General features: G+C 67.1%; 57 protein-coding genes and 3 tRNA genes (2 of these 60 cut by a window edge). 31 read left to right on the top strand and 29 right to left on the bottom strand.

Going from position 1 to position 54,774, the window contains the following annotated elements; translation table 11 throughout:
- Both FHD67_RS10030 and glyA read right to left on the bottom strand, forming a co-directional pair.
- Window positions 1-1,228, bottom strand: partial view of an Nramp family divalent metal transporter gene (locus FHD67_RS10030; RefSeq protein WP_045999154.1) — the 5' portion only. The gene continues 29 nt to the left of window position 1, outside the view; only the first 1,228 of its 1,257 coding nucleotides appear in the window; the start codon lies at window positions 1,226-1,228; its stop codon lies off the left edge, out of view.
- 125 nt (window positions 1,229-1,353) lie between these two features.
- The gene (gene glyA / locus FHD67_RS10025; protein ID WP_045999155.1) at window positions 1,354-2,649 is read right to left on the bottom strand and encodes a serine hydroxymethyltransferase; all 1,296 of its coding nucleotides are present in this window, start codon (window positions 2,647-2,649) and stop codon (window positions 1,354-1,356) included.
- A gap of 116 nt (window positions 2,650-2,765) precedes the next feature.
- On the opposite strand from glyA, the gene FHD67_RS10020 reads away from it, so the two are divergent.
- On the top strand, window positions 2,766-3,590 hold the full coding sequence (locus FHD67_RS10020) for an NAD kinase (protein ID WP_084693650.1): 825 nt from the start codon (window positions 2,766-2,768) through the stop codon (window positions 3,588-3,590).
- 7 nt (window positions 3,591-3,597) lie between these two features.
- Here FHD67_RS10020 and FHD67_RS10015 read toward each other — a convergent pair whose 3' ends face one another.
- From FHD67_RS10015 to FHD67_RS10005, 3 genes are all read right to left on the bottom strand, one after another.
- Window positions 3,598-4,620, bottom strand: coding sequence for a hypothetical protein (locus FHD67_RS10015; RefSeq protein WP_045999622.1), 1,023 nt, complete (start codon window positions 4,618-4,620; stop codon window positions 3,598-3,600).
- 80 nt (window positions 4,621-4,700) lie between these two features.
- On the bottom strand, window positions 4,701-5,609 hold the full coding sequence (gene rpoH, locus FHD67_RS10010) for an RNA polymerase sigma factor RpoH (protein ID WP_045999157.1): 909 nt from the start codon (window positions 5,607-5,609) through the stop codon (window positions 4,701-4,703).
- Between the two features lie 110 nt (window positions 5,610-5,719).
- Window positions 5,720-6,742, bottom strand: a complete 1,023-nt coding sequence (locus tag FHD67_RS10005; RefSeq protein ID WP_139598608.1) for an RluA family pseudouridine synthase — start codon at window positions 6,740-6,742, stop codon at window positions 5,720-5,722.
- Here FHD67_RS10005 and FHD67_RS10000 point away from each other — a divergent pair.
- Complete coding sequence (locus FHD67_RS10000; protein WP_045999159.1) at window positions 6,741-7,052, top strand: DUF6476 family protein; 312 nt, start codon at window positions 6,741-6,743, stop codon at window positions 7,050-7,052. The genes FHD67_RS10005 and FHD67_RS10000 overlap by 2 nt on opposite strands.
- Here FHD67_RS10000 and FHD67_RS09995 read toward each other — a convergent pair.
- Complete coding sequence (locus tag FHD67_RS09995; protein WP_045983033.1) at window positions 7,043-7,300, bottom strand: accessory factor UbiK family protein; 258 nt, start codon at window positions 7,298-7,300, stop codon at window positions 7,043-7,045. The two genes, FHD67_RS10000 and FHD67_RS09995, sit on opposite strands and share 10 nt — an antisense overlap.
- Window positions 7,301-7,419: 119 nt before the next feature.
- Between FHD67_RS09995 and lgt the strand changes: the two genes are divergently transcribed.
- Genes lgt through pgeF form a run of 3 tightly spaced genes read left to right on the top strand, consistent with a single transcriptional unit; the run spans window position 7,420 to window position 10,095 of the window.
- Complete coding sequence (gene lgt / locus FHD67_RS09990) at window positions 7,420-8,301, top strand: prolipoprotein diacylglyceryl transferase (RefSeq protein ID WP_139598607.1); 882 nt, start codon at window positions 7,420-7,422, stop codon at window positions 8,299-8,301.
- Window positions 8,298-9,356 carry a class I SAM-dependent methyltransferase gene (locus tag FHD67_RS09985; RefSeq protein WP_045999161.1) on the top strand — a complete coding sequence of 353 codons (1,059 nt, stop codon included), beginning with the start codon at window positions 8,298-8,300 and terminating at the stop codon, window positions 9,354-9,356. Before lgt ends, FHD67_RS09985 begins: the two co-directional genes overlap by 4 nt.
- On the top strand, window positions 9,340-10,095 hold the full coding sequence (pgeF, locus tag FHD67_RS09980; RefSeq protein WP_139598606.1) for a peptidoglycan editing factor PgeF: 756 nt from the start codon (window positions 9,340-9,342) through the stop codon (window positions 10,093-10,095). The genes FHD67_RS09985 and pgeF overlap by 17 nt, the downstream gene beginning before the upstream one ends.
- Here pgeF and FHD67_RS09975 read toward each other — a convergent pair.
- Together FHD67_RS09975 and FHD67_RS09970 are read right to left on the bottom strand one after the other, a co-directional pair.
- A complete protein-coding gene (locus FHD67_RS09975) occupies window positions 10,092-11,117 on the bottom strand; it encodes a hypothetical protein (RefSeq protein WP_139598605.1) in 1,026 nt (341 codons plus the stop codon). The two genes, pgeF and FHD67_RS09975, sit on opposite strands and share 4 nt — an antisense overlap.
- Window positions 11,118-11,120: 3 nt before the next feature.
- Complete coding sequence (locus FHD67_RS09970) at window positions 11,121-11,621, bottom strand: Lrp/AsnC family transcriptional regulator (protein ID WP_045999164.1); 501 nt, start codon at window positions 11,619-11,621, stop codon at window positions 11,121-11,123.
- A gap of 156 nt (window positions 11,622-11,777) precedes the next feature.
- Here FHD67_RS09970 and trxB point away from each other — a divergent pair, with 156 nt between their 5' ends.
- Window positions 11,778-12,761: a thioredoxin-disulfide reductase gene (trxB, locus tag FHD67_RS09965; RefSeq protein ID WP_084693651.1), complete on the top strand. Its 984-nt coding sequence runs from the start codon at window positions 11,778-11,780 to the stop codon at window positions 12,759-12,761.
- Window positions 12,762-12,765: 4 nt separating this feature from the next.
- Here the strand turns inward: trxB and FHD67_RS09960 are convergent, their stop codons facing one another.
- The gene (locus FHD67_RS09960; protein WP_139598604.1) at window positions 12,766-13,308 is read right to left on the bottom strand and encodes a hypothetical protein; all 543 of its coding nucleotides are present in this window, start codon (window positions 13,306-13,308) and stop codon (window positions 12,766-12,768) included.
- 191 nt (window positions 13,309-13,499) lie between these two features.
- Between FHD67_RS09960 and FHD67_RS09955 the strand changes: the two genes are divergently transcribed.
- The 3 genes from FHD67_RS09955 to FHD67_RS09945 all read left to right on the top strand — a co-directional run bounded on the left by FHD67_RS09955 (window position 13,500) and on the right by FHD67_RS09945 (window position 17,544).
- Window positions 13,500-15,209, top strand: coding sequence for a bifunctional sulfate adenylyltransferase/adenylylsulfate kinase (locus FHD67_RS09955; protein ID WP_045999166.1), 1,710 nt, complete (start codon window positions 13,500-13,502; stop codon window positions 15,207-15,209).
- 110 nt (window positions 15,210-15,319) lie between these two features.
- Window positions 15,320-16,747, top strand: coding sequence for an MFS transporter (locus FHD67_RS09950; RefSeq protein ID WP_139598603.1), 1,428 nt, complete (start codon window positions 15,320-15,322; stop codon window positions 16,745-16,747).
- Complete coding sequence (locus FHD67_RS09945; RefSeq protein ID WP_139598602.1) at window positions 16,744-17,544, top strand: TolB family protein; 801 nt, start codon at window positions 16,744-16,746, stop codon at window positions 17,542-17,544. Before FHD67_RS09950 ends, FHD67_RS09945 begins: the two co-directional genes overlap by 4 nt.
- On the opposite strand, the gene FHD67_RS09940 is transcribed toward FHD67_RS09945, so the two are convergent.
- From FHD67_RS09940 to FHD67_RS09930, 3 genes are all read right to left on the bottom strand, one after another.
- Window positions 17,541-17,768, bottom strand: coding sequence for a DUF1150 family protein (locus tag FHD67_RS09940; protein WP_139598601.1), 228 nt, complete (start codon window positions 17,766-17,768; stop codon window positions 17,541-17,543). The two genes, FHD67_RS09945 and FHD67_RS09940, sit on opposite strands and share 4 nt — an antisense overlap.
- The gene (locus tag FHD67_RS09935; RefSeq protein WP_045983045.1) at window positions 17,761-18,189 is read right to left on the bottom strand and encodes an Hsp20 family protein; all 429 of its coding nucleotides are present in this window, start codon (window positions 18,187-18,189) and stop codon (window positions 17,761-17,763) included. The genes FHD67_RS09940 and FHD67_RS09935 overlap by 8 nt, the downstream gene beginning before the upstream one ends.
- A gap of 107 nt (window positions 18,190-18,296) precedes the next feature.
- Window positions 18,297-18,728, bottom strand: coding sequence for a hypothetical protein (locus FHD67_RS09930; protein ID WP_045999170.1), 432 nt, complete (start codon window positions 18,726-18,728; stop codon window positions 18,297-18,299).
- Window positions 18,729-18,850: 122 nt separating this feature from the next.
- Here FHD67_RS09930 and FHD67_RS09925 point away from each other — a divergent pair, with 122 nt between their 5' ends.
- The 4 genes from FHD67_RS09925 to FHD67_RS09910 are packed head-to-tail and all read left to right on the top strand — an operon-like array spanning window position 18,851 to window position 21,070.
- Window positions 18,851-19,066 carry a YdcH family protein gene (locus FHD67_RS09925; protein WP_045983047.1) on the top strand — a complete coding sequence of 72 codons (216 nt, stop codon included), beginning with the start codon at window positions 18,851-18,853 and terminating at the stop codon, window positions 19,064-19,066.
- Between the two features lie 60 nt (window positions 19,067-19,126).
- Window positions 19,127-19,612 (top strand): 5-(carboxyamino)imidazole ribonucleotide mutase, encoded by a 486-nt coding sequence (gene purE, locus FHD67_RS09920; protein WP_045983048.1) that lies wholly within the window; start codon window positions 19,127-19,129, stop codon window positions 19,610-19,612.
- A complete protein-coding gene (locus FHD67_RS09915; protein WP_139598600.1) occupies window positions 19,605-20,639 on the top strand; it encodes a 5-(carboxyamino)imidazole ribonucleotide synthase in 1,035 nt (344 codons plus the stop codon). The genes purE and FHD67_RS09915 overlap by 8 nt, the downstream gene beginning before the upstream one ends.
- Window positions 20,636-21,070, top strand: a complete 435-nt coding sequence (locus FHD67_RS09910; protein ID WP_139598599.1) for an NUDIX domain-containing protein — start codon at window positions 20,636-20,638, stop codon at window positions 21,068-21,070. Before FHD67_RS09915 ends, FHD67_RS09910 begins: the two co-directional genes overlap by 4 nt.
- Before the next feature lie 57 nt (window positions 21,071-21,127).
- On the opposite strand, the gene purF is transcribed toward FHD67_RS09910, so the two are convergent.
- From purF to radA, 3 genes are all read right to left on the bottom strand, one after another.
- Window positions 21,128-22,618: an amidophosphoribosyltransferase gene (purF, locus tag FHD67_RS09905; protein ID WP_045980781.1), complete on the bottom strand. Its 1,491-nt coding sequence runs from the start codon at window positions 22,616-22,618 to the stop codon at window positions 21,128-21,130.
- A gap of 130 nt (window positions 22,619-22,748) precedes the next feature.
- Window positions 22,749-23,342 (bottom strand): CvpA family protein, encoded by a 594-nt coding sequence (locus FHD67_RS09900; RefSeq protein ID WP_045980780.1) that lies wholly within the window; start codon window positions 23,340-23,342, stop codon window positions 22,749-22,751.
- A 42-nt stretch (window positions 23,343-23,384) separates the two neighbouring features.
- Window positions 23,385-24,749 carry a DNA repair protein RadA gene (radA, locus tag FHD67_RS09895; protein WP_045999173.1) on the bottom strand — a complete coding sequence of 455 codons (1,365 nt, stop codon included), beginning with the start codon at window positions 24,747-24,749 and terminating at the stop codon, window positions 23,385-23,387.
- A gap of 135 nt (window positions 24,750-24,884) precedes the next feature.
- Between radA and FHD67_RS09890 the strand changes: the two genes are divergently transcribed.
- From FHD67_RS09890 to FHD67_RS09875, 4 genes are all read left to right on the top strand, one after another.
- The gene (locus FHD67_RS09890; protein WP_246071277.1) at window positions 24,885-26,180 is read left to right on the top strand and encodes a lipoprotein-releasing ABC transporter permease subunit; all 1,296 of its coding nucleotides are present in this window, start codon (window positions 24,885-24,887) and stop codon (window positions 26,178-26,180) included.
- Window positions 26,173-26,838 carry an ABC transporter ATP-binding protein gene (locus tag FHD67_RS09885; protein ID WP_139598598.1) on the top strand — a complete coding sequence of 222 codons (666 nt, stop codon included), beginning with the start codon at window positions 26,173-26,175 and terminating at the stop codon, window positions 26,836-26,838. The genes FHD67_RS09890 and FHD67_RS09885 overlap by 8 nt, the downstream gene beginning before the upstream one ends.
- Before the next feature lie 64 nt (window positions 26,839-26,902).
- On the top strand, window positions 26,903-27,310 hold the full coding sequence (locus FHD67_RS09880; protein WP_045980776.1) for a c-type cytochrome: 408 nt from the start codon (window positions 26,903-26,905) through the stop codon (window positions 27,308-27,310).
- A gap of 4 nt (window positions 27,311-27,314) precedes the next feature.
- The gene (locus FHD67_RS09875) at window positions 27,315-27,812 is read left to right on the top strand and encodes a phosphatase PAP2 family protein (protein WP_246071276.1); all 498 of its coding nucleotides are present in this window, start codon (window positions 27,315-27,317) and stop codon (window positions 27,810-27,812) included.
- Here the strand turns inward: FHD67_RS09875 and selD are convergent.
- Entirely contained in the window at window positions 27,809-28,870 is a 1,062-nt protein-coding gene (gene selD / locus FHD67_RS09870; RefSeq protein WP_139598597.1) for a selenide, water dikinase SelD, read from the bottom strand. The two genes, FHD67_RS09875 and selD, sit on opposite strands and share 4 nt — an antisense overlap.
- A gap of 156 nt (window positions 28,871-29,026) precedes the next feature.
- On the opposite strand from selD, the gene tig reads away from it, so the two are divergent.
- The 5 genes from tig (at window position 29,027) to FHD67_RS09845 (ending at window position 31,678) form a co-directional block, all read left to right on the top strand.
- The gene (tig, locus tag FHD67_RS09865) at window positions 29,027-30,361 is read left to right on the top strand and encodes a trigger factor (protein WP_045980797.1); all 1,335 of its coding nucleotides are present in this window, start codon (window positions 29,027-29,029) and stop codon (window positions 30,359-30,361) included.
- Between the two features lie 96 nt (window positions 30,362-30,457).
- Complete coding sequence (locus FHD67_RS09860; protein ID WP_139598596.1) at window positions 30,458-30,877, top strand: DUF1489 family protein; 420 nt, start codon at window positions 30,458-30,460, stop codon at window positions 30,875-30,877.
- Between the two features lie 42 nt (window positions 30,878-30,919).
- Window positions 30,920-30,993, top strand: a tRNA-Gly gene (locus FHD67_RS09855).
- An 18-nt stretch (window positions 30,994-31,011) separates the two neighbouring features.
- A complete protein-coding gene (locus FHD67_RS09850; protein WP_045999623.1) occupies window positions 31,012-31,554 on the top strand; it encodes a histidine phosphatase family protein in 543 nt (180 codons plus the stop codon).
- Between the two features lie 49 nt (window positions 31,555-31,603).
- Window positions 31,604-31,678, top strand: a tRNA-Val gene (locus FHD67_RS09845).
- A gap of 103 nt (window positions 31,679-31,781) precedes the next feature.
- Here the strand turns inward: FHD67_RS09845 and FHD67_RS09840 are convergent.
- A tRNA-Ser gene (locus FHD67_RS09840) sits at window positions 31,782-31,871 on the bottom strand.
- Between the two features lie 108 nt (window positions 31,872-31,979).
- Between FHD67_RS09840 and FHD67_RS09835 the strand changes: the two genes are divergently transcribed.
- From FHD67_RS09835 to FHD67_RS09820, 4 genes are all read left to right on the top strand, one after another.
- A complete protein-coding gene (locus FHD67_RS09835) occupies window positions 31,980-32,837 on the top strand; it encodes a hypothetical protein (protein ID WP_139598595.1) in 858 nt (285 codons plus the stop codon).
- Window positions 32,834-33,895, top strand: a complete 1,062-nt coding sequence (locus FHD67_RS09830; protein WP_139598594.1) for an NUDIX domain-containing protein — start codon at window positions 32,834-32,836, stop codon at window positions 33,893-33,895. Before FHD67_RS09835 ends, FHD67_RS09830 begins: the two co-directional genes overlap by 4 nt.
- A gap of 84 nt (window positions 33,896-33,979) precedes the next feature.
- The gene (locus tag FHD67_RS09825) at window positions 33,980-35,011 is read left to right on the top strand and encodes a cysteine synthase A (protein WP_045999181.1); all 1,032 of its coding nucleotides are present in this window, start codon (window positions 33,980-33,982) and stop codon (window positions 35,009-35,011) included.
- 8 nt (window positions 35,012-35,019) lie between these two features.
- Window positions 35,020-37,482 (top strand): DUF3772 domain-containing protein, encoded by a 2,463-nt coding sequence (locus tag FHD67_RS09820; protein ID WP_139598593.1) that lies wholly within the window; start codon window positions 35,020-35,022, stop codon window positions 37,480-37,482.
- Between the two features lie 42 nt (window positions 37,483-37,524).
- Here the strand turns inward: FHD67_RS09820 and FHD67_RS09815 are convergent, their stop codons facing one another.
- The 4 genes from FHD67_RS09815 to FHD67_RS09800 form a co-directional block, all read right to left on the bottom strand.
- Window positions 37,525-38,613 carry an AI-2E family transporter gene (locus FHD67_RS09815; RefSeq protein ID WP_084697130.1) on the bottom strand — a complete coding sequence of 363 codons (1,089 nt, stop codon included), beginning with the start codon at window positions 38,611-38,613 and terminating at the stop codon, window positions 37,525-37,527.
- Window positions 38,614-38,672: 59 nt separating this feature from the next.
- Window positions 38,673-41,450 (bottom strand): DNA gyrase subunit A, encoded by a 2,778-nt coding sequence (gene gyrA / locus FHD67_RS09810; RefSeq protein WP_425467251.1) that lies wholly within the window; start codon window positions 41,448-41,450, stop codon window positions 38,673-38,675.
- A gap of 103 nt (window positions 41,451-41,553) precedes the next feature.
- The gene (locus FHD67_RS09805; protein ID WP_045980734.1) at window positions 41,554-42,021 is read right to left on the bottom strand and encodes a disulfide bond formation protein B; all 468 of its coding nucleotides are present in this window, start codon (window positions 42,019-42,021) and stop codon (window positions 41,554-41,556) included.
- Entirely contained in the window at window positions 42,018-42,596 is a 579-nt protein-coding gene (locus FHD67_RS09800) for a YqaA family protein (RefSeq protein ID WP_139598592.1), read from the bottom strand. Before FHD67_RS09800 ends, FHD67_RS09805 begins: the two co-directional genes overlap by 4 nt.
- 148 nt (window positions 42,597-42,744) lie before the next feature.
- On the opposite strand from FHD67_RS09800, the gene ypfJ reads away from it, so the two are divergent.
- Window positions 42,745-43,581, top strand: a complete 837-nt coding sequence (gene ypfJ, locus FHD67_RS09795) for a KPN_02809 family neutral zinc metallopeptidase (RefSeq protein WP_139598591.1) — start codon at window positions 42,745-42,747, stop codon at window positions 43,579-43,581.
- A gap of 137 nt (window positions 43,582-43,718) precedes the next feature.
- On the opposite strand, the gene FHD67_RS09790 is transcribed toward ypfJ, so the two are convergent.
- Window positions 43,719-43,898: a hypothetical protein gene (locus tag FHD67_RS09790; RefSeq protein WP_127898487.1), complete on the bottom strand. Its 180-nt coding sequence runs from the start codon at window positions 43,896-43,898 to the stop codon at window positions 43,719-43,721.
- A gap of 71 nt (window positions 43,899-43,969) precedes the next feature.
- Between FHD67_RS09790 and FHD67_RS09785 the strand changes: the two genes are divergently transcribed.
- Window positions 43,970-44,428 (top strand): type II toxin-antitoxin system RatA family toxin, encoded by a 459-nt coding sequence (locus tag FHD67_RS09785; protein WP_045999186.1) that lies wholly within the window; start codon window positions 43,970-43,972, stop codon window positions 44,426-44,428.
- Window positions 44,429-44,466: 38 nt separating this feature from the next.
- On the opposite strand, the gene metK is transcribed toward FHD67_RS09785, so the two are convergent.
- The 7 genes from metK to FHD67_RS09750 form a co-directional block, all read right to left on the bottom strand.
- On the bottom strand, window positions 44,467-45,645 hold the full coding sequence (gene metK / locus FHD67_RS09780) for a methionine adenosyltransferase (RefSeq protein WP_139598590.1): 1,179 nt from the start codon (window positions 45,643-45,645) through the stop codon (window positions 44,467-44,469).
- Between the two features lie 4 nt (window positions 45,646-45,649).
- Window positions 45,650-47,035: an adenosylhomocysteinase gene (gene ahcY / locus FHD67_RS09775; RefSeq protein WP_139598589.1), complete on the bottom strand. Its 1,386-nt coding sequence runs from the start codon at window positions 47,033-47,035 to the stop codon at window positions 45,650-45,652.
- Window positions 47,036-47,110: 75 nt separating this feature from the next.
- A complete protein-coding gene (locus FHD67_RS09770) occupies window positions 47,111-47,755 on the bottom strand; it encodes a TetR/AcrR family transcriptional regulator (RefSeq protein ID WP_045999189.1) in 645 nt (214 codons plus the stop codon).
- 257 nt (window positions 47,756-48,012) lie between these two features.
- Complete coding sequence (gene typA / locus FHD67_RS09765) at window positions 48,013-49,833, bottom strand: translational GTPase TypA (RefSeq protein WP_045999190.1); 1,821 nt, start codon at window positions 49,831-49,833, stop codon at window positions 48,013-48,015.
- 140 nt (window positions 49,834-49,973) lie between these two features.
- Window positions 49,974-51,098, bottom strand: a complete 1,125-nt coding sequence (locus tag FHD67_RS09760) for a hypothetical protein (protein WP_045980725.1) — start codon at window positions 51,096-51,098, stop codon at window positions 49,974-49,976.
- A gap of 218 nt (window positions 51,099-51,316) precedes the next feature.
- The gene (locus tag FHD67_RS09755) at window positions 51,317-52,075 is read right to left on the bottom strand and encodes a hydroxypyruvate isomerase family protein (protein WP_045999191.1); all 759 of its coding nucleotides are present in this window, start codon (window positions 52,073-52,075) and stop codon (window positions 51,317-51,319) included.
- A complete protein-coding gene (locus FHD67_RS09750) occupies window positions 52,076-52,621 on the bottom strand; it encodes a DUF1285 domain-containing protein (RefSeq protein ID WP_045999192.1) in 546 nt (181 codons plus the stop codon).
- 63 nt (window positions 52,622-52,684) lie between these two features.
- On the opposite strand from FHD67_RS09750, the gene FHD67_RS09745 reads away from it, so the two are divergent.
- The 3 genes in view from FHD67_RS09745 to FHD67_RS09735 are tightly spaced (each overlapping or abutting the next) and all read left to right on the top strand, a layout consistent with a single transcriptional unit that may run on beyond the window.
- A complete protein-coding gene (locus FHD67_RS09745) occupies window positions 52,685-53,692 on the top strand; it encodes an AAA family ATPase (RefSeq protein ID WP_045980722.1) in 1,008 nt (335 codons plus the stop codon).
- On the top strand, window positions 53,689-54,552 hold the full coding sequence (locus FHD67_RS09740; protein ID WP_139598588.1) for a DUF58 domain-containing protein: 864 nt from the start codon (window positions 53,689-53,691) through the stop codon (window positions 54,550-54,552). The genes FHD67_RS09745 and FHD67_RS09740 overlap by 4 nt, the downstream gene beginning before the upstream one ends.
- Window positions 54,552-54,774 carry the start of a DUF4159 domain-containing protein gene (locus tag FHD67_RS09735; RefSeq protein WP_139598587.1) on the top strand. 2,525 nt of this gene lie beyond the right edge of the window, so 223 of the gene's 2,748 nt are visible here — the first part of the coding sequence; the start codon lies at window positions 54,552-54,554; its stop codon lies off the right edge, out of view. Before FHD67_RS09740 ends, FHD67_RS09735 begins: the two co-directional genes overlap by 1 nt.

The following is a 54,774-nucleotide window of genomic DNA, read 5'->3' as shown; positions in this document are numbered from 1 at the left end:
GCTGATCGACGGCCAGTGCGGCAAAGGCCAGCGTGCAGATGACCAGCAGGATGTTGGTCAGCGGCTTGTTGCGCCATTCGGCGGGTACGCGGTCGGTGTTCAGGATCCACAGCAGCGTGACCGACATGAATGGCATGAACAGCGCGCCCAGCACGCCGTAAGCCAGGATCAGCAGCACCGGCTGGCCCAAGAACAGCATCGCCATGGGCGGGATGGTCAGCCAGACGATGTAGGCGCGATAGTAGCGCCCGCCCGCCAGGCGGTCGGGATGGGCGTGCGGCTTGCCCTGCACATGGCCCATGAAGTCCGCAAACATCAGGCTGACCCCGTTCCACACCCCGATCAGCGAGCTGAATGATGCCGCGAAGAACCCGATCAGGAACAGCTTGCTGAGCCAGGGGCCATAGCGTTCACCCAGGACGCGGGAGAGGTCGACCATGCCCTGATCGCCGCCGCCAATGGCGATGCCCGCTGAGTAGAGCAGTTCCGCTCCCACGATCAGCGTCGCCACGACGAACAGGCCGGTCACCAGATAGGCGACCGCGTTGTCGATGCGCATGACCGACATGAAGCGCGGGCTGTCCCAGCCCTTCTCGCGCAGCCAGTAGCCATAGGCCGCCAGCGTGATCGTGCCACCGACGCCGCCCGCGACGGACAGGACGTTGATCATCGCGCCATCCGGGATCATCGGGGCAAGGCCGGTCAGGACCTCGCCAAGGTTGGGCAGGGTGGCTGCGGCCGCCAGGACCATGGCGATGAACATCAGGATGACCATCGCGGTCAGCACCCGTTCGAACAGGTCGTAGCGGCCTGACCAGACCAGCGCCAGGCCCAACAGGCCCGACAGGATGCCCCAGGCCGGAACGCCCAGGAACGGCATCAGCGAGGTCAGCGCCAGTCCCGTCCCGGCCATCGCCGCCGCGCCATAGACAAAGCCCCAGATCACGATGTAGGGGCCGAAATACCAACTGGTCCATTTGCCAAGCGTGCTCCATCCCTCGAAGATGGTGTTGCCGGTGGCCAGGCTGTAGCGGCCGGCACCCTCGACCAGCACGATCTTCATGATGCAGCCCGCAACGACGGCCCACAGCAGGGCATAGCCGTATTTGCTGCCCGCGACGGTCGTGGCGATCAGGTCGGCTGCGCCGACGCCGGTTGCGGCCACGACCAGGCCGGGTCCGACCAGGCTCCAGCGCGGTTCGGCCTGGGGGCGATTGGGTGGTGTCATCTGTCCTCATCCCTAAATGTCCGCGCAAACCATGACCCGAAACTGCAGGATGCGCAAATGGCACAAACGGAAAACCCCGCCGCGCGGGGGCGCGGCGGGGCGTTCAGGTCACCGGTGTCGGGCGATCACATGCCCTGGTACAGCGGGAAGCGGGCGCAGAGCTGGCTGACCTCGGCGCGGACCTTGTCCTCGACCGCGGCATTGCCCTCCTCGCCATTGGCGGCCAGCCCGTCGACGACCTCGACGATCCAGCGGGCGATCTGGCGGAACTCGGGCTCGGCAAAGCCGCGGGTGGTGCCTGCGGGCGCGCCAAGACGGATCCCCGAGGTCACGAACGGCTTTTCAGGGTCGAACGGCACGCCGTTCTTGTTGCAGGTGATGTGCGCACGGCCCAAGGCGGCCTCGGTCGCCTTGCCGGTCACGCCCTTGGGGCGCAGGTCGGCCAGGCACAGGTGGTTGTCGGTGCCGCCCGATACGATGTCGATGCCGCCCTTCATCAGCTCGTCCGCCATGGCGGCGGCGTTCTTGACGACCTGCTGGGCATAGGTCTTGAACTCGGGGCGCAGCGCCTCGCCAAAGGCCACGGCCTTGGCGGCGATCACGTGCATCAGCGGGCCACCCTGCAGGCCGGGGAACACGGCGCTGTTGATCTTCTTGGCGATGTCCGCGTCGTTGGTCAGGATCAGGCCGCCCCGGGGACCGCGCAGCGACTTGTGCGTGGTCGAGGTCACGACATGCGCGTGCGGCACGGGCGAGGCATGCGCGCCGCCCGCGACCAGGCCCGCGATATGCGCCATGTCGACCATCAGATAGGCGCCGACCTCATCCGCGATGGCGCGGAAGGCGGCCCAGTCCCAGCTGCGGCTATAGGCGGTGCCGCCCGCGATGATCAGCTTGGGCTTGTGCTGGCGGGCGCTTTCGGCGATCGCGTCCATGTCCAGCTGATGGTCCTGCGCACGCACGCCATAGCTGACGACGTTGAACCACTTGCCCGACATGTTGACCGGCGATCCGTGGGTCAGGTGACCGCCCGAATTCAGGTCCAGGCCCATGAAGGTGTCGCCCGGCTGCAGCAGCGCCAGGAACACGGCCTGGTTCATCTGGCTGCCGCTGTTGGGCTGGACGTTGGCGTATTCGCAGCCGAACAGCTGCTTGGCACGCTCGATCGCCAGGTTCTCGGCGATGTCGACATACTGGCAGCCGCCGTAATAGCGCTTGCCCGGATAGCCCTCGGCATACTTGTTGGTCAGGACGGACCCCTGGGCCTCCATCACGGCGCGGCTGACGATGTTCTCGGAGGCGATCAGCTCGATCTCGTCGCGCTGGCGGCCCAATTCCTGGGTGATCGCCTTGGCAATGTCGGGGTCACGGCTGGCCAGGGTTTCGGTGAAGAAGCCGTTGTCGCGGGTCGGTGCGTTCATCGGTCTTTCGTCCTTTTTGGGCTGGGGCGGCTTGAGTTTGCGTCTTTTAACGCAACGTCGCGCATGCCGAAAGTGACAAAACGACCCGCATCCCGCCCGTTGCGACGCGCTGCGGAATGCGCTTGTCATCATGCCTGTCGCGCGTGATGGTGCGGGTCCATCAGGGGACAGGACGGCCGATGACACGCAACGTGCATTTCACCGCAAGCCACGCCGAGACCGCCCGGGCGGCTCTGTCCGTGCTGACGGCGCGCTATGGCCAGGCCCCGCTGGCGGAGGCCGACGTCGTGGTGGCCCTGGGCGGGGACGGGTTCATGCTGCAGACCCTGCACGCGACGCAGGGTCGGGGGCTGCCGGTCTATGGCATGAACCGTGGCACGGTGGGGTTCCTGATGAACGCCTATGCCCAGGACGACCTGACCGACCGCCTTGCCTTGGCCGAGGAGACGGTCATCAACCCGCTGCGCATGCGCGCCACCTGTGCCGACGGCACCTGCACCGAGGCCCTGGCGATCAACGAGGTCAGCCTGCTGCGCGAGGGGCCGCAGGCCGCCAAGCTGCGCATCCATGTCGACGGGCGGCTGCGGATGGAGGAACTGGTCTGCGACGGTGCGCTGGTCTCCACCCCGGCGGGATCCACGGCCTACAACTACTCCGCGCACGGGCCGATCCTGCCGATCGGATCAGAGGTGCTGGCCCTGACCGCCATCGCGCCTTTCCGTCCGCGCCGCTGGCGGGGGGCGCTTCTGCCCAAGGGTGCATCCGTGGTGATCGAGGTGCTGAACGCCGACCGCCGCCCTGTCATGGCCGATGCCGACAGCCGTTCTGTCCGCCACGTGACGCAGGTCGAAATCCGCAGCGCCGACGACATCCGTCACCGCCTGCTGTTCGATCCGGGCCATGGGCTGGACGAACGCCTGCTGCGCGAACAGTTCGTCTAAAAGGGCGTCAGCCCGCGCAGATCTGCTGCAGCGCCAGCCACTGTTCGTCGGTCAGCAGGCGGGCAGGCGTGGTTCCCTGACGGATCGGGTCGGCCTCGATCAGTGGCAGGACGGCGGCGCCGGTCGGATCGATGCTGCGCGCATAGGGTTCGGTCGACAGCCCGCGTTCCGCAAAGGCCGGGGGCAGGGTGGCGAGGTCAGGCCGGGGCAAAGACTGCGACAGCAGCGTCTCTCCATAGCCCTGCATCGCGTCGCGCGAGAGCGTCCCAAGCGTCATCAGGCGCAGTGAGTTCATCAGACCCGCATGCCGCAGCGCATCCAGCGTCGCCTGCTTGTCCTCGACCGCCAGACGGGCGGCGATCAGGTGACCGGCAGAGGCTTCAGGCCCGGGGGTGGTGACCAACAGGTCGTTGCCCAACACGTAAAGATCACCCGGCAGGCGACGCGCCCCGTTCAGCGGCGCGGGCACGACCTGCACCAGGGCCTGGTCGCCGATCAACTGGGGTGCGATCCAGTCCAGCACCTGCTGGCCTGACCGCCGACGGCAGACGGCACCGGCGCTGTGCTCCAGATCGGCCAGCACGGCCAGTCCGATCGTGCGCGCCTGCGCGGGGGGAGCGATCCGGGCCGCATGGCGGATCAGCGCGTCGGGCAGCCAGAATGTCAGGGCAGCCAGCATGGCGACAGCGCCCAGCACCGTGACGACGCCGCGCAGGCGGCCCGGCACGGCACGGTGGATGGCGATGGCCCGTTGGACGCGTTCGATCCCCTCGATCATCAGCGGATCGTCGATCTCGACCGTCTCGTCGGGTGCCTGGCCGTTCGGAGTGTATATCGCGGGCAGTTGTCCCGGATTGATCCGCGTCACCGCAGGCAGCGACCAGTGCGACAGAGGTCGGTCCGATTTCGGGTCCATCATCGTCAGAGTCGCGGCGCCCACCGAGACGATGACCTCGCGCAGCCGTGATTCGGGCGTCTCGCGCCACGAGCCCTGCGCCTCGAGGCGCTGGAATTCAGTAAGGGCAGTCACGGGGGCGGGCATGGTCTAGGGTCGTCCTGCAGGGTGCCCAGACCATAGCGACGCGCCGCGTTGCGTCAATGCGGCGCGGGTCACTCGACCGTATCGGCGATCCGCATGCCCTTGTCGCGGGCGAGGGTGCGCATCCGTTCCTGCAGCTTCTCGAACGCGCGCACCTCGATCTGGCGGATGCGTTCACGCGACACGCTGTAGCGGCTGGAAAGGTCCTCCAGTGTCATCGGATCGTCGCGCAGACGACGCTCCATCAGGATGTCCTTCTCACGCTCGTTCAGCGCATCCATCGCGTCGATCAGCATCTGGCGCCGGGTGTCCAGCTCCTCGGATTCGGCATAGGCTTCGGCCTGGTTGGCGTTCGTGTCCTCCAACCAGTCCTGCCACTGCGCCGACGATTCGCCATCGCCCGACCCGACCTGCGCGTTCAACGAGGCGTCACCACCGGATAGTCGGCGGTTCATGTCGACGACCTCTTTCTCGGTGACGTTCAGTTCAGTGGCAATCTGGGCGACGTTCTCGGGACGAAGATCGCCTTCCTCCAGGGCGCCGATCTTGGACTTGGCCTTGCGGAGGTTGAAGAACAGCTTCTTCTGCGCGCTTGTGGTGCCCATCTTGACCAGCGACCAGGACCGCAGAATGTATTCCTGGATCGAGGCACGGATCCACCACATTGCATAAGTCGCAAGGCGAAAGCCGCGTTCCGGGTCAAACCGCTTGACCGCCTGCATCAGGCCGACATTCGCCTCGCTGATCACCTCTGCCTGCGGCAGGCCATAGCCGCGATAACCCATCGCGATCTTTGCGGCCAGACGCAGGTGACTGGTCACCAATTGATGCGCGGCGTCGCTGTCCTCGTGATCGGCCCATGCCTTGGCCAGCATGTATTCCTGTTCGGGTTCCAGCAGCGGAAACTTGCGGATCTCCTGCAGATAGCGGTTCAGACCCTGTTCCGGGCTTGGGGCGGGAAGATTTCCATAAGTCGCCATGATGTTCGCCTTTCGCAGAGACCGGTTAACGCAGCGTCGAACAACCCGGTTCCGGGACAGAATGCCGCATCCGCGCGGGCAGTGTCATGTGTGGTCGGCTCACGCTTTCGTCAAGGGGCGGTGCGAAGAGCGTCCAGAAGGGCCTGCATGTCGTCGGGCAGGGGACTGTCGAACCCCATTTCGACCCCGGTGACCGGATGGACGAACCCCAGATGCGCGGCGTGCAACGCCTGTCGGGAAAACGCCCGGACCGCTGCCGCAGCGGTGCCAAGCGCCTTGGCAGAGGCACGTCGCGACCCGCCATAGACCGGATCGCCGATCAGCCCCAGGCCGCAATGGGCCATGTGCACCCGGATCTGGTGGGTGCGCCCCGTTTCCAACCGGCATTCCACCAGCATGGCCGAAGGCGGCGTGCCGAACCGCTCCAGCAGCCGTGCGCGGGTCACGGCGTGACGGCCCTTGTCGGCAAAAACCGCCTGACGTTGGCGGTCGGTCGGGTGGCGCGACAGGTGCGTGGCGATCCGCAGCACCAGACCTTCCTCGAACGAGACGCCGGGCGTGCCACGCAGACGCGGGTCGGCCGCGTCGATCGCTCCGTGCGCCAGCGCGAGATAGCGCCGGTTGGCCGTGTGCGCCTCGAACTGGGCGGCAAGGCCGTGATGCGCGCGGTCCGACTTGGCGACGACCAGCAGGCCCGACGTGTCCTTGTCGATGCGGTGCACGATGCCGGGGCGCTTTTCACCCCCGATGCCCGACAGCGAATCGCCGCAATGGGCCAGCAGCGCATTGACCAGCGTGCCGGTGGGGCTGCCCGGCGCGGGATGGACGACCATCCCGGCGGGCTTGTCGATCACGATCAGGTCATCATCCTCATGCGCGATGACCAGCGGAATGGCCTCGGCCCGCGTCTCGACAGGCTCGGGCGGGGCCAGGGCGATGCGGTATTCCTGACCCTCGGCGACGCGCGCCTTGACGTCGCGTGCGGGGCCATCCGGACCGCTTACAGCACCGTCGGCGATCAGCCGCGCCAGGCGCGACCGCGACAGGGCCGCATCCTCTGGCACCGCCATGGCAAGCGCCTTATCAAGTCGGTTGGGCGGGTTGGCCGGAATGGTCACGGAAAGGATCGACATGGCGCAGGATGATACCGATTGGAAGGTGGCGGCGAAAGCCGTCCCGGAACTGCGCTTTCTAAAGACGCTGGTGACGGGGCTGACGCTGGTCATGGGGGTGGGGATGATCGCGGTCGTGGCGCTGCTGTGGGTGCGGCTGAACCAGCCCGTGCTGCCCGAACTGCCAGATGCGATCACGCTGCCCCAAGATGCGCAAACCCGCGCGGTGACCTTCGCGACCGATCGGATCGTCGTGCTGACGACGGACGACCGGGTGCTGGTCTATGACCGCGCGGGAACGCTGATGGGACAGACGGTGCTTCAGCCCTGAGGCTTGTCGGCACCCGCGGACAGGGCGTCCAGCCGCGCCTTCAGTTCGGCATTCTCGGTGCGGGCCTTGATCGCCATCTCGCGCACGGCCTCGAACTCCTCGCGGGTGACAAAGTCGCGGTCGGCCAGCCAGCGGTCAATCCAGCCCTTCATGGCCGTCTCGGCCTCGCTGCGGGCGCCTTGGGCCACGCCCATCGCATTGGTCATCAGCTTGGACATGTCGTCGAAGAAACGGTTCTGGGTGGTCATCTGGCGGTGCCCTTCTGTCTTGCGTTGCGTCCTATATGGTCCGGTGCGGTCCCGGGTTCAATGTTGACAGTGCGGCTTTGGCGACTAGCGTGCGCGGCAAATCGCAGACCCGAGGCCTCATGATCCCGTTTCCCGACATCGCCCCCGAAATCTTCACGATCACCCTGGGCGGGTTCTCGTTCTCGCTGCGCTGGTATGCGCTGGCCTATCTGGCCGGCCTGATCCTGGGCTGGCGGCTGATCGTCGCGATGATGCGGCGTCCCGCGCTGTGGGGCGGCACGCCGCCCACAGCGCCCGACCGGGTCGACGACTTGCTGACCTGGGTCATCCTGGGGGTGATCCTGGGCGGGCGTCTGGGGTTCGTGCTGTTCTACGAGCCCGCCTATTATCTGTCGAACCCCGGGCAGATCCTGCAGGTCTGGCAGGGCGGGATGAGCTTTCACGGCGGCTTTGCCGGCGTGATCGTGGCGACCTGGGCCTGGTCGCGCAGCCAGGGCGTGCCCGTCCTGCGGCTGGCCGACGCGATGGCCGTCGTGGCGCCGATCGGCATCTTCTTCGGGCGCATCGCCAACTTCATCAACGCCGAACTGTGGGGCCGCCCCACCGACCTGCCGTGGGGCGTGGTCTTTCCCGGCGAGGCGGCGCAGACCTGTCCCGGCATCGTCGGACCCTGCGCCCGCCACCCCAGCCAGTTGTACGAGGCGGGACTTGAGGGCCTGCTGCTGGGCCTGATCCTGCTGGTCCTGGTCCGCGCCGGGGGGCTGCGCCGTCCGGGCCTTGCGTTCGGGGTTTTCCTTGCCGGCTATGGGCTTGCGCGCATGTTCGTCGAACTGTTCCGCGTCGCCGATGCCCAGTTCATCACGCCGGACAACCCGCTTGGCCACGTCCTGGGCGGCCCTGTAATCGGCCTGACGATGGGGCAGACGCTGTCGCTGCCGATGGTCCTGATCGGGCTGGCGCTAATGGCTTATGCGCGGCGCCGCCCGCCTGTCGCCGCATGACGCCGCTGGCCGCGATCATCGCGGCGCGCATCCGCGCGACGGGGCCGATCAGCCTGGCCGAGTACATGCAGGTCTGCCTGATGGACAGTCGTCACGGCTATTATGCGACGCGCGATCCCTTCGGCATCGCGGGTGATTTCACGACCGCCCCGGAGATCCACCAGATGTTCGGCGAACTGTGCGGCCTTGCGCTGGCGCAGGCTTGGCTGGACCAGGGTGCCCCGGCCCCGTTCGCCTTGGTCGAGCCGGGACCGGGCCGCGGGACGCTGATGGCCGACATGCTGCGCGCGATGCGGCAGGTGCCAGGCCTGCACCAGGCCGCCGACGTTGCCCTGATCGAGGCCTCGCCGCATCTGCGCGGCGTTCAGCGCGATCGCCTTGGTCCCCTCACGCATCTCGACCGGATCGAGGATATAGGTTCCAAACCTTTGTTTATGATCGGAAACGAGTTCATCGACGCCCTCCCGATCCGTCAGTACCAGCGGACCGACGATGGCTGGAGAGAGCGTCTGGTCGGGCTGTCGGATGATGGTCTGCGCATGGGACTTGGCCCCGTCGTGTCGCTGGCCCGGACGGGGTCCGTGGGCGACATCGTCGAGGAATGTCCCGAAGGCGCGGCCTTTGTCGAGGCCGCTGCCCGCCACATCGCGACCCATGGCGGCTGCGCGATCCTGATCGATTATGGCGGGTGGAACGGCTTCGGCGACACGTTTCAGGCTCTGCGCAACCATGCCCCCGAAGATCCGCTGGCGCATCCGGGGCAGGCCGACCTGACGGCGCATGTTGACTTCGCGCTTTTGGCAGCTGCGGCCATCCGGGGCGGGGCGGTGGCGTCGCGTCCGGTGCGGCAGGGCGATTGGCTGCGCGCCCTGGGGGCCGAGGCACGGGCCGCCCGGCTTGCTGCTGCGGGCGACGGGGGCGCGATGGCCGCGCTTCGGCGCTTGACCCACCCCGACGAAATGGGTCACTTGTTCAAGGTAATCGCGATCTGGCCCAAGGGCGCGCCGCCCGTGCCCGGATTTGTCGCGCTGGAGGCCCATGCAGACCACGCTTGAGATCCTGACCCACCCGTTGCTTTACGACGTTAGGCACGGATTTTTCACGCGAAAGGGTGGGGCATCCTCCGGGTTGTTCGCAGGTCTGAACTGTGGGCGCCGCTCTTCGGACCAAAGCGAGATGGTGCTGGTTAACCGGGCCCGCGTTGCGGGCGCGATGGGCCTGCCGCTGGCGACCGTCAAGCAGATCCATTCGGCGGACGTGGTCACCTTAATGGACGATCACGATGTCGATGTGGTCAAGGACATCAAGGCCGACGGGCTGGTCACCGCCCGGCGCGACGTGGCCCTGGCTGTGCTGACCGCCGATTGCCAGCCCGTGCTGCTGGCCGATGCCGCGGCCGGCGTCGTCGGCGCCTGTCACGCCGGTTGGCGCGGCGCCATCGCTGGCGTGATCGAGGCGACGGTGGCTGCCATGCGCGATCTGGGCGCGACCGACATCCGCGCGGTGATCGGTCCCACGATCAGCCAGCGCGCCTATGAGGTCAGTCCCGAATTAATGGATGAGTTTCTGGCTGACGATACGGCCAATGACCGGTTCTTTTCCGGCGGTCCGAATGGTCGGCCGATGTTCGACCTTCCCGCGTTCGGGCTGTCACGCCTGCGCGCAGCTGGCGTGCAGGCGGAATGGTCGCGGCACTGCACCTATTCGGACCCCGACCGCTTCTTCAGCTATCGCCGGTCCACGCATGAGGGCCAGGCCGATTACGGTCGGCTGATCAGCGCCATCTCGCTCTAGCCCCCGAACGCAACTGAACGCAACGGAGGCGGCATCCGCCGCGCAGGGTTCGGGCGCAGGCCGCGGCGCAGGGCCATCTGAATCCCGGCGCCCAGCAACGCCGCCATCTGTCCCAGGACCAGCGCGATCAGGGCTGCTGCGGCCATGGCGGCATCGGCCAAGCGCCGCATCAGGCGCAGGCTGTCGGATTTGCCCAGCACTGTCAGGACGCGGGTGGTGTCCGGCCCCGCGGCTTCTGACAGACGCGCAAGGCGGCGCAGGTCGTCCGGATCATCGGCCAGCCGAAGGATCGGCAGCAGTTCGGGAACCGAGGCCTGTCGCCCGATCGTCCGCAGATCACCGGCGATGCCGGACAGGGCCTGTGCCGGGGCCGGGCTGCGCGCCGCGGCGGACAGGGCCCGCGTCATGCCGGGTGACAACGCATCGGCGCGACGCGCGACGCGCAGCGTGGTGGCCGCGCCCTTGATCGACAGACTGCTGCCCGCCGTGATCAACGTACTGGCGGTCGCGGCAAGGCCCAGGGTCGCCAGCGCAGCCTCGATGCCGTCGGGGTCGCCTCCGGTAGCCCAGGTGCCGCCCTGCCGGATCAGCGCGGCGGCATCGCCTGCGGGAGACAGCTCGAACGGCAGCGTGCAGGCGGCGACCAGGGACAGGCTGGGACAGGCGGTCACGTCGCGCATGCACGTGCCGCAATCGGACAGCGTGTCCAGCATGCCGACCGCCAGCGCGGCGTCGGCGCGTGCGCGCAGGTCCGGTGGCAGCGGCGTGCCCTGATCGCGGGCCAGATCCATCAGCATCTGCACCTGCTGGCGGTCGCCTGCATCCAGCGCGGCGGTCAGGCGGGTGATCAGCCAGTCCGGGGTCGCGCGGTCGGCCACGGCGCGCATCAGGGCCGCACGGGCCTGATCTAGGCCGCGATCGACCAGCGGAGCGGCAAAGGGGTTCTGCGACAGCACCCAACCCGTCACCGCGACCGTCGCCAGCGACCAGATCAGCAGCGTCAGGCGGGCCAGCCTGCGCAAGGATCAGCCTGCTTCGCGGACGCGTTCCTCGACGATCTCGAAGGGGACGGCGGGTTCGTCCTTGGCGCCCCGGATCACCAGCGACGTCTTGACCGATGCCACGTTCGGCGCGGCGGTCAGGCTGTTGGTCAGGAAGCGCTGGAAGGTCGACAGGTCCGGAGAGATGCATTTCAGGATGAAATCGATCTCTCCGTTCAGCATGTGGCATTCGCGGACCAGCGGCCATTCCTGAACCAATGCCTCGAAGGCCGACAGGTCGCGTTCGGATTGTGACGCAAGGCGCACCATGGCAAACACCTGCACCTCGAACCCCAGTTCGCGGGCGTCGATGTCGGCATGGTATCCGCGGATATAGCCCAGTTCCTCCAGCGTGCGGACGCGGCGCAGGCAGGGCGGCGCCGAGATGCCCACCCGGCGGGCCAGTTCGACATTGGTCATGCGCCCGTCGGCCTGAAGTTCGGCCAGGATCTTGCGGTCGATGTCGTCCAGTTTGGCGCCGGCCATGGTTGTCTTTCTTCTGTCAGGTCTTGGCGTTGCCGGAAACTACAATGCCGCCCCGTCCGGCGCAACAATCTTATCGACGTCGGTCCGTGGCGGGGATGCGTTGCAGTCCGGCGCATGAGGGACTACCTCATGCACAAACCGCGAAAGGGGCGCAAGATGACCGAACGCAGCCATGTGAAACTTTTGATCGTGGGATCGGGCCCGGCGGGATACACCGCCGCCGTCTACGCCTCCCGCGCCATGCTGGAGCCGATGCTAATCCAGGGGATGCAGCCCGGCGGGCAGCTGACCATCACCACCGAAGTGGAGAACTGGCCCGGCGACACCGAGATCCAGGGCCCCGACCTGATGGTCAAGATGGAGACCCACGCTCGTGCGATGGGTGCCGAGATCGTGACCGATCTTGTGACCGCGCTGGACCTGCAGAAGCGTCCTTTCACGGCGACCTGCGACAGCGGTCGGGTGGTCACCGCAGACGCGGTGATCCTGGCCACGGGGGCGCAGGCGCGCTGGCTGGGCCTTCCGTCCGAGGAAAAGTTCAAGGGTTTCGGCGTCAGTGCCTGTGCCACCTGTGACGGGTTCTTCTATCGCAATCGCGAGGTCGTGGTGATCGGCGGCGGGAACACCGCGGTCGAGGAGGCGCTGTTTCTGACCAAGTTCGCCAGCAAGGTGACGCTGGTGCACCGCCGCGACAGCCTGCGGGCCGAAAAGATCCTGCAGAACCGCCTGTTCGCCCATCCCAAGGTCGAGGTGATCTGGAACAGCGAACTGGCTGAGGTCACCGGGACCGAAACCCCGGTCGGCGTCAGCGGCGCCACGCTGCGCAACCTTGTTGACGGAACGACGCAGACGATCAAGGCTGACGGCGTGTTCGTGGCGATCGGCCATGCACCGGCCAGCGAACTGGTCAAGGATCAGCTAGAGCTGCACAACGGCGGTTACGTCAAGGTCGAGGCAGGCAGCACGCGTACCTCGATTCCGGGCGTGTTCGCGGCGGGCGACCTGACCGATCACATCTATCGTCAGGCTGTGACAAGCGCGGGCATGGGATGCATGGCCGCGCTGGATGCCGCGCATTTCCTCGAGGCTCAGGGCGAGGTCGAGCTGGAGCCTGAGCAGCGGGTCGCCGTCATCTACTGACGGCTCACCCGCGCTCGCGCGAGCGTTCGCGGGCCGGCAGCTCGCCCGCGTGATCCAAGGCACCCGACGGTGCGGCGTCACGCTGTGTCTCTGCCAGGCCGGCCTTGCCGGGATCGGCATCGGGGTCGTTCGGGTGCAGCGGTCCACCGGTCTCCATCATCGCGTTGGTGGCGTCGTCCTTCAGTGCGGCAGCTTTCTGGGCTAGATCCTTCTGGCTGGGATCGGCATCGCCTTCGCGCCGTTCGCGTTCGGCCGTCGCCCGGTCCAGAGCGGCGGTCAGGAACTCGGCCTTGCTGCGCGTGCCCGCGTTGCCGGCCGCAGGATTTGTGCCCTTGGGCCCGGCCTTTCCGCGCGCCTCGCGCCCTTGGCGGGCCGCAATGTCGCGCGCGCGGTTTCGACGGACGCGCAGCAGCCCCACCAGATCGGACAATTCCTTGTCGGACAAACGGCCCAAGGCAGGTTGTCGGGTCTGGTTCGCCAGCTCCAGTTCATCCTGGGACAAGGCGCGCTGCTCTTCCTGGCTTGCGGTGGTCTGGTCGGTCATCATGCGCTCCTGTCGTTGCGGTTCGCGGACCCAACGTGACGCGTATGGTCAGGTTCCCCGCGGCACGCCCGAAGCGAAAAGCGTTTTCCCAGACTTGAATATCGCTTTCATGGGGGCTATGCGTCGCCTCGAGTCGCGCGATCCCCGCAGGGTCGCGTGTTGATCCGTTTCTGCGCAACCCACGAGTCGTGACCATGACCCTGCCCAAGCATGCCCCCATTCCCGAACTCTATGTCTCCGAGGCGTCGGCCGCCGCGCTCAAGGACGATGCCGGGCGGATGCCCAGCTGGGACCTGACGCCGCGCCAGATCTGCGATCTGGAGCTGCTGATGAACGGCGGCTTCAACCCGCTGAAGGGCTTTCTGACCCAAGCCGACTATGACGGCGTCGTCAGCGACATGCGCCTGACGTCGGGCGCGCTGTGGCCGATGCCCATCACGCTGGACGTCTCCGAAAAGTTCGCCGAAGGGCTGGAGCCGGGCACCGACATCGCCCTGCGCGACCAGGAGGGCGTGATCCTGGCGATCATGTCGCTGACCGACAAATGGGTTCCCAACAAGGCGCTGGAGGCCGAGAAGGTGTTCGGCGCCGACGACCTGGCGCATCCGGCGGTGAACTATCTGCACAACGTCGCGGGCCCGGTCTATCTGGGCGGCCCGGTCAAGGGTCTGCAGGCGCCGACGCATTACGATTTCCGCGCCCGCCGCAACACGCCCAACGAACTGCGCACCATGTTCAAGAAGCTGGGCTGGAGCCGCGTCGTCGCGTTCCAGACCCGCAACCCGCTGCACCGTGCGCACCAGGAGCTGACCTTCCGTGCCGCCCGCGAGGCTCAGGCGAACCTGCTGATCCATCCGGTCGTCGGCATGACCAAGCCGGGCGATGTCGACCACTTCACCCGCGTCCGCTGCTACGAGGCGGTGCTGGACAAGTATCCGGCGGCCACCACCAACCTGTCGCTGCTGAACCTGGCGATGCGCATGGCCGGCCCGCGCGAGGCGGTATGGCACGGCCTGATCCGGGCCAACCACGGCGTGACCCACTTCATCGTCGGCCGCGACCATGCCGGACCCGGCAAGAACAGCCAGGGCCAGGACTTCTATGGCCCCTATGACGCGCAGGAGCTGTTCAAGGCCCACCAGTCGGAAATCGGCGTCGAGATGGTCGACTTCAAGCACATGGTCTATGTGCAGGAAAAAGCGCAGTATTTCCCCGCGAACGAGATCCCCGAGGGCAGCACCGTCCTGGACATCAGCGGCACCGAACTGCGCCGGCGCCTGCGCGAAGGGCTGGACATCCCGGAATGGTTCAGCTTCCCCGAGGTCGTGCAGCAGCTGCGCCGCACTTCGCCCCCGCGCGCCAACCAGGGCTTCACCGTGTTCTTCACCGGCCTGTCGGGGTCGGGCAAGTCGACGGTTGCCAACGCGCTGATGGTCAAGCTGATGGAGATGGGCGGTCGTCCCGTGTCGCTGCTGGACGGTGACGTGGTCCGCAAGCACCTGTCGTCCGAGCTGGGGTTCAGCAAGGAGCATCGCGACATCAACATCAAGCGCATCGGCTATGTCGCGTCCGAGATCACCAAGAACGGCGGCATCGCGATCTGCGCGCCGATCGCGCCCTATACCGCGACCCGCCGCGCCGTGCGCGAGATGGTCGAGGCCGGCGGCGCCTTCGTCGAGGTCCATGTCGCCACGCCCCTGGAGGAATGCGAACGCCGCGACCGCAAGGGCCTCTACAAGCTGGCGCGGGAAGGCAAGATCAAGGAGTTCACCGGAATTTCCGATCCCTATGAAGAACCGGCCAACCCCGAACTGCGCGTCGACACGACCGACATCGACGTGGACAGCGCCGCCCATCAGGTGCTGCTTAAGCTGGAGAGCATGGGCCTGATCGGCCTGTCCTGATCCCTGCCGCAGTGATACGAACGGCCCCGGTGCGACACCGGGGCCGTTTGGCGTCCGGAACCTTGCGCGCCTGCGGATGGTTCCGCGCTGACCGTCAACGGAGTTGCCCGATGCCCCATCCCGCCAGCCCGCCCAAGGGCGTCAACCCCTGGGCAGCAACCGTGCTGTTGCTGATGGGCAATTTCATGAACCTGATCGATGTCAGCATCGTCAACGTGGCGTTGCCCTCGATCCGCACCGATCTTGGCGCCAGCGAGACGCAGATCGAATGGATCTCGGCGGCCTATGTGCTGGCCTTTGCGGTGGGCCTGCTGCCCTGCGGGCGCTTCGGGGACAAGCTGGGACGCAAGCGGCTGTTCCTGTCGGGCGTGGGGCTGTTCACGCTGGCATCCGTCCTGTGCGGGCTGGCGCCCGACATCAACGTCCTGATCGGCGCGCGTGCGCTGCAGGGCATCGGCGGGGCGATGATGGTGCCGCAGGTCATGGCGATCATGCACGTGATCTTTCCCCCCGAACAGAAGGCCAAGGCATTCGCGCTGGCGGGCGTGGTCATCAGCCTGGGCGCGGTCACGGGGCCGCTGCTGGGCGGCGTGCTGATCAGCGGGAACTTCTACGGCCTTGAATGGCGGCCCATCTTCCTGGTCAACCTGCCTGTGGGGCTGCTGGTCGTATTGGCGGGGTTCTGGCTGATCCCGCGGCTGGAATCGTCGCGCGACATGGCGATCGACTGGTGGGGCGTGGGCCTGTTCGGTCTGGCCATCACGCTGGTCGTCCTGCCAATGATAGAGGGACCGCTGCTGGGCTGGCCGTGGTGGACGCTGGTCACCCTGGTCGCGGCAATCCCCGTCGGGGCGCTGTTCCTGCGGCGCCAGCACGCGCTGGAGGCAGAGGGCCGGGAACAGCTGCTGCCGATGGTGTTGCTGCGGGATCGGGGCTTTCTGTCCGGGGTGGCGGTGGTGATGCTGCATTTCTCGGCCATTCCGGGAATGTTTCTGGTCCTGGCCATCTATTTCCAGACCGGCTTTGGCCTGACGCCGCTGGAATCGGGCATCGCCACGGCGCCGTTCCCATTGGGCATCATGCTGGGCAGCTATGTCACGGGGCGGTTCGGGACGCGGGCGCTGGTGGGGCGGGTCGCCCTGGGCGCGGCGGTGATGCTGGCCGGGATGATCTGGTTGCGCCACGCAGCAGGCCACCCGCCTGCCGATCTTGGCCCCGGTACGCTGGCCGGGCCTTTGGCGATGAACGGCTTGGGAATGGGTCTGGCGATCTCTCCGTTGTTCCAACTGGTGCTGCGCGACGTCCCGGGGCGCATTGCGGGGGCAGCGACGGGCGGCATGCAGGCGTTTCAACAGATCGGCGCGGCCATCGGCATTGCCATCGTCAGCAGCCTGTTCTTTGTCCGCCTGCGCGTTGATCAGGACCATGCCGCGGCCATCGGCCACGCGCTGTCCTATCAGATCAGCGTCTTTGCGGCGATCCTGACGGTGCTGGCGCTGCGCCAATGGCGCGGTGACCGCCGGGCGGTGACGCCATGAGCTGGCGGTCGTCCCTGGAGGTCTGGGATGTCGCCACCGGGCAGTCCCGCGTGATCCTGCGCACCCCGATGCTGATCGAGGCGCCGAACTGGCACCCTGACGGCTGGTTTCTTGTGAACGGAGAGGGCCGCCTGTGGCGCGCCGATGCCGACGGCCTGCGGCTGCTGCAGATCGGCTGCGCCGAACGGTGCAACAACGACCACGGCTTTCTGCCCGACGGGCGAGTGATCTTTTCCGCACATGACGGGACCGGGGCCGGGATGCATGTCTGGGACGGCGCGACAACCCAACCGGTGGGCACGCAGCGCCCAAGCTGGTGGCACGGCGCGCACGGCGACCGGCTGGTCTATGCCTGCGCGCGGGGCGACCGCGTGGTGCGCATCGCCACCTGCGCCATGGATGGCAGCGGCGAACGGGTGCTGACCCCGGACGTCGCCCATCATGACGGTCCCGATTTCAGTGCGTGTGGCACCTGGATCTGGTTCAACAGCGACGCGACCGGTCATGCGCAGATCTGGAAGATGCGCGTCGATGGATTGGACGCCGCGCCGGTCTTTCGCGACGACGCGGTAAACTGGTTCCCGCATCCGTCGCCCTGCGGGCGCCATGTCATCTATCTGGCCTATGCGCCAGGGACGCTGGAACATCCGCGCGACCGGGACGTGTCCCTGTGGATCATGGCGCCGGACGGGACGGGACGGCGCAAGCTATGCGACCTGTTCGGTGGGCAGGGCACGCTGAACGTGCCCTGCTGGTCGCCCGATGGGCGAGCTTTCGCGTTTATGCGCTATGCCTAATGGACGCTGACGGGGCGCAACTCGTTCTCGCGCGCCAGGGTGAAGGCCAGAGCGCGGTCCTGGACCAGGGCCAGCCGTTCACCATCGGTGTCGTGGACGGCGTACAGGGTCTGAACGCCGGGCAGTTGGTCTTGGACGTCGCGGGGCAGGGTCGCAGCGGCGACCTGCCGGATGTAGACGGTCTGGGAGGACGTACCGCCTCCGAAATCGAATTTGCTATCCATGATGATCCCCTTGCTTGCGGCTGATCGGAATGGTCTTGACGACCTGCTGCGGGTTCACCCGGCGCAGGTCGATGTGCAGAAGCCCGTTTTCCATCGCGGCGGACGTTACCTCGACCCCGTCGGCCAGCACGAAGCTGCGCTGAAAGGCGCGGGCGGCGATGCCGCGATGCAGATAGACGCGGGCGTCGTCCGGTTCGGGTTGCCGACCGCGGATCACCAGCTGGCGGTCCTCGGTCGTGATGGCCAGGTCGTCCTCGGCAAAGCCGGCGACGGCCAGGGTGATGCGGAAAGCATCGGGCGGCAGGTGTTCGATGTTATAGGGCGGATAGCCCTCGGCCCCCTTGGAGGCCCGTTCCACCAGGCGTTCAAGCTGGTCGAACCCCAGCAGATAGGGATGTGCCCCTAAGGAAATCTTCGTCATCTCAGCCCTTTGCGTTGCAGCGACTGCAGGTCCGGGGTCCCGTTGCGGCGGCCTCCGTCCTGCGCAAGATATGGAAAGGACGGCATCGTTTTGCAAGATCCGCGCTGTCAGGGCCGAAGGTCGCAGGCCTCCATCGCCTGTCCGATCGCGCGCCGAGACCCCTCCAACGGCAGGCTGAGCGTCACCGGCCCGGCCAGCAGGGTGACCTGCCGCCCCCCGGTCAGCGCCGACAACAGCTGCGATCCGGGATCGGCGGCGATCGAATGGACGCCGTTTGTCATGTCGGACGGCACGGCGATCCGCTGTCCGTCGACCAGGACGACGATCGGATCATCGGTCTGTCCCATCCCGTCGATCACCAGCCGTCCCTCATCACCGGGCCGGCAGACATAGCTGAGCCTGCGTCCCTCATAGGCGATCTCGGCGGCGTGGCCGGGCCCGTCGGGCAGGCGCCCCGTGTTCCAGGTGACATTGCCATCAGCCTGGCCCGCGGCGGGGCCGGCGATCATCAGCGCAAGGATGGTGGCAAGCCGCGACATGGCAACCCTCCGGGACACGCCCTCACGATGGCGTGAGCCGTGTGGTTTGTCCATGCCAGCTTAACAGATGCCGCGCGACGCGCTATAAGTCGGAACCACGGCATTTCCCAAGAGCCCGCCCGATGAACATGCAGCATTCGATGAACCACGACGAGATCAGCCGCGCCCGTCTTGCGGCCCTGCGCTGCGAGCATCGCGACCTGGACGAGGCCATCGCCGCCCTTCAGGGCCAGCTGACCGCCTCCGTCGCCCTGCAGCGGCTGAAGAAGCAGAAACTGTCGCTGAAGGATCGCATCGCCCGGCTGGAGGATGAGCTGACCCCCGACATCATCGCCTGATTGCGACCCGCGCGGACCCGCGCTAGGACAGGCACGCGGCGCACAATACGGGGACGACAGATGACCGAAGCGGTGGGAATCATCATGGGCAGCCAGTCCGACTGGCCGACCATGCGCGAGGCGGCACAGATCCTGGACGAACTGGGCGTGCCCTATCACACTCGCATCGTCAGTGCGCACCGGACCCCGGATCGGCTGTGGGACTATGGCAAGTCGGCGGTCGGGCGTGGTCTGCGCGTGATCATTGCGGGGGCAGGGGGCGCGGCCCATCTGCCCGGCATGATGGCGTCCAAGACCCGCGTCCCGGTGATCGGGGTGCCGATCCAGACCAAGGCGCTGTCCGGCGTCGATTCGCTGTATTCGATCGTGCAGATGCCCAAGGGCTATCCGGTCGCGACGATGGCGATCGGGGCGGCGGGTGCCGCCAATGCGGGGCTGATGGCCGCGGGCATCCTGGCGCTGAACGACCCGGCGCTGGCGCAGCGGCTGGACGACTGGCGCATGGCGCTGTCGGCCTCGATCCCAGAGGAGCCCGCCGATGACTGAGGTCCGTACCATCGGGATCCTGGGCGGCGGCCAGCTGGGCCGGATGCTGTCGGCGGCCGCAAGCCGCCTTGGTCTGCGCTGTCACATCTTCGAACCGGGCGCCGCCCCTGCGGGTGACGTCGCCTGGCGCGTGACGACCGCCCCCTATGAGGACGAGGCGGCACTGCGGGCCTTCGCCCACAGCGTCGACGTCATCACCTATGAATTCGAGAATGTGCCGACCAGCGCACTGGATCTGCTGGAAAGCCTGCGCCCCATCCGCCCGGGGCGGCGGGCGCTGGCCGTGTCGCAGGACCGGTTGACCGAAAAGACCTTCCTGACCGACATCGGCCTGACCGTCGCGCCGTTTGCCGACGTGCCGGATCAGGGCGCGCTGGACGACGCCATCGCGCTGATCGGTCGCCCGTCGATCCTCAAGACCCGCCGCATGGGCTATGACGGCAAGGGGCAGGTGCGCATCGGAGAGGGTCCGGCCGACTGGACCGGCGCACCGTCCGTCCTGGAGGGGTTCGTCGACTTCACTGCCGAGATCAGCGTGATCATCGCACGCGGCACCGATGGCCAGGTGGCGGCTTTCGATCCGGGCCTGAACGTCCATGAGGGCGGCATCCTGCGCACCACCACGGTGCCCTGCGGGCTGCCCGGGCGGGCGACCACCGACGCGGTGCTGATCGCCGCGCGCATCGCCAACGCGCTGGATTATGTCGGCGTGCTGGGGGTCGAGCTGTTCGTGACCCCGGAGGGACTGATCGTGAACGAGATCGCGCCCCGCGTGCACAATTCCGGCCACTGGACGCAGGCCGGTTGCGCGGTCGATCAGTTCGAACAGCATATCCGCGCCGTGGCAGGACTGCCCCTGGGCGACGGCAAGCGTCATGTGGACGTGGTGATGGAGAACCTGATCGGCGACGACATGGACCGTGTGCCCGCGCTGCTGGCACAGCCGCGGACGCAGGTTCACCTCTATGGCAAGGGGCAGGCGCGGCCGGGCCGCAAGATGGGCCATGTGAACCGGATCGCCGGATGATCCGACTGGCGGTGCGCGCGGCGATCCTGCATCGCGATCGCGTGCTGGTGGTGAATGCCTATCCGGGGCAGCAGTCCGACCTGTGGTGCCTGCCGGGCGGCGGGGTCGACCCGCACGCCTCGCTGCCCGACAATCTGGCGCGCGAGGTTTTGGAGGAGACGGGCCTGAGCATCGCCGTCGGTGATCCCTTCCTGGTGAACGAATTCCACGACCCCTCCCGGCGGTTTCACCAGGTCGAGGTGCATTTCCGCGCCACGCTGACAGGGCCCGACGTGTTGACACTGACCGATCCCGAAGGCGTCGTGAACCGTGCGCGATGGGTCACCCATGCCGGACTGACCACGCTTAGGCACAAGCCCGATATGCTGGGGGATGCGATCTGGGGAGATGGCACGGCGCGATACGACCCGCTGGAGCGGATCGTCGGCTGATGCGGAACCACGGCGGGGGGTCCGGGGGGCTGGCCCCCCGGCCGTCGCGGGACGCACCTACTCGGCGGCTTGCTTGACCGCGGTCTCGGATCCGACTTTCATGCGGAAGCCGCGCTCCAGTTGATCGAAGGGCGCCACCGGATAGTCACCTGAAAAACACGCGTCGCAATAGCGCGGCGCCTGTGGGTCGCGGCCCGCAGCCTCGCCCGCCGCGCGGTACAGCCCGTCCAGCGACACGAAGGACAGGCTGTCTACGCCGATCCATTCGCGCATCTGTTCCGGCGACATGTTCGCCGCCAGCAGCTTGTCGCGGTCGGGCGTGTCCACGCCATAAAAGCACGGCCAGGCCGTCGGGGGTGACGCGATCCGGAAATGCACCTCGGCCGCGCCTGCATCGAGGATCATGTCCTTGATCTTGCGGCTGGTGGTGCCGCGGACCACGCTGTCGTCGACCAGCACGACCCGCTTGCCGCGGATCAGTGCCCGGTTCACGTTCAGCTTCAACCGGACGCCCATATTGCGGATCTGGTCGGTGGGCTCGATGAAGGTGCGGCCCATGTACTGGTTGCGGATGATCCCCATGCCATAGGGAATGCCCGATTCCTGCGCAAAGCCGATCGCCGCGGGCGTGCCGCTGTCGGGGACCGGGCAGACCAGATCAGCCTCGACCGGTGCCTCGCGGGCCAGTTCCACGCCGATCTGGCGGCGGGTCTCATAGACGGACCGCCCGCCGATGATCGAATCGGGGCGCGAGAAATACACGTGTTCAAAGATGCAGAACCGCCCGGTCGACGGACCGAAGGGTCGCGACGATTCGATCTGGCCCTTGGAGATGACGACCATCTCTCCGGGCTCGATCTCGCGCAGGAATTCGGCGCCGATGATGTCCAGCGCGCAGGTCTCTGAGGCCAGGACGTACCCGTCCTCGCCCACGCGGCCCAGCACCAGCGGACGCACGCCCAAGGCGTCGCGGACGCCGATCAGCTTGGTGCGGGTCATGGCGATGACGCTGAACGCGCCCTCGACCCGGCGCAGTGCGTCCTTCATCCGCTCGGGGATGTTGCGCTGGATCGACCGGGCCATCAGGTGGATGATGCATTCGCTGTCCGACGACGACTGGAAGATCGAGCCGCGCTCGATCAGTTCGCGGCGCAGGGCGGCGGCATTGGTGATGTTGCCGTTATGCGCGATCGCGCAGCCGCCCATGTGGAACTCGCCGAAGAACGGCTGCACGTCGCGGATCGCGGTGTTGGCCTTGGTCCCGGCGGTGGAATAGCGGACATGGCCGATGGCCAGCTGTCCCGGCAGCGTCGCCATCAGGTCGGGCTTCGTGAAATTGTCACGGACATAGCCGAACCGGTGGGCGCTGTTGAAGCCGAAGTCGGGATGATGGGCGACGATGCCGCCCGCTTCCTGTCCGCGATGCTGCAGCGCGTGCAGCCCCAGGGCCACGAAGTTCGAGGCATCGACCACGCCGATCGCGCCAAAGATGCCGCACTCCTCGTGCAGACGGTCCGAATCGAACGGATGGGCCAGGAAAGGTTGCATCGCGCGGGCCTCGATCTGTGGGGGCTGATGTCGTCGTGCTGTCGGGGGACATGTAGTGCCGACGGCCGACAAAGTCACGCCCCCGCGGTTCCGCAGGGGCGCTTTTTCGTCATCTGCCTGTCATGGCGGATCAGTTCGCAGCGGGCGCTTCGGTCGTGACGGGGGTGCCGGTGGCGGTGCAGCCCATGACCATCTGTTCATAGCGGGTCACGATCCAGCCCGGCGCGTCGGCGGGGATCTGGTCGTCCATCTGGCCGCGCATGCGTTCAAAGACCTGGGCAGACCGCGAATTCTCGACCATCGGGACGTCCTGCGTGGTCATCACGCGGTCATAGACGATGAAGGCGATCGCGACCAGCAGGATGCCGCGCGCCACGCCGAACAAGAAGCCCATCCCCTGGTCCACGCCACCCAGGGCCGAGCGTTGCACGACCGAGGAGAACAGCGGCGTGATGATCGAGAAGATCACCAGCGCCAGCGCGAAGACGACGGCAAAGCCCGCGATCGTCGCAAGCTCGCAGCTGTCGCCCATGAAGCGGTCCAGCACCGGCAGCTGCGCCACCATCGGCCGCACCGTCGGCGCGAACAGGAAGGCCAGTACGGCCGCCCCGATCCAGCCCAGGATCGCCAGCGATTCGCGCACGAAACCGCGCGACCACGCCAGGATGGCCGACAGGATGATGACAGCCGCCACCACCGCATCAATGATCGTAAATCCGTCCATAAAACCGCCCCTTGCGCCGGTTGTCGTTCAGTATCAGGCGGTTCAGCCGGCGCCGAAGACCTCGCCCACAAATGCGGTCAGATCGGTGATGCGCCGAAGGGCCATCCCCGACTGGCCCTCGACCTTGGAGGCGTCGGGCAGGATAGCCTGTGAAAAACCAAGTTTCTGCGCCTCTTTCAACCTGTTTTCGGTCTGCGACACGGGGCGCAGCGCCCCCGACAGGCTGATCTCGCCGAAAAGCACGGCCTCCGGAGGCAGGGCGTTATCCTCTCGCGCCGACAGAAGCGCGCCGGCGATGGCCAGGTCTGCCGCGGGTTCCGCGACCTTCATGCCGCCCGCGACGTTCAGGAACACGTCCAACCCCGCGAAGGGTATCCCGCAGCGTGCCTCAAGGACCGCCAGGATCGTGCTGACGCGGCCGCTGTCCAGGCCCACGACGGTGCGCCGGGGGCTGGCAAGCGTCGATGGCGCCACCAGCGCCTGAACCTCTGTCAGGACCGGGCGGGTGCCTTCGATGCCCGCAAAGACCGCGCTGCCGGCAATGGGCTGGCCGCGTTCCGACAGGAACAGCGCAGACGGGTTCGTGACCTCGGCCAGGCCGCTGCCGGTCATCTCGAACACGCCGATCTCTCCGGACGGGCCAAAGCGGTTCTTGACGCTGCGCAGGATGCGGAACTGGTGGCCGCGTTCGCCTTCGAAATACAGGACGCAATCGACCATGTGCTCGACCACGCGGGGGCCCGCGATCTGGCCGTCCTTGGTGACATGCCCCACCAGGATCACCGCGACACCGCGGCTTTTGGCGAATGTCACAAGCTCGTGGGCGGCGGCGCGGACCTGTGCCACGCTGCCCGGTGCGGCCTCGACGGTGTCGGACCACAGGGTCTGGATCGAATCGATCACCGCCACGTCGGGGCGTTCGGCGTCCAGCGTGGTCAGGATGTTCCTAAGGTTCGTCTCGGCCCCCAGGCGCATCGGTGCCTCGGCCAGCCCAAGGCGCACGGCGCGCATCCGCACCTGTGCGCTGGCCTCCTCGCCCGAGAAATAGATCGCTTGATAGTTCGCACGCGAAAACGCGGCGGCCGCCTGCAGCAGGATCGTCGACTTACCGATGCCCGGATCGCCGCCGACCAGCAGTGCCGAGCCGGGAACCAGGCCGCCGCCCAGCACGCGGTCCAGCTCGTCGATGCCCGACAGGAAGCGGGGCGGGGGCGGTTCGCTGGTCGAAAGGCCCGACAGGGGTACGGCCCGACCCTTTGCCGCGCCCAGTCCCCGGCCGGGGCCCTGGGACAGGGGTGCTTCCTCGATGATGGTGTTCCAGGCGCCACAGGCGTCGCAGCGCCCGGCCCATTTCTTGTGGGCGGCGCCGCAGGCGGTGCAGGTGAAGGCTGTTGTCGCTTTTGCCATGCCCCTCATGTCGCACCGGGGCGCGGGCGTCGCAAGGTGGGTATTAGCACGAATGCAAGGCATTCACGCCTTTGTCGGGTTGAATTTCGGGGTCGGCGGGGGCAGGGTCCGGGCGGAAATTCAGGGGCTTGGACCATGGCGATAGGCTTTTCGCGTTTCGAATTCATGATCGCCTGGCGGTACCTGCGGGCGCGGCGCGCCGAGGGCGGCGTCAGCGTCATGACCTGGATCAGCCTGATCGGCATCGCCCTGGGCGTCATGGCGCTGATCGCCACGCTGGCCGTCCGCGCGGGCTTCCGGGCCGAGTTCGTGGACACGATTTTAGGCGCGAATGCGCACACGACCGTCTACATGGCGCCGCAAACCATCACCAACGAGTTCACCGACGACGTCTATGTCGTGCCTGGACGGATCACCGACTATGAGGCCATAGCCGCGCGGCTGGCCGAGGTTCCGGGCGTCACCCGCACCGCGGCGATCATCAAGGGCCAGGTCATGGCCAGCGCCAATGACTCCTCCAACGTGGCCGAGGTCTTCGGCGTCACGCGGGCCGACCTGGAGGCGATGCCCCGGATCGTCGACCCCGCCACGTCCGAGGGTGACCTTGCGCAGTTCGACCAAGGCATCGCCATCGGGTCGGGCATCGCGCGCGAACTGGGCGTGGGGGTGGGCGACCGCATCCGCCTGATCGCGCCGGAGGGCGCGCGCACCGCCATGGGCACGACCCCGCGGGTGAACGCCTACGAGGTGACCTATATCTTCAGCGCCGGGCGCTATGACATCGACCGCACGCGGGTCTACATGCCCCTTGCCGAGGCGCAGTCCTATTTCAACCGCGAGGGTGTCGCGGACGAGATCGAGGTCTTCGTCGACGACCCCGAACGCGTGGACGACTGGACGCTGCCCCTGATGCGCGCCGCCGGAGAGGGCGCGCAGACCTGGTCCTGGCGCGACAGTTCCGGGTCGTTCCTGTCCGCGCTGGACATGGAGGACGACGTGATGTTCGTGATCCTGTCGGTGCTGGTCCTGATCGCGTCGATGAACATCACCTCCGGGTTGATCATGCTGGTCAAGAACAAGGGCCGCGACATCGGCATCCTGCGCACGATGGGCCTGACCGAAGGGTCGATCCTGCGGGTCTTCTTCCTGTGCGGTGCCTTTACCGGGATCATCGGCACGATCGCGGGGGTGATCCTGGGCGTGGCGCTGGCGCTGAACGTCGACAACATCATGGCGGCCCTGAACGCGCTGACCGGGGGTGGCGCATGGCAGCCCGAGGTGCGCGGCATTTATCGTCTGCCCGCCGACCTGCGGGCTTGGGACATCTTCCGCGCGGTGGCGCTGTCGCTGACGCTGTCCTTTGTCGTGACGATCTTTCCCGCGCGCCGCGCCGCGCGCATGAACCCGGTGGAGGCCCTGCGCTATGAATGACGTGTTGCGGCTGGAGGGCGTGGGCAAGACCTATGCCAAGGACGGTCCCGCACCGGTGACGGTGCTGGACGGGCTGGACCTGACCGTCGCGCGCGGAGAGGTCGTGGCGCTGGTCGCGCCGTCGGGGGCGGGGAAATCGACGTTGCTGCATATCGCGGGACTGTTGGACATACCCGATGCGGGCCGCGTCTGGCTGGCCGGGCGCGACATGACCGGCCTGCCGGACCGCGCGCGGACCGAGGCGCGGCGGCAGGAGCTGGGCTTCGTCTATCAGTTCCACCACCTGCTGCCCGAATTCAGCGCGGCCGAGAACATCGTCCTGCCGCAGCTGGCCAATGGCACAGCCCCCCGCGACGCGCAGGCCCGGGCCGCCGACCTGCTGAACCGCGTAGGCCTGGCGCATCGCGCGGATCACCGCCCCGCGCAGATGTCGGGCGGAGAGCAACAGCGCGTGGCCTTTTGCCGGGCGCTGGCGAACCAGCCCGCGCTGCTGCTGGCGGATGAGCCCACGGGCAACCTGGACCCCGAGACGTCGGACAGGGTCTTTGACGTGCTGATGGGTCTGGTGCGCGATACCGGCCTTTCGGCGCTGATCGCCACGCACAACCATGCCCTGGCCGCACGGATGGACCGTGTGGTGCGCCTGACCGCCGCCTGATCGTTGCACCGCCCCGCGCGCGGGTGCATGCTGGACAAAACGACAACCGACGGGGGCACGGACGATGCGGGCAGTGATGATGGCAGGGGTGGCGGGATTAGCGCTGGCAGGGCTGGTCGCCGCCTGCGCGCCCGAGGCGCAACCGACGGGCGCGGCGCGCGATTATGCGGATTACTGCGCAAGCTGTCACGGGCCGGGTGGACGGGGCAACGGGCCCGCCGCCGTGGGCATGGTGCCCGCGCCGGCGGACCTGACCATGCTGGCCGCACAGGATGGGGGCGTCTTCCCCAAGACCCGCGTAATGGGCCAGCTTGTCGGATACACGATGGGGCGCAGCGAATCGCACATGCCGATCTTTGAGGTCCTGCGCGAGGGGCCGGTCGTCATGTATGACGACGGCTCGGGCCAGCGCGTCGCCACGCCGGCCCGGTTGGTCGCGCTGGCGGATTACCTCCAGACCCTGCAGCGCTAGGGGGATGCGCGCGGCGATTGTCGGGCTGACCTGCGTGCTGGCCGTACCTGCGGGTGCGGACGGCCTGGAACGGTTCGGGACCACGATGAAATATGCGCTGCCGTTGGCGGCCGCCGTCTGCGCGGCCGATCAGGATCGGCTCGAGGATTTCGCCGTGCGCGGTGCCCTGCAGGCGGCGGTGGTGCTGGGCCTCAAGGCCGTGTTCGACGGATCGCCCCTGGGCACCCGTCCGACCGGAGAGGGGCGGGGTTTCCCGTCGGGGCATTCCGCCGCCGCGGGGTTCGGGGCCGCGGATCTGGCCGGCAAGTGCTGGGAGGACGATCCCGCTTTGGGCGCCGCCGCCTATGGTGCCGCGGGGCTGACCGCTTTCAGCCGCGTGCAGGCCGGCGAACATACGGCCGATCAGGCGCTGGCCGGTGCGCTGATCGGGATCAGCTTCGGCGCGGCCAGCTTTGGCATCGGCTCCGAAGGGGCCGCGATCAGCGTCGGCCTGCGCTTTTAGCGCAGAATGACGCGGGGCGCGTCGCTGTGCGGGCCGACCTCGCCGATGACGGCTGCATCCGCGAAACCGTGGCGCGCAAAGGCCGCCTGCACCGCCTCCAGCGCGTCCGGCGCGCAGGCGACCATCAGTCCACCGCTGGTCTGCGGATCGGTCAGCAGCGCGCGTTCGGCATCGCCGAAGCCCTGGGGCAGGGCCACGCCCTCGCTATAGCTGGCCCAGTTGCGGCCCGAGGCACCGGTGACATGGCCCGCAGCGATCAGATAGTCGATGCCCGGCAGGCGCGGCACGGCGGACCAGTCGATCATCAGATCGCAGCCCGATCCGCGCGCCATCTCCAGCCCGTGGCCGCCCAGACCAAAGCCGGTGACATCGGTCATCGCATGCACGCCCTCGATGGCGGCAAGGTCCGGGCCGGGGCGGTTCAGCTTGGTCGTGACCTCGATCATGCGGGCATAGCCCTGGGCATCCAGTTGACCCTTCTTCAGCGCCGCCGACATGACGCCCACGCCCAAGGGCTTGCCCAGCACCAGCAGATCGCCCGGCTGTGCTTCGGCGTTGCGCTTCAGCAGGGCAGGGTCGATCAGGCCCAGGGCGACCAGGCCATAGATCGGCTCGACCGAATCGATGGTGTGGCCGCCGGCGATGGGGATGCCCGCCTCGCGGCAGATCGAAGCGCCGCCATCCAGGATCGCCGCGATCGTCGCATGAGAGATCGCGTTGATCGGCATGCCCACCACCGCCAACGCCAGGATGGGCGTCGCGCCCATCGCATAGACGTCGCTGATGGCGTTGGTCGCCGCGATGCGACCGAAATCATGCGGATCGTCCACCACGGGCATGAAGAAGTCGGTCGTCGCCACCAGCGCCTGCCGGTCATTCAGCTTGTAGACGGCCGCATCGTCCGACGTTTCGATCCCCACCAGCAGTTCGGGGGGGACGGGCAGGGCGGCGCTGCCTCGCAGCAGGTTCGACAGGACGCCCGGTGCGATCTTGCAGCCGCAGCCGCCGCCATGGGCCAAGGATGTCAGGCGCGGTTCTTGCATGTCGGTGGCGGTCATGGGGACTCCTGTCGGTTGGACGCAGCATAGCGCAGCGGCGGGGATGTTCCAGCGCCTGGTGACCGCAATCTGCTTGCAGGCCAGCGGCACGGCGACTAGAACGGCTCAAATTTTCAGGCCGCCGGATCGGTGGCCCTTCTTTCTATGAGGACGATGATGCAGGTCAAGGAAACGCAGAACGACGGTCTTCAGCGCGGGTATCAGTTCACGCTGCCCGCAGCAGACCTGGCCAAAGCCGTCGACGCCAAGCTGAAAGAAGCTCAGCCGGAAGTCGAGATGAAGGGCTTTCGCAAGGGCAAGGTGCCCATGGCGATGCTGAAGAAGCAGTTCGGCCCGCGCATCCTGGGCGAGGCCATGCAGGACGCCATCGACGGCGCGCTGAAGGACCACCTGGAGAAGTCGGGCGACCGCCCCGCCGCCCAACCCAAGGTCGAGATGGAGAACGGCGAGACCTGGAAAGAGGGCAACGACGTCGTGGTTAACGTGACCTACGAGACGCTGCCCGCGATCCCCGAGGTCGACCTGACCGCGCTGTCGCTGGAAAAGCTGACCGTGCCCGCCGAGGACGCGGCCGTCACAGAGGCGCTGGAGAACCTGGCCAAGTCGTCGCAGTCCTTCGAGGACCGCAAGAAGGGCTCCAAGGCCAAGGACGGTGACCAGGTCACCATCGACTTCAAGGGTTTCGTCGACGGCGAGGCCTTCGAGGGCGGCGCGGCCGAGGACTATCCGCTGGTCCTGGGTTCGAACAGCTTCATCCCCGGCTTCGAAGACCAGCTGGTCGGCGTGAAGGCCGGTGACGAGGTCAAGGTCGAGGTCAAGTTCCCCGAGGAATACGGCGCACCGCACCTGGCCGGCAAGGACGCCACCTTCGAATGCACGGTCAAGGCGGTCAAGGCCCCGAAAGAGGCCGAGATCGACGACGAGCTGGCCAAGAAGTTCGGCGCCGACGACCTGGACGGTCTGAAGAAGCAGATCACCGAGCGTCTGGAGGCCGAGTATGCCGGCGCCGCCCGCGCCATCATGAAGCGTTCGCTGCTGGACCAGCTGGATGCGGCGGTCAAATTCGACCTGCCCAAGTCGCTGGTCGAGGCCGAGGCCGCCCAGATCGCGCACCAGCTGTGGCACGAGGAGAACCCCGAGGTTCAGGGCCACAACCACGATGCCATCGAGCCGACCGAAGAGCACAAGACCCTGGCCGAGCGCCGCGTGCGTCTTGGCCTGCTGCTGGCCGAGATCGGCCAGAAGGCCGAGGTGACCGTGACCGACCAGGAGATGACCCAAGCTGTGCTGCGCGCCGCCCGTCAGTATCCGGGCCAAGAGCGTCAGTTCTTCGAGTTCATCCAGCAGAACCAGGCCGCCCAGCAGCAGCTGCGCGCGCCGATCTTCGAGGATAAGGTCGTCGACCTGATCGCCGAAAAGGCCAAGGTCGAAGAGAAGACCGTGACCAAGGCAGAGCTGGAAAAGGCCGTCGAGGCGCTGGACGAGCTGTGATTTCGGTCCACTGACCGCGCAGGGGCCGCATCTTCGGATGCGGCCCTTTTGCGTTCGGGGCTTGATGGACGGGTCGGGCGCGACTAGGTGATCGCCATGACGACAAGCCTTCACCTGATGAAACTTTGCGTGGGTGCCGAAGGCCCCGATGAGCTTGCTGCGTGGCAGACCCGGTTCGGGTCCGGCCCGGCGCGGCACGTCACCCGCATGTGGCCCAAGCGCGAGGTGGAGCTGCTGGAAGGCGGGTCGATATTCTGGGTCTTCAAGGGCGTCATGATGGCCCGCCAGCGCATCCTGACCCTGGAACGGGTCGAGGGTGCCGACGGCATCCAGCGCTGCGGCATCGTGTTGGACCGCGACCTGGTTCGGGTTGCGGCCGTTCCGCGCCGTCCGTTCCAAGGCTGGCGTTATCTGGCCGCTGCGGATGCGCCACCGGACCTGCCCGCAGGCCGCGCGCTGGAAGAGGCCTTGCCCCCCGCCATCGCTGCCGCCTTGGCGGATATGGGCCTGCGCTGAGGCTTGACGGGATTGCGGCCAGCCGCTATCCGAACGAACGATGCGGGTGTAGCTCAATGGTAGAGCAGAAGCTTCCCAAGCTTACGACGAGGGTTCGATTCCCTTCACCCGCTCCACTTCCCGATCTGTATCTGATGCGCCATGGCGAGACGCTCTGGAACGTCGAGGGCCGCCTGCAGGGCCGCGGCGATTCCCCCTTGTCCGACTGCGGGATACGTCAGGCCGGATGGCTGGCGCATCTGACGCGCGGGATCGACGGCTTTCGCGTCTCCAGCCCGCTTGGACGGGCCGACCAGACGGCGCGGATCGTGTTCGGCGACAGGTTCCGGCATGATGCGCGCCTGTCCGAAATCTGCGTCGGCAATTTTGCTGGGCATCTGGAACGTGATCTTCGCGGCCGCTATCCCGACCTGTTCCGAGGTGGCGACTTGGCGTGGTACGACCGCTGCCCGGGCGGCGAAGGGTTCGCCGCACTGGAGGCACGGTGCCGTGCATTCCTGATGGACCTGACCGGCGCCACACTGGTCGTGACACATGGCATCACCCTGCGCATGCTGCGCTGTCTTGCGTTGGGCCAAGCCCCCGCACATCTGGCCCAAGGGGTGATTCACCAAGGTGGAATCCACATGATCCGCAACGGTGCGGAAACCGTCATGCGCCACGTGGATGATGTCTGATCTGCCCTTGCCAAGCGGTACCCAAATCGGTTTTATGCGCGGCGAGCGTGGCCCGTTAGCTCAGTGGTAGAGCGTCCCGTTTACACCGGGCCGGTCGGGAGTTCGAATCTCTCACGGGCCACCATGCATCATTTTCGACATCACGACAGCATTGCCCCGAAATGGGACATCAGCACGAGCATGTCGAAAAATGCCACTTTGACCATCGGAGCTGAACTGATGGAAAATGGCGGAGAGGGTGGGATTCGAACCCACGGAACCCTTGCAGGCTCAACGGTTTTCGAGACCGCCCCGTTCGACCACTCCGGCACCTCTCCGCGCTTCTTGGTGTGGTGACGCGGAATTAGAGGGGTGGGGGTTGAAGCGCAAGAGGGTTTGGACGAAAAAATCCCGACCGTCGAAATTTTTCGCGAAAGGTGCGGGACATGCTGACCATTCTGGGATTGCTTGCCGTTCTGGCACCTCCTGTACCGGCGGTGCCGCCGCCCGCGGACGTCCATCTGGTGCAGATGCAGCAGGACCCGGCCGACCGCATGTGGCGCACCCTGGACCTGGCCGCGCTGATGCCGATCCTGCAGGAGGAGGCCGTGACCGAGGCCGCCCGGATGGAGGGCGAGGGGCTGATCGCCGGGGGCGGCCTGCCATGGGCCCGCGTGGTCGCGCGAATCCACGACACCCCGCGGATGGAGGCGCTGTTCCGGGCGGGCGTCCGCGACGCCGCCGCGCGCATGGACCCGCAGCTGGTGGATCGGGCACTGGCCTTTCACGGGTCCGGCCTGGGCCAGCGGGTCATCCGCCTGGAGGGGTCCGCGCGGCGCGCCCTGCTGGAGGACGGGGTGGAGGATCAGGCCCGGGCGGACTTTGCCCGCGCCCTTCGCAATGGTGATCCGCGTGCGGAACAGATCGTCCAGTTGATCGACGGGGCAGACCTGATCGCACCCAATGTCGCGGGTGGCCTGAACGCGGCCATCGCCTTTTCCCGCGGCTATGCCGATGGGGGCGGGTTCGACATGGCCCCGGATCAGCAGCAGCTGATGGCCGATGCCTGGGCGCAGCGCGACCAGATCGAGGCCGAGGCGACGGTCTGGCTTCAGGGTTTCCTGATGCTGGCCTATGGCCCGCTGAGCGACGCCGAACTGGCCGATTACGCCCAGCACGCCGCATCGGCCGAGGGGCAGGCGCTGTCGCAGCTGCTGTTTGCGGGGTTCGACCGGGTTTTCGGGCAGACCTCATATGACATGGGCATGGCCGCGGCCCTACGCGGTCAGGGCCAACAGCTGTGATCGTCGTCGTCGGCGCATTGGCGCAGCCGCAGCTGGGCGCCGTGCTGGGCCTTGAAGGAACGCTGGTCGAGGTGCCGGGCGTCCTGACCGGCGGCCACCGGGCGGGGGTCGTGCTTGACGGCTGGCCTGCGCTGCTGCCTGCGCCGGGGACAATTCCGGGGTTGGCCATACAGCCGACGCCGCAGCTGGCGCGCTATGCCGCGGTGATGGGCCTGACGGTGCAGGAGGTGGGCGGGATGCAGGTCATGGGCATCGGACCCGGACCCGCCGCGGATCACGCGCCGATCGTCGACCGTGACGCGATCGCCGCCGAAATTGCGGACCAGATCCTGCAGGCACCGGCCGGGACCGGGGCAGACCTGCTGGCATGGCGGCTGCCGATGATGGGGATCTGGGCGGGCAGCCGGCTGCGTGCCCGCGCATCGGCGCCGTCAGGGCAGGGGATCGTCCCGCAGCGTCCCGCGGATGCGTTGCGCGTTCAGCAGCGCAGTCAGCCGTTCTTGGGGTTCTTCGGGGTCGAACGGCAGGTGCTGACCCATGCCCTGCATCAGGGCGGCCAGACCGCCCCCATGACCCGCGAGGCGTTCCTGTCGGGCGATGCTGCGGTCATCCTGCCTTGGGACCCGGTCCGCGACCGCGTTCTGGTGATCGAGCAGTTCCGCATGGCCCCCGCCCTTCGCGGCGATCCGCAGCCATGGCTGCTGGAGCCGGTCGCGGGTCGCGTGGACGCCGGTGAGACCCCCGACGCCGCGATCCTGCGCGAGGCGCAGGAGGAAGCGGGGCTGCAGGTCACGCGGCTGATCCCGGCCTTCAACGCCTATCCCAGCCCCGGCGCGCTGTGCGAGTTTCTGTATCACTATATCGGCATCGCGGACTTGCCGGACGGCTGCGCCGGTGTCCACGGGCTGGATTCCGAGGCGGAGGATATTCGCGGCCACCTGATGGACCGCGAAACGCTGTCCGCGCTGGTGGATGCGGGACAGATCGCCAACGGGCCGCTGGCCACCCTGTCCCTGTGGCTGGACGCGCGGCGGGACCGGCTGCGGGCGCAGGTCTGAGGGGCAGGGCGGGGTTGCCCCTCCAACCCGGGGGCGTATAGGTAAATGGAAAGTCCTGCACCTGTGAACAAAGGGTCGATCGCCATGCGAATCTATTCTGATCTGGCCGACGCGATCGGCAACACCCCGTTGATCCGCCTGAACCGCGCCAGCGAGGAGACCGGCTGCGAGATCCTCGGCAAGGCCGAATTCATGAATCCCGGCCAGTCGGTCAAGGACCGCGCGGCGCTGTACATCATCAAGGATGCGGTCGCGCGCGGCGCGCTGCGCCCCGGCGGCACCATCGTCGAGGGGACGGCCGGCAATACCGGCATCGGCCTGGCGCTGGTCGGCGCATCGATGGGGTTCAAGTCGGTGATCGTCATCCCCGAGACCCAAAGCCAGGAAAAGAAGGACATGCTGCGGCTGGCCGGCGCGACCCTGGTCGAGGTTCCAGCCGCCCCGTACAAGAACCCCAACAACTATGTCCGATATTCCGGCCGTCTGGCCGAAGCGCTGGCGCGCACCGAGCCGAACGGGGCCATCTGGGCCAATCAATTCGACAACGTGGCCAACCGCCAGGCCCATGTCGAGACGACCGGACCCGAGATCTGGGACCAGACCGACGGCAAGGTCGACGGGTTCATCTGCGCGGTGGGCTCCGGCGGCACGCTGGCGGGCGTCGCGGACGCGCTCCAGCCCAAGGGCGTCAAGATCGGCCTTGCCGATCCCGAAGGCGCGGCCCTGCATTCGTTCTACACCACCGGAGAGTTCGACAGCCCCGGCAGTTCGATCACCGAAGGCATCGGCCAGGGCCGCATCACGGCCAACCTGGAGGGGTTCACCCCCGATTACAGCTGGCGCATCCCCGACGAGGAAGCGCTGCCCATCGTCTTTGATCTGCTGAAGGACGAGGGTCTGTGCCTGGGCGGATCGTCCGGCATCAACATCGCGGGCGCCATCCGCATGGCGCGCGAGATGGGGCCGGGCCACACGATCGTCACCATCCTGTGCGATTACGGAACCCGCTATCAGACAAAGCTGTTCAACCCCGACTTTCTGCGCGCCAAGGGCCTTCCCGTACCGGAATGGCTGACCCGTCCGGCGCCGGATCTGCCGCAGGTATACGAAGACTGAAAGGTTTCATGCGACATCTGATTGCAACGTTCCTGGTGGCGCTGCTGGCCCTGACAGCCGCGCCCGCCATCGCCCAATCCGTAAACTATGACACCTGGAACCAGGTCGCCGAACGCGCCGAGGCGCTGACCGCGAACCCCCAGGCCACCAACGAGGAGCTGGCCCGCACACGGGCGCGGATCGTCGACTGGCGGGATCGGCTGCAGGAGGGTCAGAACGCCAACGGCGACCGCATCGCCACCCTGCGCAACCAGATCGAGGCCCTTGGCCCCGCGCCCGCAGAAGGCGCGACCGAGGACGAGGAGGTCGCAAACCGGCGGACCGAGCTGAATCAGCAGCTGTCCACCGCCCAGGCCCCCCGCATCGCCGCGACCGAGGCCACCAGCCGTGCCAACTCCATCATCGGCCAGATCGACGAGATCGTGCGGCAACGTCAGGCGCTGGAATTGGCCAAGCAGACGCCGTCGCCGGTTCTGCCCGCATCGTGGGCCGCGGCGGCGACGGACGGCCTTGCGCTGCTGGAGGGTGTCGGAGGAGAGGTGTCGGGCCAGGACGCCACGCCCGAAATCTGGGCCGACCTGCGTCCGCGGCTGCCCTACGTAGCGGGATACCTGATCGCGGCGCTGCTGATCCTGACCTATGGCCGGGCATGGATTGTGGCACTGCCCACCCGCCTGTCCAGCCGGGCGTCGGAATATTCCAAGGCGGTGCTGGCCTTCGTCGTGTCCCTTGGCCAGATCGCCGTGCCGATGGCGGGTGTCTATCTGGGCATCAGCGCCATCCAGGCCACCGGTCTGCCCGGACCCTGGACGACGCCGTTCCTGAACGCGCTGCCGGTGGCGGCGGTGATCCTGTTCGGCGGGATCTGGATGGCCCGTGCGCTGTTCCCGCGCACCGCCATCGCCTATACCTCACTGCAGATGACCGAGGAGGCTCGCGTCTCGGCAGGTCGCATGGTCCAGACGCTGGCCCTGCTGATGGCCATCCACCACATCCTGTCGCGCGCCATGCTGCCGCTATCTGGCCTATATGAACAGGGCGAGGCGCAGGTCGGCCGTGTCCCCGTTCAGTTCAGAGAGGCGTCGGCCGGCGTCTGGCACCTTGTGCTGATCGTGCTGGCCGCGCTGGCGATGTTCCGGCTTGGCAACATCCTGCGGCGGCTGACGCGCGATGCCGTGACGCAGGACCTGTCCTATCGCCACTGGATCGCGGCCTGGGCGGGGCGTCTGACGCGCATCATCGCGCCGATCGCAGTGCTGCTGACGGCGGCCGGTTTCGTCAACCTGGGCAACCTTCTGGTCTGGCCGTGGCTGTTCTCGCTGGCGCTGGTGGGGCTGCTGATCCTGCTGCAGGACTTCACCGCCGACCTGTTCAACATGATGCAGCGCGGGGCCGAAGGCGCCCGCGAGGGGCTGGCCCCGCTGCTGACCGGGTTCGGCCTGGTCCTGGCGTCCATCCCGATCTTCCTGATCATCTGGGGGTCGTCCGGCGCCGAACTTGCCGAATACTGGGTCCGGTTCCGCCAGGGCATCAGCCTGGGCGGGGTGAACCTATCGCCGGGCGCGATCCTGACCTTCCTGATCATCTTCGCCATCGGCTATGCGCTGACGCGCGGAGTGCAGGGGATGCTGCGCACCTCGATCCTGCCCAAGACGCGGCTGGATGCGGGCGGACAGAACGCCGTGGTGTCGGGCCTGGGCTATGTCGGGCTCTTCCTAGCGGCGCTGTTGGCCATCACCTCGGCCGGGATCGACATGTCGTCCTTTGCGATCGTCGCGGGTGCCCTGTCGGTCGGTATCGGTTTCGGCCTGCAGAACATCGTGTCGAACTTCGTCAGCGGGATCATCCTGCTGATCGAACGTCCGGTCAGCGTCGGCGATTGGATCAGCGCCGGCGGCCAGCAGGGCATCGTCAAGAAGATCTCGGTCCGCGCCACCTTGGTCGAGACCTTCGACAAGACCGAGGTGATCGTCCCGAACAGCGACCTGATCAGCCAGCCGGTGACCAACTGGACGCGTCACAACAAGGTCGGCCGGATCATCATCCCCGTCGGCGTTGCCTATGGCAGCGACACGAAGAAGGTCGAGAATGTCCTGCGCGAGATCGTCGAGGATCACCCGTTGGTCTCCATCGACCCGGCACCGGCGATCCTGTTCCGGGGCCTTGGGGCAGATGCCCTGAACTTCGAGATCCGGGCGATCCTGGCGGATGTCGGCACGGGGCTGGGCGTGACGTCGGACCTGCTGCATTCCATCGTCGAGCGCTTTGGCGCAGAGGGGATCGAGATCCCCTTCGCCCAACGCGACATCTGGCTGCGCAACCCCGAGGCGCTGCCCGGTCAGTCGCACGGGCCCGCGTCGCGAAACGCGCAGCCGGGTGCCCTGACGGCACCCACGACCGTCAGCCCCGAACTGACCCGCGATGACGCCGATGAGGCGCCGGGCCTGCCGGACGACGGCGACAGCCGCTGATCGACCCTCCGGGGCATGGGGCCAGGCGCCGCATGCCCCGGATCAGGCCGCCATCCGGTCGGATTGGACGTCGTTGTCACCGTCGTCGGGCAACCCTTCTCGCGACAGCATCACGGCAACGCCCCGCAGCCAGGGGATATGGGCGCAGATGATCATCAGCGCGACCATGATCGGAACCGCCAGGAACATCCCCGGCACCCCCCAGATCGCCCCCCAGAAGGCAAGCGACAGAATGATGCCGAAACTGGACAGCCGCAGCGTCTGGCCCAGCAGCATCGGATCGATGATGTTCCCGATCAGGAACTGTGTGACCGCGCACAGCACGCCCACGATCACCGTGGCCGTCGGATCGCCGGTCAGCACGAAGGCCAGAAGGACCGCGATCAGCGTCGCGATGATCGACCCGACCGACGGGATGAAGTTCAGGACAAAGGTCAGCAGGGCCACCGCGGTGGCCAGTTCCAGCCCCATCGTCCAGAAGATCAGCCAGACGATCGAGGCCGTGACCGCGCTGACCCCGGTCTTGACCACAAGATAGCGGTTCACGCGGTGCATGATGGACGCGATGATGCGGCGGATTTGGCGCGCATGGTCCGCGTCGTTTGCCAGACGCTCGATCTTCAGCGGGAACCACACCTGTTCGGCGAACATGAAGCCCACGAACAGGATCACCAGCACGCTGCCCGACAACAGCCCGGACGCCTGTCCCGCCAGCGACCGGATCCAGCCGGTGATGTTGAAGTTGGTCAGCGCCGTGATGATGCGTTCCTGTGCCTCGGGGCCAAGACGCTCGGTCAGGGCGGGCAGGGCGGCCTGCGCCCGTTCGGCATAGCTGATCGCCAGGAACACCACCTCGTTCACCTGTGCGACGATGGTGGTCGACACCCACAGCAGTCCAAGCGCGATCCCGATCAGTGCCAGCGTGGTCGCCAACCAGTTCGGCACCCGAAGGCGGGTCGAGATGGCGTGGATCGCATCCGAGGTCAGCGAGAACAGGATGATCGCGATCGCCAGAGAGATCAGGATGAACTTGGCCTGCACCAGCATGAACATCAGCAGCGAGAATGCGATCAGCCCCAGAAACCCGGTCTGCAGGCGCTCTCTCAGCACGGTCTCGTTCGAATGGTCCAAATGACGCCCCTGCGGATCGGAAAAACCCGACCCCGGCGGCCGGGGTCGGGTCGATGATGTCAGTCCTGCGCGGGCGCGGTCTGGCCGGGATCGCCCTCGTCCAGGTCGACCGCGTCGCCCTGTTCTGCGATCCGCGCGACCGAGACGACGACCTCTCCGGCGGCGGTGTTGAAGACCCGCACCCCGCCCGCGCTGCGCGAGCGGAAGCTGATGCCCTGCACCGGGACCCGGATCGACTGTCCGGTCGATGTCGCCAGCATGATCTGATCAAAGCTTTCGACCGGGAAGCTGGCGACCAGCGGGCCGCCCCGCATGGCGCGGTCCATCGCCATCACGCCCTGGCCCCCACGGCCACGGACCGGATAGTCGTGGCTGCTGCTGATCTTGCCCGATCCCTTGGCGGTGATGGTCAGGATCAGGTCCTCGGCCGCCGACATCTCGATGTAGCGTTCCTGGGTGACGGTGCCCTCGGGGGTGTCGTCATCCTCGTCCGCTTCGGCGCCGTCGTCCAACGCACCGGCAACCGCACGGCGCATCTTCAGATAGGCAACGCGTTCGGACGGGTCCGCCTCGAAATGGCGGATGACCGACATGCTGACGACCTTGTCGCCCTCGGCCAGACGGATGCCCCGGACGCCGGTGGAATCGCGGCCCTTGAAGACCCGCACCGCCGTGGTCGGAAAGCGGATCGCGCGGCCTTGTGCGGTGACCAGCATCACGTCATCCTGCTCGGTCGCCATCCGCACGTTCACCAGCGTGACGCCCTCGGGCAGCTTCATCGCGATCTTGCCGTTCGCGCGCACGCTGCCGAAATCGGACAGCGCGTTGCGACGCACGTCGCCGTCATCCGTGGCAAAGACCACCTGATAGTTGTCCCATTCCGTCTCCGGCGCATCCATCGGCAGCAGCGCCGCGATGCTGACGCCCGCGCCGATGGGCAGGATGTTGACCATCGCCTTGCCCTTGGAGGTGCGGCCCGCCAGCGGCAGGCGCCAGGTCTTCATCCGATAGACCATGCCGTCGGTCGTGAAGAACAGCAGCTCGGTATGGGTGTTGGCCACGAACAGCGTGGTGACCACGTCGTCTTCCTTGGTGGCCATGCTGGACAGACCCTTGCCGCCGCGCCGCTGCGCGCGGAATTCGGCCAGCGCGGTCCGCTTGATGTAGCCGCCAGAGGTGATGGTGACGACCATGTCCTCGCGCTCGATCAGGTCCTCGTCCATCATGTCGCCGGACCAGTCGACGATCTCGGTGCGGCGCGGCACGGCGAACAGGCCGCGGACCTCGCGCAGCTCGTCCGCGATGATCGCCATGATCCGTTCGCGCGACGCCAGGATCGCCAGATAGTCGCGGATGCTGTCGGCCAGCGACTGCAGCTCGTCCGTGATTTCCTTGACGCCCAGCTGGGTCAGACGCTGCAGGCGCAGCTCCAGGATGGCGCGGGCCTGCGTCTCCGACAGGTTGTAGGTCCCGTCCTCGTTCACCGGATGCAGCGGATCGTCGATCAGGCGCAGGTATTCGACGATGTCATGGGCTGGCCAGCGCCGCTCCATCAGCTTCTCGCGGGCCTCGGCGGCATCGGCGCTGCCACGGATGGTGGCCACGACCTCGTCGACATTGCTGACCGCGACGGCCAGGCCGCACAGCACATGGCTGCGTTCGCGTGCGCGGCGCAGCTCGTAGGCGGTGCGGCGGGCGACGACCTCCTCGCGGAAGCTGATGAAGTAGGTCAGGAAGTCGCGCAGCGCCAGCTGTTCGGGCTTGCCGCCGTTCAGCGCCAGCATGTTGCAGCCAAAAGTCGTCTGCAGCTGGGTAAAGCGGAACAGCTGGTTCAGCACCACGTCGGGTGTCGCATCACGCTTCAGTTCGACCACGACGCGCACGCCATGGCGGTCGGATTCGTCCTGGACGGTGGCGATGCCCTCGACCTTCTTCTCCTTGGCCAGTTCGGCAATCCGCTCGATCAGGGTCGATTTGTTCACCTGATACGGGATCTCGTCGATGACGATGGCAAAGCGGTCCTTGCGCGGTTCCTCGATATGGGTCCTGGCGCGGATCATGACGCTGCCGCGACCTTCCAGATAGGCCTTGCGCGCCCCGGACCGGCCCAGGATCGTGGCGCCCGTGGGAAAGTCGGGGCCCGGGATGATCTCCAGCAGGCGCTCGGTGGGCAGGTCGGGATCGGCGATCAGCTCCAGCGTGGCGTCGATGACCTCGCCCAGGTTGTGCGGCGGGATGTTGGTCGCCATGCCGACGGCAATGCCGCCCGCGCCGTTGACCAGCATGTTCGGGAACCGCGCCGGAAGGACGGTCGGCTCGCGGTCCTTGCCGTCATAGTTGTCCTGGAAATCGACGGTGTCCTTGTCGATGTCCATCAGCAGGAAGTTGGCGGGCTTGTCCATCCGCACTTCGGTATAGCGCATGGCCGCGGCCGGATCGCCGTCCATCGACCCGAAGTTGCCCTGGCCGTCCAGCAGTGGCAGCGACATCGAGAACGTCTGCGCCATCCGCACCAGCGCATCATAGATCGCGCTGTCGCCATGGGGGTGATACTTGCCCATCACGTCGCCCACGGACCGCGCGGACTTGCGATAGGGCTTATCGGCGGTGTTGCCGCTTTCGTCCATCGCATAGAGGATGCGGCGGTGAACCGGCTTCAGACCGTCGCGCAGGTCGGGGATCGCCCGACTGACGATCACCGACATGGCATAGTCCAGATACGAGGTCCGCATCTCGGCGCTGATGTCGATCATGGGGCCGTCGTGATGCATCACCACGCGGCCCGCAGCACCGTCTTCGGGGGTTTCGGGCAGATCGTCTTCTGGGGTGTCGGCCACGGGTATTCCTCAACATCTAGTTGGGGTTCGGTATAGCCGAGCCTGCCGCAGGGGGCAATCGCGCCCCGCCCCCAAGGTCAGGAAATCACGCCTTGCGGGGACCTCAGGCGCCCTTGCGGGCGGCCACTGCCCACAGGCCCGCCAGACCCGCCGACAGGATCGCGTTCCATCCTGCCATCGACACCCCCATGAACTGCCACGCGATCTCGTCGCAGCGGACCACGGGGGCGGATTGCAGGCGGGCCATCAGGTCCTGCGTGGTCATCCGCGACAGATCGCCCACGCCGCCCGAACAATGCGCCGGTCCGGCCCACCAGGTCATCTCGACCCCGACGTGATAGATCGCAAGCCCCATCGCCGCACCCGCCGCGATCATCCCCAGAACCGCCAGCGCCCGCACCCGGCCGGTCAGCCAGATCAGCGCCGCGATGCCCGCCGCCGCCACATGCGGCCAGCGCTGCAGGATGCACAGCTCGCACGGGGCATAGCCCGCCGCCTGGAAGCCAAGCGCCGCGATCAGCAGCAGCGCGGACCCCGCGCCCGCCAGAAGGGAAAGCCTGATGCCCGTCACAGGTACCTCACCGCCGCAAAGCCGCCGATCAGGCAGGCCATGAAGATGGAGAACATCAGCCCAAGCCGACGTTCGATGAAATCGCGAATCGGCGGACCGAACCGCCACAGCAGCCCGGCCACGACATAGAACCGCCCCGCGCGGCCGATGATGCTGGTCAGCACGAACAGGGGCAACGAAAAGCCCACGGCGCCGGAAAAGATGGTGATGACCTTGAACGGAAAGGGCGTCAGCGCCGCGACCAGCACCGCCCAACCGCCGAACTCGGCAAAGCGCGCGGCCAGGTCGTCGAACGCGGCCTCCTTGCCGTACATGGTCAGGACCCACATGCCGACGCTGTCCATCAGGATCGCGCCGATCGCGTATCCCAGCAGCGCGCCCAGAACCGACCCCGCCGTGGCGATGAAGGCGATGGCCCAGGCCCGCGCCCGCTGCGCCAGCACCATCGGGATCATCAGCACGTCGGGCGGGATCGGAAAGACCGAACTTTCGATGAAGCTGACTGTGAACAGCGACGCGTTCGCGTGGCGATGGGACGCTAGCCCCATGGTCCAGTCGTATAGCCTGCGCAGCATGTCCGCCCCTTTGTCGCGTGCCCCGTGCATCCCCCCGCAGGGCCGTCGCGTCAAGCGCCTTGCACGCCCGTCGCGGCGCTGTGATGGTTGGCGGGAACCCCCGGCGGGGCGGGGCGTTCGGGGCGACAGCCAGCAGGGGGACCAGGGCATGCAGTGGCGCGGACGACGGGGCAGCGGAAATGTCGAGGATCGGCGGAGCATGGGCCGCGCCGGGGTCGGCGGATTGGGCGTGGCGGGCACGCTGGTGGTTCTGGCGGTCGGCTACTTCTTCGGGATCGACGTGACGCCGCTGGTCCAGGGTCTGGATCAGGGCGGCGGGCAGCCCGCCGAACTGAGCCAGCGCGACCAGGAATGGGGCGAATTCGTCAGCGTGGTTCTGGCCGACACCGAAGAGGTCTGGCAGCCCGTGCTGCAGCAGCAGGCGGGCGTCGCCTATCAGGACCCGACCCTCGTCCTGTTCAGCGGCGTGGTGCGGTCGGCCTGCGGTGGTGCGTCGTCGGCCATGGGTCCGTTCTACTGCCCCGGCGATCAGCGCGTCTATCTGGACACCGACTTCTTCGACATGATGGCGGATCGCATGGGCGCGGGGGGCGATTTCGCCGCAGCCTATGTCATTGCGCACGAGGTGGGGCATCACGTCCAGAACCTGACCGGCACCCTTGGCGCCGCGCAGCAGCCGGGCCTTTCGGAGACGCAGGCCAACCAGTTGTCCGTCGCGACCGAGTTGCAGGCTGACTGCTATGCCGGCATCTGGGCGCGCCAGGCGCAGGAACGTTTCGGCACCCTGGACGTTGGCGATATGGACGAGGCGATGCGCGCAGCAGAGGCCGTCGGCGATGACGTGATCCAGGCCAGTGCGGGCCGGACCCCCATGCCCGACAGCTTCACCCACGGCAGCGCGGCGCAGCGTCAGGAATGGCTGATGCGCGGGTTCGACTCGGGCGACATGAGACAATGTAACACGTTCGGTGCCGGGGCCCTGTGATCCCGACACCAAACAGACCGGAGGAAATGATGACCCTGATTCTGACTTTCGCGGGCCTTCTGACCGCTTTCGCCATCACCTTGGCATTGGGTGCGCCCAAGCCCCGTCCGGTCGCCATTCGCGATCGCGACTGACCGTCAGCGGGGCAGGCGGTGCGGGCGTTGGTCCTGCGTGGCCCAGTCCGGCCACCAGCCCAGCTTTTCCAAAGCCAGCAGCGCAAGCCCGATCGCGATCACGGCGATCACCAGCTTGACCATCTTGGCACTGGGAGGGTTGCGCGCCCATTTTGCCGCACGCAGCAGCCATATCATGTTCATCGCGCGTCCTGCCTGTTAAATCGGTGCCGAATCGAAACAGACGCCGCGACGAAACTCAAGAGCGATAGCCCGTGCCGAACCACCGCGACAGCCGCAACCTTCCTTACAGTGCCCGCCAGATGTACGATCTGGTGGCCGACATCGAAAGCTATCCGCAATTCCTGCCCTGGAACAGCGCGGCCCGCATCCGGACGCGCACCACCCGCCCCGACGGCGCGGAGGAGATCGCCGCCGATCTGGTCATCAGCTTCAAGGTCTTTCGCGAACGCTTTGGAAGCCGGGTCGTCCTGTGGCCCGAGCAGGACGGCGTCTGGAAGATCGACACGGAATATCTGGACGGCCCGTTCAAGTACATGCGCAGCGGCTGGTCCTTCAAGGATCGCCCGGAAGGGGGCTGTCATGTCGAGTTCTTCGTCGATTTCGAATTCAAGAACGCGATCCTGCAACGCCTGATCGGCGTCGTCTTCCACGAGGCGATGTCCCGCATCGTCCGCGCTTTCGAGGATCGGGCCCGCAAGTTGTATGGATGACAAGGAAAAAGGCCGCCCGGTGGGGCGGCCTTCGTCATTCAGCTCAGCGCCGCGTTCAGCGCTTCTGCCTTGTCGGTGCGTTCCCAGCTGAACGCGGTCGCCCCGTTCAGCGCATAGGGTTCGCGACCGAAATGGCCATAGCTGGCCGTTGGGCGATAGATCGGATGCAGCAGGTCCAGTTCGCGGATGATCGCGAACGGGCGCAGGTCGAACACCTCGCGCACAGCCGCGACGATCCGGTCGACCGGCACGGTTTCGGTCCCGAAGCAGTTCAGGCTGATCGAGGTGGGCTCGGCCACGCCGATCGCATAGCTGACCTGGATCTCGCAGCGCTTGGCCAGACCGGCCGCCACGATGTTCTTGGCAACCCAACGGCCGGCATAGGCCGCCGAGCGGTCGACCTTGGACGGATCCTTGCCCGAGAACGCGCCGCCGCCATGACGGGCCATGCCGCCATAGCTGTCGACGATGATCTTGCGCCCGGTCAAGCCGCAATCGCCGACGGGACCACCGATGACGAACTTGCCGGTGGGGTTGATGAAGAACTTGGTCGCATCCGACAGCCATTCCGCAGGCAGGACCGGGCGGATGATCTCTTCGATCACCGCCTCGCGCAGGTCGGCCAGGCTGATCTCGGGGTTGTGCTGGGTGGACAGCACGACCGCGTCGATCCCCTCGGGGCGGCCGTCGGCGTCATAGCGCAGCGTCAGCTGCGATTTGGCATCCGGGCGCAGCCAGGGCAGGGTGCCGTCGCGTCGCACCGCCGCCTGGCGTTCGACCAGGCGATGGGCATAGGTGATCGCAGCGGGCATCAGCACGTCGGTCTCGTCGCTGGCATAGCCGAACATCAGGCCTTGGTCGCCTGCGCCCTGCTCCTCAAGGCTGGCGCGGTCGACGCCCTGGTTGATCTCGGGCGACTGCTTGCCGATGATGTTGATGACCGAACAGGTTGCCCCGTCAAAGCCCACATCCGATGAATTATAGCCGATGTCGGTGATCACACCGCGCACGATGGATTCCAGATCCACCCAGGCACTGGTGGTGATCTCTCCCGAGATGATGGCGACGCCGGTCTTGACCATGGTCTCGCACGCCACGCGGGCGCGCGCGTCCTCGGCCAGGATGGCGTCCAGGATCGCGTCCGAAATCTGGTCGGCGATCTTGTCGGGATGGCCCTCGGACACGGATTCCGAGGTGAAGGTCGAGTATTCTGTCATGACATCAATACCGGTAATGGTCGGATTTGAAGGGGCCCTCCGGCGTCACGCCGATATAGGCGGCCTGTTCGGACGACAGCACGGACAGCTTGGCACCGATCTTGTCCAGGTGCAGCCGCGCGACCTTTTCGTCCAGCGCCTTGGGCAGGATGTAGACGCCGGGCTTGTAGTCGTCGCCCTTGGTCCACAGCTCGATCTGCGCCAGCACCTGGTTGGTGAAGCTGGCCGACATCACGAAGGACGGGTGGCCCGTGGCATTGCCCAGGTTCAGCAGGCGCCCCTGCGACAGCAGGATGATGCGATTGCCCGAAGGCATCTCAATCATGTCCACCTGGTCCTTGATATTGGTCCATTTGTGGTTGCGCAGCGCCGCGACCTGGATCTCGTTGTCGAAATGGCCGATGTTGCCGACGATCGCCATGTCCTTCATGGCGCGCATGTGCTCCAGCCGGATCACGTCGCGGTTGCCGGTGGTGGTGATGAAGATGTCGGCGCTGTCGGCCACATCCTCCAGGGTCACGACCTCGAACCCGTCCATCGCGGCCTGCAGCGCGCAGATCGGATCGACCTCGGTCACCTTCACGCGGGCGCCGGCGCCCTGAAGGCTGGCGGCCGAGCCCTTGCCCACGTCGCCATAGCCGCAGACGACGGCGACCTTGCCCGCCATCATCACGTCGGTGGCACGGCGGATGCCGTCGACCAGGGATTCCTTGCAGCCGTACTTGTTGTCGAACTTCGACTTGGTCACGCTGTCGTTCACGTTGATCGCGGGGAAGGGCAGCTGGCCGTTCTTCTGCAGGTCGTACAGGCGGTGGACGCCGGTTGTCGTCTCCTCGGACACGCCGACAATCTGGTCGCGCATCTTCGTGAACCAGCCGGGCGACTGCGCCAGACGCTTGGCGATCTGCGCCTTGATGACGGTCTCCTCGTCCGACTGCGGCACGGGGATCACGTCCTCGCCGGCCTCGGCGCGGGCGCCCAGCAGGATGTACAGCGTCGCATCGCCGCCATCATCCAGGATCAGGTTCGGTCCCGCGGGGAACTGGAACGAGCGATCAAGGTAATCCCAATGCTCGGCCAGGCTCTGCCCCTTGATGGCGAAGACCGGGACACCCGCGGCGGCGATGGCGGCAGCGGCGTGATCCTGGGTCGAATAGATGTTGCAGGACGCCCAACGGACATCCGCGCCCAGATGGGTCAGCGTCTCGATCAGGACGGCGGTCTGGATGGTCATGTGCAGGCTGCCGACGATCCGGGCGCCCGCCAGCGGCTTGGCCTCGCCGTATTCGGAACGCAGCGCCATCAGGCCGGGCATTTCCGTCTCGGCGATGTCCAGTTCCTTGCGGCCGTATTCGGCCAGCGCAATGTCCTTGATGATGTAATCGGTCACGGCTGCTCTCTTCGGTCATTCACAGGTTGCAACCGGGATACCGCAAGCACCATGGGTCCGAAAGGGGCTAATCCGTCACATGCCGGCCATATGGGGCTGGCTGCTGCGCGCCATCCGATGCACGAAATCATGCGTCAGATGCTTGGCGGTGGTCAGGGAATCGCGCTCTTCGGTCCAATCCTTCAGGCGGCCGTCCAGAACCAGCCGCGCAAGCCCCACCACATAGCAGCGCGCGGACAGGGCCAGCATCGCGATATCCTCGCGCGGGTGCAGGCGACCGGTATCGCGGGCCCGCGCCAGCATGCGCAGCGTCAGATCGGCGATGCTGTCGGTATAGCGCCGCAGGATGGGTTCGTGCCGCGCGTTGGTCAGATCGCAGTCCTGCAGCAGCCTGAACTGCGCGGGATAGCGGCAGGCCCAATCCAGATAGGTGTCGCCCAGGCTCAGGAACTGCGCGACGGGGTCGTCGGGATCGACGCGGACCACCGCGCGGGTGCAGCTGTCGATCAGCACGACCAGCGCCTGTTCGACGCTGGCCACCAGCAGGGCGCGTTCATCGGCGAACAAGGCACGGACCCGTTCGACGGGTTCGTCGACGGCTTCGGCAATATCGGCAATCGTGGGGGGCTGGCGGCGTTGGTCCAGGACAAGCGTCATCGCGGCACTGATGGCGCGGTCGTGCAGACCCCTGGGGTCACGGCGTTCCGACAGGTGTTTCATCACGATGCAATCCGATCCGTTGCGGGGTGGGCCAAACGAAAACAGATGACTTGAATGTGATTTAGGGCCAGAATGCCCCAGAAAAGCAGCCGTGGAATCTATGTAGCAACCAAATTTGTGCATCTTAAACGGGTGCGCAATTCGGATAAGACAATCATAGCACGAAGTGTCGCCTTGGCGACATATCTAAATGGACAGGTCCGCGTGCCGGGGGGCACGCGGACCTGTGATTTCAGCAACCTTGCGGTGGATGCGTATCAGGCGCCGGACCGTGCGACGCGCTTGCGTTCGTGCGGATCCAGGTGCCGCTTGCGCAGGCGGATGTTCTTGGGCGTGACCTCGACCAGCTCGTCGTCGTTGATATAGGCGATCGCCTCTTCCAGCGACTGGCGGACCGGGGGCGTCAGGCGGACGGCCTCGTCTGTGCCGGAGGCACGGACGTTGGTCAGCTGCTTGCCCTTCAGCGGGTTCACCTCAAGGTCGTTGTCCCGGCTGTGTTCGCCGATGATCATGCCCTGGTACAGCTCTTCCTGCGCGCCGATGAAGAACTTGCCGCGATCTTCCAGCTTCCACAGCGCATAGGATACGGACACGCCGTTCTCCATGCTGATCAGCACGCCCTGGCGACGGCCCTGGATGGCACCCTTGTGCGGCGCCCAACCGTGGAAGATGCGGTTCAGCACGCCGTTGCCGCGCGTATCGGTCATGAACTCGCCTTGATAGCCGATCAGGCCACGCGACGGGACATGGGCCACGATGCGCGTCTTGCCGACGCCGGCGGGACGCATCTCGACCAGGTCGCCCTTGCGGTCGCCGGTCAGCTTCTCGATCACCACGCCGGTGTATTCGTCATCGACGTCGATGATGACTTCTTCGATCGGCTCAAGGCGCTGGCCGTCCTCTTCCTTGTAGATCACGCGCGGGCGGCTGATCGACAGCTCGAACCCTTCACGGCGCATGTTCTCGATTAGGACGCCCATCTGCAGTTCGCCGCGACCCGAGACAACGAAGGCCTCGCCGCCGGGGGTGTCCTCGACCTTGATGGCGACGTTGATCTCGGCTTCCTTCATCAGTCGCTCGCGGATCACGCGGCTCTGGACCTTCTTGCCGTCCTTGCCGGCCAGCGGGCTGTCGTTGATGCCGAAGGTGACGCTGATGGTCGGGGGATCGATCGGCTGCGAGGGCAGGGCCTCCATCACGTCCGGGTGGCACAGCGTGTCGGCCACGGTGGCCTTGGCCATGCCCGCGATCGTCACGATGTCACCGGCCTCGGCCACGTCGATCGGGGTCTGTGTTAGGCCGCGGAACGCCATGATCTTGCTGATGCGGAACTGCTCCAGCCGCTCGCCGTCGCGCGACAGCGCCTTCAGCGTGTCGCCGGCCTTGGCGGTGCCCGCCTCGACGCGACCGGTCAGCAGACGGCCCAGAAAGGCGTCGGCGCCAAGCGTGGTCGCCAGCATCTGGAACGGCTCGTCCGCGCGAGTGATCTGCTTGGGCGGCTGGACGTGCTTCAGGATCAGGTCGAACAGCGCGTCCATGTTCTTGCGCTCGCCGTCCAGCGTCGCGTCGGCCCAACCGCCGATGCCCGAGGCATAGACATGCGGAAAGTCCAGCTGCTCGTCGCTGGCGCCCAGGTTGGCGAACAGGTCGAACACGTCGTTCAGCGTCTCGTCGGGCTCGGCTGCGGGCTTGTCGACCTTGTTCAGCACGACGATCGGGCGCAGGCCCAGGGCCAGTGCCTTGGAGGTCACGAACTTGGTCTGGGGCATCGGGCCTTCGGCCGCGTCGACCAGCAGGCAGACGCCGTCCACCATCGACAGGATGCGTTCGACCTCGCCGCCGAAATCAGCGTGGCCGGGCGTGTCGACGATGTTGATGCGCGTGCCCTTCCATTCGACCGAGGTTGCCTTGGCCAAAATGGTGATGCCGCGTTCACGTTCGATGTCGTTGCTGTCCATCGCGCGTTCCGCGACGGCCTGGTTGTCGCGGAAGGAGCCCGACTGACGCAGCAGCTGGTCCACCAGGGTGGTTTTGCCGTGGTCGACGTGAGCGATGATGGCGATGTTGCGGATATCCATGACGGCCTTAATCTGTAGGTTTCGCGGCTGCCCTAGCCGATAAGGGCCGCGAATGCCAGCCCGCAAATGCGCATGGCCCCCGACACGGGGGTCGGGGGCCATGCTTGTCACATTTCCGTCGCGTCGGACGAAGACGTCCGTCAGGTGCGGCGACGCGACAGGCCACCCCAGACGCGACCGGCATCGCGGTCCGAACCGCCCTTGATTGCGCCCATCCAGGCGGCCAGACCGGCAACCAGCGACGACACGGCCAGGAACAGCGCGCTCCACACCGCACCGCGGCGGGCGGATTCGGCAGCGGCGATGGCGGCATCCTGTGCCTCCTGCAGCTGCTGTTCGGCTTGCGCCTGCAGTTCCTGGGCGCGCTGTTCGGCAGCGGCTACGGCTTCCTCGGCTTGGGTCCGCGCTTCTTCGATACGGGCTTCGGCTTCGGCACGCAGGTCCTGAGCCTGGGTCACGGCTTCCTCGACGCGGGCGTCGATCTGGGCCGGGGTCAGGTCGGTACGGGCGGCAAGCGCGTCGCGCAGATAGTCAAGATCGTCATCGGCCACCTCGCCCGTGCGCAGAACGGTGCCCAGGATGCCGGTGACCTCGTTGCGGATCGCCTCGTTCGAGAACTGATCCGGTGCCGCAGCCTCGCTGCGCAGCAGACGGTCGGTCACATAGTCCAGCGGATTGCCGCCCATGTCCTGACCACCAGCGGCCTCACCGGCGCCCGAGATCGCGCCGCCAGCCAACTGACCGACGCCGCTGACGGCACCGCCAGCGATCTGGCCAACGCCACCGACCACGCCGCCGGCCAGTTGGCCCGCGCCCTGCACGGCACCACCCACGGCGGAACCTGCAGCTTCGACCGCGGTCGAAGCCGCGTTGCCGGCCGCGCGGACGCCGCTGGACACCGCGCCTGCGGCCAGGATGCCGGTCAGGATCATGCCGATCGCCCAAACGGTCAGGCCATGGATGCCGTCGCGTGCATCCGTCTGGTCCTCACCGGAATGAGTGCGACGGCGCATCCGCCCCGACACGTATCCACCCAGGCCATAGACGGCCACCATGGACGCGAAGGCGAACAGGCCGACCAGGATCAGGGCGAACGTGCCCAGACCTTCGCCCGGCTCTGCCGAGACGGAACCAAGGCCGATGGCAGCCGTGAAGCCCGTGAAGACGACCGAGGCGCCCGCGGCGATGGCCGCACCGGCAAGGATGGATGCCCAGTCGACATGGGGGCGCGAGCCGGTGCCGGCTGCTTCGAGGTTTTCGTTCATGCTGTTAACCCTCAACGCAGGCCGAGGAACGACAGGACGAACAGGACGACGACAACCAGGCCGACAATGTAGATGATCGAGTTCATGGCATTTTCCCTTTGCTTTGGGCGTCTGCCGCGTGCGGGGGCGCGACACGGCGACGCATCTGTCAGCAAACGGACCACGCTGCGCGCAAGTTCCCTGTTGCACAGGAAAATCCGACCGGATGTTGCGCGGGTTCAACCGGCGACGTGCAGCCACCCCAATCCGGACTGGGTGGTTCGGACGGGGGCGTATTCGGCCGACACCCAGCCGCGATACCCCCAGTCGTCCAGCTCCGCGAACAGGGAGGGATAATCCAGGGTGCCGACGTCGGGCTCGTTCCGACCGGGATGGCCCGCGATCTGGATGTGGCGCACCAGCGGGGCGACCTTGCGCCAGCAGGCCTGCATGTCGCCCGTGATGACCTGTGCGTGATAGGTGTCCAGCTGCAGCCCAAGGTTCGGCGCGGCGATGCGGTCGATGATGTCGATGGCCATGCCGTAATCGGTCAGGAAATATCCCGGCATGTCGGTGTCGTTCACGGGTTCGATCGTCAGGCTGGCATGGGGGGCGCGGTCCGCGGCCCAGGACAGGTTCGCGACAAGGGTCTCCAGCGCCTGAGCACCCTCGGCGCGACCGGCCATAACGTGGATGTGACGCGCGCGCAGCGCCTGCGCCACGCGCAGGCTGCGTTCGAAATCGCGACGAAAGCGATCCTCCAGCCCCGGAACGGCGGCAAACCCGCGCGGTCCGCCGGCCCAGTTCGGCGGCGGCGCGTTGATCAGCACGATCGGCAGCCCCGTCTTGACCGACGCGCGATAGAGGTCCTGCGCCGCGATGTCATAGGGGAACAGGATCTCGACCCCGGTGAACCCGGCCTCGGCCGCGGCGGCAAAGCGGTCGATCATCTGCAGTTCGGTGAACAGTGTCGTCAGATTGGCTGCGAACTGCGGCATTCAGGGCTCCAGTGCGAAGGACTGTCTGCCGGACCGCACCGCCGCGCGCCCGTCGGGCCCGGGATCGGCCGCGGCCGCCAGGCGGTAGAAGGTCTTGCGGTCGATCAGCGCCTCCAACCCGCCGCGCACATGGACATAGGGCCGCGGAACCTCGGCCGTGCCGCGGATGATGATCGCGTGATCCGGACCTGCCGTCACCCGTTCGCCCATGTTGGTGACGAAGGTGATCACGTCCTGGGCGATGTCGGCATCGGTGACCAGGAAGGGCGCATCCTCGACCCGGATGCCGATCTTCTCGACCGGAGAGACCAGGTAAAATCGGTCGCCCTCACGCTTCAGGATGCTGGCGAACAGGCGCACCATCGCGGGGCGTCCGATGGGCGTGCCTTCGTGCAGCCAGGTGCCGTCCGCGCAGATGGTCAGGTCCATCTCTCCGCAATAGGGCGGGTTCCACAGATGCACGGGCGCAGGCCCGTCCTTGGCCGCGATCGCCGCGGCTTGGGCCAGCCCGTCGGGGTTCACGCTTTTGTCACCGTTTTCCGCCATTCGATCTGGTCGCCTGTGTCTGGACTGCCTATGCTTTCCTTAAACCAGCGCGGGGGCAATGTCATGACGTCGGACGAATTTCTGGTGCAAGAGGTCCAGGCCCTGGCCGCCCGCCTGTCGGATGCCCGTGCCAGCGTCGAACGCCGTTTCGTGGGCCAGCACGAGGTGGTCGAACAGGTCCTTGCGTCGATCCTGTCCGGGGGACACGCGCTGCTGATCGGGCAGCCGGGCCTGGGCAAGACCATGCTGGTCGACACGCTGTCCACCGTCTTGGGTCTGGACAGCGCCCGCATCCAGTTCACGCCCGACCTGATGCCCGCCGACATCCTGGGGTCCGAGGTCCTGGACGCGCGGCCCGACGGAAGTCGGGCGTTCCGTTTCATCGAGGGGCCGGTCTTCACCCAGCTGCTGATGGCCGACGAAATCAACCGTGCCAGCCCCCGCACCCAATCTGCCCTGCTGCAGGCCATGCAGGAGCGCGAGGTCACCATCAGCGGCCAGCACCGCCCCCTGGGCCGTCCGTTCCACGTCCTGGCCACCCAGAACCCGATCGAGCAGGAGGGCACCTATCCGCTGCCCGAGGCGCAGCTGGACCGGTTCCTGCTGCAGATCGACGTCGATTACCCGGACCGCGACACCGAACGCCAGATCCTGATCGCCACCACGGGGCTGGAGGATGACACCCCGCACGCGGCCTTCACCCCCGACCAGCTGATCGCGGCACAACGCCTGATCCGCCAGATGCCCGTCGGAGAGACCGTGGTCGAGGCGATCCTGGACCTTGTCCGCGCCGCCCGCCCCGGTGCACCCGAGGCCGCGTCCTTCGTCACCGATGCGCTGACCTGGGGGCCGGGTCCGCGCGCCGCGCAGGCGCTGATGCTGGTCAGCCGCGCGCGTGCCGTGCTGAACGGCCGCTATGCGCCGACGCTGGACGACGTGGCCGCGATGGCGGCGCCCGTGCTGCGGCACCGCATGGCGCTGTCCTTCGCCGCCCGCGCCCGCGGAGAGACGGTCGACGCGGTGATCGGCCGCCTGCTGGACGACCGCATCGGCACCCGTCGCGCCGCATGAGCGTGACGCCCACCGATCTGCGCGCGCGGGCCGAAGGGGTCGCCGGGCATCTGCCCGGCCTGATCCTGTCGGCCGAACGGCTGGCCGCGATGGTGGCCCCGGGCGCCCATGGCCTGCGCCGCGCCGGTCCCGGAGAGGATTTCTGGCAGTACCGCCCCGCGGGCGCGGGCGACGGCGCGCGCAGCATCGACTGGCGGCGCTCCGGCCGGTCCGACAGCCAGTTCGTGCGCGACCGCGAGGCGCAGACGGCGCAATCCGCCGCCCTGTGGCTGTCGCGCGCGCCCGGCATGGATTTCACCGGCGGGCCCGACCGCCCGACCAAGGCCGAACGCGGTCAGATCCTGACACTGGCGCTTGGCATGCTGATGCTGCGCGGGGGAGAAAAGGTCGGGCTGCTGGGCCAACCCGCACGGGCCGGCCGCATCCAGGCCGACCGCCTGGCGGAACAGCTGGCCACGGGTACCGCCGCCGAGGATGCCGCCCCGGCCCACGCCCTGCGACCGAACCTGCGGGTGGTGATCCTGTCGGATTTCCTGACCGATCCGGGCTGGGTTGCGGACCTGCTGGCGCAGGCGGCGGGCCTGGGCCTGTCGGGCCTGCTGTTCCAGATCCTGGACCCGGACGAGGCACATTTTCCCTATGACGGCGCGGTCGAGTTCCGCTCTGGCAGCCTGCGGCATGACAGCCGCGATGCCGGCGGGCTGCGCGCGGCCTATCTGGCCCGGCTGGCCGAACGACAGGCTTGGCTGGAGGGGCAGGCGCGGCGGGCAGGCTGGCAGTTCGGCACGCATCTGACGGACGCCGACCCCGCACAGGCGCTGAACTGGCTGTGGCAGGCTTTGGGGCAGGGGGCGCGCTGATGCTGCTGCTGGGGCCCCTGGGTTTCGCCGCGCCATGGCTGCTGGGCGCGCTGATCGCACTGCCGGTCCTGTGGGTGATCCTGCGCGCCATGCCGCCCGCGCCGAGGCGGGTGATCTTTCCGGGCGTCGCCCTGTTGGCGGGGCTTGTCGATCGCGCGCCCATCGCCAGCCGCACGCCATGGTGGCTGCTGCTGATCCGTTTGGCGGCGGTGGCGGCGGCGA

This window comes from Paracoccus haeundaensis, from assembly GCF_006239215.1.
GTDB classification, from domain to species: Bacteria; Pseudomonadota; Alphaproteobacteria; order Rhodobacterales; family Rhodobacteraceae; genus Paracoccus; species Paracoccus marcusii.
This window is presented reverse-complemented; position numbering and strand designations above follow the sequence as displayed.

Excerpts from the sequence above, each read along its gene's own strand:
- FHD67_RS09945 (WP_139598602.1), top strand. The coding sequence starts at position 16,744 with ATGAGCTGGCGGTCGTCCCTGGAGGTCTGGGATGTCGCCACCGGGCAG.
- FHD67_RS09940 (WP_139598601.1), bottom strand. The coding sequence starts at position 17,768 with ATGGATAGCAAATTCGATTTCGGAGGCGGTACGTCCTCCCAGACCGTC.
- trxB (WP_084693651.1), top strand. The coding sequence starts at position 11,778 with ATGACCGAACGCAGCCATGTGAAACTTTTGATCGTGGGATCGGGCCCG.
- FHD67_RS09760 (WP_045980725.1), bottom strand. The coding sequence starts at position 51,098 with ATGAACGAAAACCTCGAAGCAGCCGGCACCGGCTCGCGCCCCCATGTC.
- FHD67_RS09875 (WP_246071276.1), top strand. The coding sequence starts at position 27,315 with ATGCGCGCGGCGATTGTCGGGCTGACCTGCGTGCTGGCCGTACCTGCG.
- FHD67_RS09740 (WP_139598588.1), top strand. The coding sequence starts at position 53,689 with ATGAGCGTGACGCCCACCGATCTGCGCGCGCGGGCCGAAGGGGTCGCC.
- FHD67_RS09745 (WP_045980722.1), top strand. The coding sequence starts at position 52,685 with ATGACGTCGGACGAATTTCTGGTGCAAGAGGTCCAGGCCCTGGCCGCC.
- glyA (WP_045999155.1), bottom strand. The coding sequence starts at position 2,649 with ATGAACGCACCGACCCGCGACAACGGCTTCTTCACCGAAACCCTGGCC.
- FHD67_RS09915 (WP_139598600.1), top strand. The coding sequence starts at position 19,605 with ATGACTGAGGTCCGTACCATCGGGATCCTGGGCGGCGGCCAGCTGGGC.
- lgt (WP_139598607.1), top strand. The coding sequence starts at position 7,420 with ATGATCCCGTTTCCCGACATCGCCCCCGAAATCTTCACGATCACCCTG.
- FHD67_RS09910 (WP_139598599.1), top strand. The coding sequence starts at position 20,636 with ATGATCCGACTGGCGGTGCGCGCGGCGATCCTGCATCGCGATCGCGTG.
- FHD67_RS09835 (WP_139598595.1), top strand. The coding sequence starts at position 31,980 with ATGCTGACCATTCTGGGATTGCTTGCCGTTCTGGCACCTCCTGTACCG.
- FHD67_RS09950 (WP_139598603.1), top strand. The coding sequence starts at position 15,320 with ATGCCCCATCCCGCCAGCCCGCCCAAGGGCGTCAACCCCTGGGCAGCA.
- selD (WP_139598597.1), bottom strand. The coding sequence starts at position 28,870 with ATGACCGCCACCGACATGCAAGAACCGCGCCTGACATCCTTGGCCCAT.
- FHD67_RS09925 (WP_045983047.1), top strand. The coding sequence starts at position 18,851 with ATGAACATGCAGCATTCGATGAACCACGACGAGATCAGCCGCGCCCGT.
- FHD67_RS09970 (WP_045999164.1), bottom strand. The coding sequence starts at position 11,621 with ATGGCCGGCGCCAAACTGGACGACATCGACCGCAAGATCCTGGCCGAA.
- FHD67_RS10005 (WP_139598608.1), bottom strand. The coding sequence starts at position 6,742 with ATGTCGATCCTTTCCGTGACCATTCCGGCCAACCCGCCCAACCGACTT.
- FHD67_RS09880 (WP_045980776.1), top strand. The coding sequence starts at position 26,903 with ATGCGGGCAGTGATGATGGCAGGGGTGGCGGGATTAGCGCTGGCAGGG.
- FHD67_RS09955 (WP_045999166.1), top strand. The coding sequence starts at position 13,500 with ATGACCCTGCCCAAGCATGCCCCCATTCCCGAACTCTATGTCTCCGAG.
- FHD67_RS09825 (WP_045999181.1), top strand. The coding sequence starts at position 33,980 with ATGCGAATCTATTCTGATCTGGCCGACGCGATCGGCAACACCCCGTTG.
- pgeF (WP_139598606.1), top strand. The coding sequence starts at position 9,340 with ATGCAGACCACGCTTGAGATCCTGACCCACCCGTTGCTTTACGACGTT.
- FHD67_RS09790 (WP_127898487.1), bottom strand. The coding sequence starts at position 43,898 with ATGAACATGATATGGCTGCTGCGTGCGGCAAAATGGGCGCGCAACCCT.
- FHD67_RS09995 (WP_045983033.1), bottom strand. The coding sequence starts at position 7,300 with ATGACCACCCAGAACCGTTTCTTCGACGACATGTCCAAGCTGATGACC.
- purF (WP_045980781.1), bottom strand. The coding sequence starts at position 22,618 with ATGCAACCTTTCCTGGCCCATCCGTTCGATTCGGACCGTCTGCACGAG.
- radA (WP_045999173.1), bottom strand. The coding sequence starts at position 24,749 with ATGGCAAAAGCGACAACAGCCTTCACCTGCACCGCCTGCGGCGCCGCC.
- purE (WP_045983048.1), top strand. The coding sequence starts at position 19,127 with ATGACCGAAGCGGTGGGAATCATCATGGGCAGCCAGTCCGACTGGCCG.
- FHD67_RS09960 (WP_139598604.1), bottom strand. The coding sequence starts at position 13,308 with ATGATGACCGACCAGACCACCGCAAGCCAGGAAGAGCAGCGCGCCTTG.
- metK (WP_139598590.1), bottom strand. The coding sequence starts at position 45,645 with ATGACAGAATACTCGACCTTCACCTCGGAATCCGTGTCCGAGGGCCAT.
- FHD67_RS09985 (WP_045999161.1), top strand. The coding sequence starts at position 8,298 with ATGACGCCGCTGGCCGCGATCATCGCGGCGCGCATCCGCGCGACGGGG.
- FHD67_RS09750 (WP_045999192.1), bottom strand. The coding sequence starts at position 52,621 with ATGGCGGAAAACGGTGACAAAAGCGTGAACCCCGACGGGCTGGCCCAA.
- FHD67_RS09770 (WP_045999189.1), bottom strand. The coding sequence starts at position 47,755 with ATGAAACACCTGTCGGAACGCCGTGACCCCAGGGGTCTGCACGACCGC.
- FHD67_RS09755 (WP_045999191.1), bottom strand. The coding sequence starts at position 52,075 with ATGCCGCAGTTCGCAGCCAATCTGACGACACTGTTCACCGAACTGCAG.
- FHD67_RS10020 (WP_084693650.1), top strand. The coding sequence starts at position 2,766 with ATGCGCTTGTCATCATGCCTGTCGCGCGTGATGGTGCGGGTCCATCAG.
- FHD67_RS09890 (WP_246071277.1), top strand. The coding sequence starts at position 24,885 with ATGGCGATAGGCTTTTCGCGTTTCGAATTCATGATCGCCTGGCGGTAC.
- typA (WP_045999190.1), bottom strand. The coding sequence starts at position 49,833 with ATGGATATCCGCAACATCGCCATCATCGCTCACGTCGACCACGGCAAA.
- FHD67_RS09850 (WP_045999623.1), top strand. The coding sequence starts at position 31,012 with ATGCGCCATGGCGAGACGCTCTGGAACGTCGAGGGCCGCCTGCAGGGC.
- ypfJ (WP_139598591.1), top strand. The coding sequence starts at position 42,745 with ATGCAGTGGCGCGGACGACGGGGCAGCGGAAATGTCGAGGATCGGCGG.
- FHD67_RS10000 (WP_045999159.1), top strand. The coding sequence starts at position 6,741 with ATGGCGCAGGATGATACCGATTGGAAGGTGGCGGCGAAAGCCGTCCCG.
- FHD67_RS09885 (WP_139598598.1), top strand. The coding sequence starts at position 26,173 with ATGAATGACGTGTTGCGGCTGGAGGGCGTGGGCAAGACCTATGCCAAG.
- FHD67_RS09930 (WP_045999170.1), bottom strand. The coding sequence starts at position 18,728 with ATGTCGCGGCTTGCCACCATCCTTGCGCTGATGATCGCCGGCCCCGCC.
- FHD67_RS09900 (WP_045980780.1), bottom strand. The coding sequence starts at position 23,342 with ATGGACGGATTTACGATCATTGATGCGGTGGTGGCGGCTGTCATCATC.
- FHD67_RS09935 (WP_045983045.1), bottom strand. The coding sequence starts at position 18,189 with ATGACGAAGATTTCCTTAGGGGCACATCCCTATCTGCTGGGGTTCGAC.
- FHD67_RS09860 (WP_139598596.1), top strand. The coding sequence starts at position 30,458 with ATGACGACAAGCCTTCACCTGATGAAACTTTGCGTGGGTGCCGAAGGC.
- rpoH (WP_045999157.1), bottom strand. The coding sequence starts at position 5,609 with ATGGCGACTTATGGAAATCTTCCCGCCCCAAGCCCGGAACAGGGTCTG.
- tig (WP_045980797.1), top strand. The coding sequence starts at position 29,027 with ATGCAGGTCAAGGAAACGCAGAACGACGGTCTTCAGCGCGGGTATCAG.
- FHD67_RS09820 (WP_139598593.1), top strand. The coding sequence starts at position 35,020 with ATGCGACATCTGATTGCAACGTTCCTGGTGGCGCTGCTGGCCCTGACA.
- FHD67_RS09800 (WP_139598592.1), bottom strand. The coding sequence starts at position 42,596 with ATGCTGCGCAGGCTATACGACTGGACCATGGGGCTAGCGTCCCATCGC.